Genomic DNA, 57355 nt, shown 5'->3' with positions numbered 1-57355 from the left:
AGTCGCCATGTGTTAGATGCTGATCTCGTGATCGGAGCGGTACTGATTCCAGGCGCAGCTGCGCCAAAACTTGTTACAAAAAAACATATTGAATCAATGAAACCAGGGGCTGCAATTGTTGATGTTGCCATTGACCAAGGTGGCTGTTTTGAAACATCTCACGCCACTACCCATGCCGATCCAATCTATATTGTCGATGATGTGGTGCATTACTGCGTAGCAAATATGCCTGGCGCCGTAGCAAGAACCTCAACCTTCGCCCTTAATAACGCGACCCTGCCTTATATCATCAAACTGGCAAACAAGGGCTACAAACAAGCACTAACAGAAGACAAAGGCTTCTTGAACGGCCTTAACGTCATTCATGGCATCGTGACTTGCAAAGAAGTCGCTGAAAACTTCAATTTGGAATATGTTGAGCCAAGCAAGGCCATAGAGTTATTTGCTTAACAAGTACTGCTAACTAACAGCATGTAAAGATTAACACCCTACATGCTGTTAGCTAGACTCTAGATGTCGAAGGCCTGTTGAGTAGATGTCCGATAAGAGACTTCGGGCATGACTGTGTTTGACCTAATGATTTAAATCTGTCAGCTATTAGATGCGTGTATAAGAATATTCCGCGGCGTTATTTTTTTCTCGCAAAATTCAGTTAAATGTACCTGATAGCCATGCTCTTGCAGATATAGCGATTTGTCTAAGATCAGCCACATTTCTAGTGGTCGATGAAAAGCCATTTGCACTAAGCTGAGTTTTTCCATTCGTACAAAACGCTCCTCACCGATCTTTTGATAACGCAGAAAGTCGCATTCCGGAAGCTTTAAGCCTTTTCGCTCAGATGCCCATTTACAAAACTCAATAAACCCAAGCTGAAGCTGAGATTTCTTAACGCTAGGAATAGGCTGATACTCATTTAAACCTAACTCTTCTCGTAAAAGCTCATCTAGACCCAGTCGGTAACTCATTTCTTGATATCTATGGCGCTCCACTCTCTCACCACCAGTCACCGTTTCTTGCAATGGAATTCGTAACTCTGACTTAGACAAGGTCAATCTTGACTGTTTAGCTAATCTAGAAAGAGGCTGATACTGCTCTCCTTGTATCAAGTGATAACAACAAGGCGCGATTGATAGTGCGGCTAACTGGTAATCCATTGCGTGCTTCATCAGAGAAACATGTAGATCTCCACACGCATGCAATGCCACCGCGTGTTGCTTTTTATTGAAGACATGTTGATGGTCACAGCTAAAGGCATCGCCTTGAACAAAAGTGACTGGAAGGTTTTGCTTATGAGCCTCAGCCTGCCCATGTTCGCAAAGTGCTTGTTGCCACTCAAAGCTTGTCACTGTCTGCCCAGAGTGGTGCGCAAGTATTCGCCCTAAGAATCCCTTACCCGCACACCACTCCAACCATTCAATACCAGAATGAGCTAAGAGTACTTGCGACCCCATTGACGTGATTTGCTCTAATTTTCGCCCTGGTATACCAGTGGTAAGGTGAGAATCAAGGTCTAGAGGCGTGGCCGATGAACCTTCAAGCGCAACCATAGGCTCTATATCCGTAAGTTCAGGAATATATTGCTGTAATTGCAGGTACACCCGAGAAACATCGTGCTTGAGGGTACTCACATCAGATGCAGATAAGGTATCAAGCCAAGTTGCTAACGGCGTATCCGCAAATCGGTGCTGGCGAGAGCGACTTTCATGGAAAGGCTCAAAACGCCAAAAATGTTGGCAATTAAGCAATAGATGATCGAGCGGTGTAAAGTGTGTGAGCATGCTTCCCCCTAAGGTGTTCATTTTAGAGGGAAGCGAATCAATTAGGAATGATTAACGAACCGGAAGGTCAATATCCTTGAACATTTCCGTGATTTCGTGATTATTTTTCAACGAAATAGCTTGCTCTATCACTGGGCGAGTTAAGTGTGGTGCGAAACGCTCAACAAAATCGAACATATAACTACGTAAGAAGGTGCCTCGTCTAAAGCCGATACTAGTCGTGCTTGCCCCAAAGATATGGCTAGCATCAATAGCCACTAGATCTTTGTCTAGCTCTTGATCGATGGCCATACTCGCGATAACACCAACGCCAATCCCCATTCGCACATACGTCTTTATGACATCAGCATCGGTAGCGGTAAATACGATTCGTGGCGTTAACCCTGCCTTGTCAAAAGCGGCATCTAACTCCGAACGCCCGGTAAAGCCAAATACGTAAGTCACTAGTTGATATGAAGCAAGATCTTCAATCGTCACGTTAGCCTTATTAGCCAACGGATGGTCACGAGTCACCACTATGGAACGGTTCCAGTGGTAGCATGGTAGCATGATGGCATCATGGTAAAGATGCAGAGCTTCAGTGGCGATAGCAAAGTTGGCAGTACCTTTAGCAATGGCTTGAGACATCTGTGAAGGTGTCCCTTGATGCATGTGCAGAGAAACCTTAGGGTATCTCGCAGTAAAGCCCTTAATTACATCTGGCAGTGCGTAACGAGCCTGAGTATGGGTCGTAGTAATATTCAAGGTACCCATTTCTGGATGAGTATGTTCAGAGGCTACTGACTTTATCGATTCCACCCGAGATAAGATCTCCCGTGAAATTTTAACAATTTCTTCGCCCGCAGGTGTCACCTGAGTCAGATGTTTCCCACTTCGTTCAAACACCTGAATTCCCAGTTCATCTTCAAGCAGTCTCACCTGCTTACTAATACCGGGCTGAGAAGTATAAAGACTCTCTGCGGTCGCAGACACATTGAGATTGTGATTAACCACTTCCACTATGTATCTTAATTGCTGTAGCTTCATGCTATGCCTCGTATTCCATTACATATAATGAATAGTTATAACGCTTTTGGATTAGTATGAAAAGTAGTTTCATTGATATTCATGATATAAGGTCACTATAGACACAGCTAAACAAATTTCTTAGGCTACGGCATCGCTGTAATGACTATGGATCTCTCATGTATCAACATCTTCTCGAACCCATCCATCAATTTCTCAACTGTACAACCCCAATGCAATGGATAAACGAAGCAAAAAAACCTGAGCGATTGCCTGTGGTGCTTATCGATCATCTGTTGTGTGAGTTAAAAGCCGGTCAGTCTGCTATGTTTTTGATCCGTAAATACGCCGCGAACAATGAAAGCAAACAGCAGTTGTTGGAATGGTTTAAACCCTATGAAGAATTCGCCTACAAGGGTATTGGTAATCTCAATACCTTGAAAGGAAAAAGCAATATATCTAAGGGAATTATTGCTCAATCAGATTCACCCTATAGCCAAGACCTTATCGATAAAATGGTCCTGCTGATAAAGGAAGAACTGCATCACTTCTATCAAGTGCTCGAGATCATGGACAATCGAAGTATTGAGTATAATCACGTGCCCGCTAGTCGATATGCGAAAGGCCTGCTTAAGCATGTGAAAACCTATGAGCCACAGACGTTAGTTGATAAGTTGATTATCGGCGCTTTTATTGAGGCAAGGTCGTGCGAACGTTTTGCCGCTCTGGCGCCACACATGGACGAAGACATACAAAATTTCTATGTGTCTTTATTGCGCTCTGAAGCTAGGCATTATCAAGATTACTTAACGCTAGCTCAGCAAATTTCCAGTGAAGATATTAGTGAGCGTGTGGAATATTTTGCAAAGGTTGAGGCAGAGTTAATAACTATGCCGGACAGCGAGTTTAAGTTTCATAGTGGCGTGCCAAGTTGGTAAGGATCGCGATGTAACGTCATACTGGAAACCGCATCGCGGTTATCCAGTATCTTAGAAAGTCGCAATGCTGAGACTGGGCAATTTCTAAGGTCCTGAATCGAGTTCAGGATGACGGTTGTCATTGGCGTTGTTGTGCGCTATTGAAGTAAACAACAGCGTCATACTGGAAACCGCATGGCGGTTATCCAGTATCTTGGAGAGTGGCAATGCTGAAACTGGGCACTTTCTAAGGTCCTGAATCAAGTTCAGGATGACGATTGTCATTGGCGTTGTTGTGCACTATTGAAGTAAACAACAGCGTCATACTGGAAACCGCATGGCGGTTATCCAGTATCTTGGAGAGTGGCAATGCTGAAACTGGGCACTTTCTAAGGTCCTAAATCGAGTTCAGGATGACGGTTGTCATTGGCGTTGTTGTGCGCTATTGAAGTAAACAACAGCGTCATACTGGAAACCGCAGCGCGGTTATCCAGTATCTTGGAGAGTGGCAATGCTGAAACTGGGCAATTTCTAAGGCCCTGAATCGAGTTCAGGATGACGATTATCAGTTATCCAAGTGTGCCGTTGATCTCAGCCAGTACTTTCGCTGGATCTGCAGCTTGGGTAATTGGTCGACCGATAACAAGATAATCAGAACCGGCTTGAATCGCATCAACAGGAGTCATTATACGCTTTTGGTCACCAACGGCAGCGCCTGCAGGGCGAATGCCAGGAGTAACAAGCTTGAACTCTTTACCAAGTTCAGATTTCAAGAAGCTTGCTTCTTGCGCAGAGCATACCACGCCGTCGAGACCGCTGTTTTTGGTTAGGTGCGCAAGACGTAGGACCTGTTCTTTTGGCTCAACATCTAAGCCAATGCCCGCCAAATCCGACTGTTCCATACTGGTTAGAACAGTAACACCAATCAGCAATGGGCGATCTTTACCATAAGGTTCAAGAATCTCACGTGATGCAGTCATCATACGCTCACCGCCGCCGGCGTGAACGTTCACCATCCAAACTCCCATTTCAGCTGCAGCGCGAACTGCTTTAGAGCATGTGTTTGGAATATCGTGAAATTTTAAATCCAAAAATACAGAAAAGCCTTTTTGATGGAGTTGTTTAACAAACTCTGGGCCAAATAAAGTGAACATCTCTTTGCCTACTTTTAAGCGGCATGAAGCTGGGTCAATTCGGTCTACAAAGTTTAAAGCGTCATTTTTGTTGTCATAGTCTAAGGCAACGATCACTTTTTGATCCATCGAAGGGTCTCCTAGTTTGGGCATGGGGGATAAAGCGCGCCTATTCTAACCTTGTCAGTCAAAGATTGTTAGAGTGAAACGCGATTTTATATCAATCGCAGTAAGATAAGTGTTCAGAAATAGCGCAGGAAAAACGCCGTTATCGAATGTTTTAGCCAGCTACGCTGAGCGGTTATTTACTACGATTGGTATTATTCGCCGTCTAGGCCTCGGATAGGTTTGATGCTACCCCAACTGCGACATGAAGGGCAGTGCCAATGAAGAGCATGAGTTGAATAGCCACATTTACGGCACCGGTGGTGAGGTTTCACTTTCAATTGCTCGCCCACCATAGCTTGAAGGGTAGTTAAGCTGTCTTTTGCACGACCTTCTTCGGCTTCTGCGATATGGTAATCGATAAGGCGATAGAACCCTTTCATTGTCGGGTTCTTTATGAGTTGTCTGGTTAATAGTGACTGAGCCGCTCCCGTTCCCTCATGCTGAGCGACGACTTGCGCCAGCATTAATTCAACAGAAACACCCGCTTTCTTGTCGATACATTTACGAAGAAACTCTAACAACTCAGGCTCTTGGCCAAGATGATAATAGCAATCAGCTAGGTTAGGCAGCACTTCACTAACAAAGTCCACATCCTGAGCTAAGACTGCTTCTAAATACTTGATGGTCTTAGTGTACTCTTCCGTTTCCATGTAGATACGGCCTAGTGATATGTTAGCGCGGACACATTTAGGGTCTTCTACTAGGGCTTTCTTATAGTACTGGATAGATTTAGCTCTTTTACCAAAGGCTTTTTCATTCAACGCCAATTCGCACCAGTAATGAGAAATGCTAGTACGCATTTTTCTTCGACCCATCTTCACCAACATACTGGCATAGTGAATCGCTTTGCTCCATTCCTTGGTTTGTTGGTAAATCGCAACTAACTGATGTAGTGCTTGCTCTTTATGATCAGGTTCATCTACCAGTTGCTCATAGATTTTTTCTGCGCGGTCAAGAAAACCCGAGACCATGTAATCTTTCGCCAACTGTTGCAAAGCAATATTTTTCTGTTCGATGGTCAGTTCGGTACGCGAAATGAGATTTTGGTGAATGCGAATTGCTCTGTCGACTTCTCCACGTGAACGAAATAAGTTACCCAAAGCAAGGTGAGTATCTATAGTTTCGTCGTCGACCTGCAGTAATTCGATAAAGTGGTCTACCGCTTTATCTGATTGCTCCGATAAAAGTAGATTTAAACCATGAACGTACTGTCGGGAAATCTGGTTAGACTGTCTCTGGTTATCTTGACGTGCACTACGCTGCCCCATGTACCACCCATAGGCTGCTGCAATTGGTAAGAGTAGAAACAGTAACTCAAGCATCCAATAAATTTACTTCTCTGGTTTGATTGAAGCGGGAACGGACGGGGTAATAGGTGCAGAAGTAGCAATTTGAGGCGTTAGCTTCTTCAGCTTTCTATTTAACTTGCGTACTTGCAGCTGAGATTTGAAGTGCATACTGCCAAAAATCAGTCCTGAGATAACAAAACCAGTCACAAAGACAATACCAATCAGCGTAGAGAGATGAAAATCACCTTCAGCCAGTAAGTAGTTAAACGTCACCACTTCTTGGTTTTGTGCGCCTAGAGCCAGCGCAAAAAGAAACAGAACCAACACTAACGCTATCTTTAGAATTTTCACTAAGACTACCCTTTTAAAATCAGTGCAATAACAGTGATTATGCAGTAATTCGACACTCTACACCATGCTAATTCGAAAATTATCATCGACTTGAGTAACCAGTAATCAAATTGGGATATTACATCAACTTGAATAGCTAACGAAAAAAACGGCACTCCATCATGAAGTGCCGTTTTCATTACTCTTTATCACTATAGACTGTCGTTTACGCGCTCACGTAACTCCTTGCCTGGCTTAAAGTGTGGAACGAACTTTCCTTCCAACTCTACCTGATCGCCAGTTTTAGGGTTACGACCCATACGAGGCTCACGATAGTGAAGAGAAAAACTACCGAAACCGCGAATTTCAATTCGCTCACCCGTTTCTAGGGTGTCGGCCATATGCTCAATAATTTCTTTTACTGCGTCTTCAATCTCTTTAGCAGATAAGTGTGTCTGTTCTGCACACAGTCTCTCAATTAATTCAGACTTTGTCATAGTTTCCCTCATTCACAAATCAAAAAAAGGGAGCCGTATGGCCCCCTCTTAGCGATCAACTTTTAGTTAAAAAAGTGATTATTCGCCTTTAGCAGCCTTGAATGCATCTGCCATAGCATTACCGAACCCGCCGTCTTCTTGCTTGTTCAGTGAAGCCATTGCTTCTTGCTCTTCAGCTTGATCTTTAGCTTTGATAGATAGGTTGATTACGCGGTTCTTACGGTCTACACCGGTGAACTTAGCTTCAACGCTATCGCCAACGCTTAGGATTAGAGACGCATCTTCGATACGGTCACGAGATACTTCAGAAGCACGGATGTAACCTTCAACGCCGTCTACAAGTTCAATTGTAGCACCTTTTGCGTCTACTGCAGTTACAGTACCGTTAACTAGAGCACCTTTTTTGTTGTCAGCAACATAGTTGTTGAACGGGTCGTTTTCCATTTGCTTAACGCCAAGAGAAATACGCTCACGTTCTGCATCTACTGCAAGAACAACAGCTGAGATTTCGTCACCTTTCTTGAAGTCGCGTACTGCGTCTTCACCAGCAACATTCCAAGAAATGTCAGATAGGTGTACTAGACCGTCAATGCCGCCTTCTAGACCGATGAAGATACCGAAGTCAGTGATAGACTTGATCTTACCAGTCACTTGATCGCCTTTCGCTTGAATTTCAGCGAATGACTGCCAAGGGTTAGCTTTACATTGTTTTAGACCTAGAGAAATACGACGACGCTCTTCGTCAATCTCAAGAACCATAACCTCAACTTCGTCGCCTACGTTAACAACTTTAGAAGGGTGGATGTTCTTGTTAGTCCAATCCATTTCAGAAACGTGTACTAGACCTTCAACGCCTTCTTCGATTTCTACGAAGCAGCCGTAATCAGTTAGGTTAGTAACGCGACCAGTTAGCTTGTGACCTTCTGGGTAACGCTTAGCGATTGCTACCCATGGATCTTCGCCTAGTTGCTTAAGACCTAGAGAAACGCGAGTGCGCTCACGGTCGAACTTAAGAACTTTAACTAGGATTTCGTCACCAACGTTAACGATCTCAGATGGGTGCTTAACGCGCTTCCAAGCCATATCAGTGATGTGAAGTAGGCCGTCTACGCCGCCAAGGTCAACGAATGCACCGTAGTCAGTAAGGTTCTTAACGATACCTTTAACTTCAGTACCTTCTTGTAGAGTCTCAAGAAGTTCGTCACGCTCAACACTGTTTTCAGATTCGATAACAGCACGACGAGAAACAACAACGTTGTTGCGCTTCTGGTCAAGCTTGATAACTTTGAACTCTAGCTCTTTGTTTTCTAGGTGAGCAGTGTCACGGATAGGACGTACGTCTACTAGAGAACCAGGTAGGAAAGCACGGATACCGTTTAGTTCAACAGTGAAACCGCCTTTAACTTTACCGTTGATGATACCAACAACAGTTTCAGCTTCTTCGTAAGCTTTCTCAAGTACGATCCAAGCTTCGTGACGCTTAGCTTTCTCACGAGAAAGTTGAGTCTCACCGAAACCATCTTCAACAGCGTCAAGAGCTACGTCTACTTCAGAACCTACTTCAACTTCAAGTTCGCCAGCAGCGTTCTTGAATTGTTCTGCAGGAATAGCAGACTCAGACTTAAGACCAGCGTCAACAAGAACGAAACCGTTCTCGATAGCTACTACAGTACCTTTAACGATGCTGCCTTGTTGGAATTCAGTTTCGTTTAGAAACTCTTCAAAGAGTTGAGCAAAAGATTCAGTCATTAATTTGATCTTCAATATTTAAACGTCCACGGGCATCCTGCCTCGAGGGGTTGATAAATTCGCCAGTCATCATCCTTGCGACCAACGTTCCATAGTGCCCTGATTACCTTATATAGGTAGAATCAAGACAATTTAGATTCAATAAATTGTAAGGCTTTTTCTACTACTTCTTCAATAGAAAGTTCAGTAGAATCAAGCACTAAAGCGTCTTCCGCAGGACGTAAAGGTGCAACCGCTCTGTTGCGATCGCGATGGTCACGTTCTTGGATCTCGCTCAAAAGGTGGTCAATACTAACCTCTAAGCCCTTGCCTTGCAACTGATTAAAGCGTCTTTGTGCCCGTTCCTCAGCGCTTGCATCTAGGAAAATTTTTGCGACTGCACTTGGGAAAACCACTGTTCCCATATCGCGACCGTCAGCAACCAAACCAGGCTCAGCTTGAAACGCTCTTTGACGTCGCAATAAAGCTTCTCTAACACGAGGTAAAGCAGCAACTTTAGAGGCTGCCATTCCCGTTTCTTCTTTTCTTAATTCACTAGAAACATCTTCACCTTCCAGTACAACCTGAACTAGGTCGCCCTGAGCGATAAATTGTACATCTAAGTGTGTTGCTAGAGGCACCAAAGCATCTTCTGATTCAGTATCAACACCATGATGGATTGCCGCTAACGCAAGGACACGATAAATCGCGCCAGAGTCGAGTAATTGGAAGCCTAACTTTTCAGCCAACATCATACATAAAGTGCCCTTACCCGCCCCACTTGGGCCGTCTACGGTAATGACAGGAGAAAGAGAAGACATATTTACTCCAGATGTTTTTCTTGTTGTTGTGGGTCTTTGCCCTAAGTGCGTATCAATGAACGCGCGGCATATTATAGAGGTAATTACCCCACTGCGCGAGTAATAACACAGAAGATTGTACAAGGATTGCTGAAAGGCTAGCTAACATACGGAACGACTCAATAGCACTATAATAAAATAGTCATAGAAAGGGAGTTTTTATGCCTAATTTGTTCTCAGATATTCCCAACGATTTACCCAAAGAACTATTTAATGATTTACTCAATAACGAGCGAATTCGTATTGAACGTATTATATCTCTAGGGCATACCTCTCCAGATAAAGGTTGGTATGATCAAGAAGAGCATGAATGGGTGATCGTGTTACAAGGAGAAGGTGAGATTGAGTTTGAAAATGAGGATACAATAAGGCTAGGCGTCGGAGAGTATCTCAATATACCCGCTCACCAAAAGCATAGGGTGGCGTGGACCACCCCCGCAGAGCCAACCCTATGGCTAGCTGTTTTCTATCGCTAGTACTAGAGCTGTGTATTGCTTCAGTTTTATATTGCTATACGATTGGGCGTTGACCACGTTGAACCCATTTTAATAGTACTGAATCCGTCGCTTCTGCAGCCGCTTTGCCAAACTTGTCTGCCAACTTCTTCTTTTGCACGTAATGAACCGCTAGCACGGTTTTATCTTTGCATGCCTCTACTACTAAATCATCTGACGTTTGCACCTTATCTATCAGACCAAGATCAAGCGCTTGGCTGCCATACCAATGCTCACCCGTTGCAACCTTCTCTAGTTCAAGCTCCGGGCGACGTTCACGGATGAAATCTTTAAACAACACGTGGGTTTCTTCCAGTTCTTGCTTAAATTTCTCACGCGCTTTATCAGTATTCTCACCAAACATTGTCAATGTGCGCTTGTACTCACCTGCAGTCATTTGCTCAAATTCAATATCGTTCTTTTTCAGAAGCTTACTAAAGTTAGGAATTTGCGCTATCACACCGATTGAGCCCACAATAGCAAACGGGGCACTGACTATTGTATCTGCCACACAAGCCATCATGTAGCCACCACTAGCCGCAACCTTATCCACGGAAATCGTCAATGGGATGTTGGCCGCCTTGATGCGATCCAATTGTGAAGCTGCCAAGCCATAACCATGCACCATACCGCCACCAGATTCTAGGCGAACTAGCACCTCATCACCTTCACGAGCACACGCGAGTATCGCTGTAATTTCTTCACGAAGATTGGTCACCTCTTTTGCATCAATACTGCCAATAAAATCCAGTACAAATAAATGCGGTTTACGCTTGGTGTCTAACTCCCCACCTTTGACGGCTTCTTTAATCTCTTTTCCACGCGCTTTTTCTTCTTCTTTGCGCTTCTTTCTAGCCACTTTATCACGAGCTTTGATAAACGCTTCATCGTGCAGATGATGCTCCATCAGTTCAATATTTTGCTCATGTTGCTCAGACAGGTTGGTCACCTCAAGTGATCCCTTTGTGCCTGATTTAGTAGATGCTGATTTTGCAATCACTAAAATCACTATAATAGCGGCGACAAACGTAACAATTTTGGCCAAAAACAAGCCGTAATCTAACAAAAATTCCAATGTCTTATCCCTGAAGATGAATATTGTTGTATTGTAACGTCCTATTCAGATTCGTTAAATCAAAACCGCATACAAAAGGACTCAGATTGTGGATTACGCAGTAGCAACTGACGCTTTAAAAGACAAAATCATTCTAGTGACGGGTGCCGGAGACGGCATTGGTAAACAAGCGGCCCTCTCTTACGCCCAGCATGGTGCTACCGTTATTCTGCTTGGTCGTACCGTTAACAAGTTAGAGAACACGTACGATGAAATTGTCAACGCAGGCTACCCAGAGCCAGCGATTATCCCGTTAGACATGCAAGGCGCCACCAAACAGCATTACATTGATATGGCAGAAACCATTGAGGGGCAATATGGTCGCTTAGATGGCTTATTGCACAATGCAGGTGTGCTAGGCATGATAAGTCCGTTTGACCAAATTGAAGAAGACACTTTCGACGAAGTAATGCAAATCAACGTCAAGTCGCAGTTTTTAATGACTCAAGCCCTATTGCCATTAGTCAGAAAAGCTCAGTTTGGTCGCATTGTCTTTACCTCATCAACCGTGGGGCACATTGGTCGAGCACTATGGGGCAGTTATGCCATTTCCAAATTTGCAACTGAGGGCATGATGCAAGTCCTCGCGGATGAATTGAGTAATACTAATGTACGCATCAATGCTATTAACCCAGGTGCAACTCGCACTTCTATGCGCGCAGGGGCTTATCCTGCAGAAGATTCCGCTACGCTTAAGACACCACTGGATATCATGCCACTTTATCTCTATTTAATGAGTGAACAATCCCAAGAAATCAGTGGGTTATGTGTGGATGCGCAGCCAAAATAATAAAAATAATTCACCAGAACCATTTTGGCACTCTACCAATGCTGATTCCCTGTAGGAGGCATGCTAAAGATAGGCGCCATATGTAATAGGGAGTCGCTATGCGTACCATTTTGATTACCGGCGCCAATCGAGGGATTGGCCTTGGTCTTACCACTGCATATTTGAGAATGGGGGCGAACGTTGTTGCCACCTATAGAAGTGAAGCCTCGAGTAAAGAGCTTCTTAGTCTTTGTAAAAAACACGATAATTTGCGCGTAAGACAGCTAGATGTCACTGATTACTCTGCAGTCAGGGCATTTAAAAATGAATTTGAACAGTTGGACTTACTGATCAATAACGCTGGCTACTACGGCCCTAAGGCCTCTACCTTTGGCAACACGGATATTGAAGAGTGGCGAAAAGTATTGGAAATCAACACAATCGCCCCTTTGAAGTTAGTAGAAGCGCTCTACCCGGCACTTGAAAAGAGCACAGAAAAACGCATCGCAATTCTTTCTTCTCGGGTTGGCAGTATGCATGAAAACACCTCAGGTGGCGGTTACATTTATCGTTCGTCTAAAGCTGCGATTAACTCCGTGGTAAAAAGCCTGCATAACGATTTAAGCACGCAAGGCTATACCGTATTAGCACTCCATCCAGGATGGGTAAAAACTCGAATGGGCGGACCAAATGCTCTCATTGAGGTAAACCAATCCGTGACAGGGTTAGTTAAAGTAATAGAAGGGTCTGACGATGAGCATTCCGGTGGTTTCTATAACTACGATGGTCAGACTATTTCTTGGTAATCACACCAGTTCCGTTATTTCGCGCCGCCTTTAGAGTAAGATCGCTTCTTACTTGGGCGACGCTTTTTAAAGGCTGGTTTTTTCACTTCAGGCAAAGAGCGTAAAGATTCAGGAATAGGTCCTGCTTTAGCAGTATCCATCAATTGGGTTAACTGCTGTTGCAGCTGGCTAATAAAAGGCAGGTAGGCCTGCTTTTTTTCTGCCATATCTTGCAGTTGCTTCTCCCAATGTGCCGTCAAATCTGGGTAAGTAGATAGATCGGGTAATGCTTCCACAAGGCCTCGTCCAGCGGGTGTACTCAATACTGACTTTCCATTTCTCATCAAAAGAGAACGTTTAAACAGAGTATCTAAAATACCCGCACGAGTTGCTTCGGTACCAATACCATCAGTCTCTCTTAAGATTTTCTTTAACGAATTGTCTTGAACAAAGCGTCCAATACCTGTCATTGCTTGTAGTAATGTTGCTTCAGTAAAGTGTTTAGGAGGCTCAGTTTGCTTTTGATTAATCTCTCCCTCTCTGCAAACAAGCGCTTGTCCCTGTTGTAACGCAGGAACTAACGGTGCCTGGTCTTCTTTTTTATCACTACTATTTGTACCTTGACGGGCAGGAAAGAGTGCCTTCCAACCGGGTAAAATTAGCTGACGACCAGAGGCAACAAACTTTCCACCCTGAATATCAAACTCAAGCTTGGATTCAGCGTACTCCGCCGATGGGTAAAACTGCATCAAATATTGAGTGGCGATCAGCTGATACACCTTAGCCTCCTGCACGGGTAGATTGCTTACTTTCTTTGGGGTAGGGATAATGGCATGGTGAGCATCAACTTTCGCATCATTCCATGCTTTAGAGCGCAGCGACAAGTTAGCATTCTCCACCGCGATTTTGTGATCTGATGAATTCGCCAAAATTGCAGTGCAAACCGAGGACGCTTCTTTAAAGTGTTCTTTAGGCAAATAGCGACAGTCCGAACGCGGATAAGTAATCACCTTATATTTTTCATATAACGACTGACAGAGATCCAACACCTGTTGCGCACTCATACCAAAGCGCTTTGAGGCATCTATCTGTAGTGCACTCAATGAATAAGGCAGAGGTGGAGCTTGTTTGGTTTTTTTTTGTTCTGACTTAACCACTGTAGCTGACTGACCCTTGATCCGGTTGGCCACATTCTCCACCAAGGCACGGTGCAATACCCTACCATCTTCATCTTGCCATTTTGCGCATGCCTCACTCGGTACCCATTTAGCTCGAATATCATAGACTTGGCTATGTTCTTGGTAAGGTATCAAGGCATGTAAGGTAAAATAATCGCGTGAGACAAAGCGCTCAATTTCCATGTCACGACGTACAACAAGACCTAGTACGGGTGTTTGTACTCGACCAACGGACAACACACCATTGTATCCCGCTTTTTTACCCAGCAAGGTATAAGCGCGGGACATGTTCATCCCATACAACCAATCAGCACGTGAGCGGGCCAAGGCAGAAACCGACAAAGGTACAAATTCTCGGTTGCTACGCATACTAGAGAGTGAGCGCTTAACCGCAGAAAGGTTTAAATCGCTGATCAATAAGCGTTGAGCTGCTTCCTTTTTGGTTTTACTGACTTTGCAGTAATCAAAGACTTCATCCACCAGCAACTGCCCTTCTCTATCTGGGTCTCCTGCGTTGATGATGTGTTTCGAAGATTTAAGAAGCTTTTTGACCACCGCTAACTGCTTGGCTGCACTTTTACGAGGGCGCAATTGCCAAGCGTCGGGAATGATAGGAAGATCGGCTAGATCCCACTTTTTATAGCGAGGATCATAAACGTCAGGTTCGACTTGTTCGAGGAGATGACCGATGCACCAGGTAACGACATCGCCATTTCCACATTCAATGTACCCTTGCCCATTCTTATGGGGTCTGGGAAGTGCGGCGGCAATTGCGCGACCTAGGCTAGGTTTCTCTGCTACAAAAAGTCGAGTCATAAGGATGTTATTTGAAAGTAAATTACTGGATAAATATACATACCCAGCAATCTAAGTGCAAGAATGATAAAGGAATTAGCCTAGGTAGGAGACACGCACAATAGGGCTATAAGTATTCGATGAACTTATCGAGATCTCGCTCTGGCGCTTTTGCAGGAGTGCATTCTGATGTACCCAGATATAAAAACCCTACAATCTTGTCTTGTCCTTCAAGACCAAATGCCTTAGCAACATTGGGATCAAACATCCAGGTCCCTGAACGCCAGAAACCTTGAAATCCTTGGGCTACCGCTGCCATTTGCATTGCCTGAACAGCGCAACCAGCCGACAAATATTGCTCGAACTCTGGCACTTTCGGGTGAGCCTTGGTTTTGGCAATGACCGTAATCACCATAGGCGCACGAAATGGCGCCTTTGAAAGCTTTTCTATGACAGCTTCTTCGGCCTTGGCTAAAGTTGCCGCTGAAACCAAGATATCGGCTAGTTTCTTCAGCCCTTCTCCTTCAGAGATTACAAAGCGCCATGGGGTCAGTGCACCGTGGTCTGGCACTCTTAAACCTGCTTTTAAGATATTCTCTAGTATGTCTCCACTTGGAGCAGGTGCAGATAGCCTCGCAATAGAGCGACGGTTCAATAATAGATCGAGTGCTTCCATGTATTTTTCATTCCAGAATAAGTTTCACATTACTCGAATGAGTGTAACACCCAAATGAGACTATATCTTAATTGCAATCTCAAACCCTTGACGAATAGCACGAACAGCATCAAGCTCACCGGCTTCGTAAGCTCCGCCAATAAGATGAACATGCCCCTCTTTTTCAGTCCATTTATCTTCAAAAGGTCTTACCGACTCTTGGCCGGCACACACAACAACACTATCGATGTCCAACGTTTGCGACTGCCCTTTAACAGACAAGTGCAACCCTGCATCATCCAGCTTTTCATAGTTGACGCCGCCAAGCAGATGAACCCCACGCTTTTGCAAAGTTGCTCGGTGTACCCAGCCAGTTGTTTTCCCTGGCCCTTTGCCAACAGTGCCCTCGCGACGTTGCAGTAACCACACCTCTGTTTTGGAATGAATCTCAGGGAAAGGATACAAACCGCCATCATGTTTGTACTCTTGATCAATTCCCCATTCCTGCATCCACTCTTGCAGTGAATAACGACTTGGTTCAGTGAGCATAGTTGCCACATCAATACCTACACCACCAGCGCCTATTACCGCAACTTTTTCGCCAACATAGCTCTTCTCGCGAATTAATGTTTGATAATCATATACCTTAGTGCTTTCTGCCAAGCCTTCAATCTTGACCTGTCTAGGCTTAACGCCTGTGGCCATGATCACGTCATCATATTCTTTTAGTACTTGAACGGTGGCTTCCATATTCAAAAGCAAATTCACTTCATACTTTTCCAGTTGGTTGGCAAAGTAACGTATGGTCTCTCTAAATTCTTCTTTGCCAGGGATCTGCATTGCCAGCCTAAATTGACCACCAATTCTATCGCTCTTTTCAATAAGGTCGACTTGATGTCCTCGCTTGGCGCAATACAAAGCAGCACTGAGTCCTGCAGGTCCTGCCCCTATAACCGCTACTCGCTTACTTTGTTTCGCTTTGATAATTGGGTATTCCGTCTCATAACACGCTCTTGGGTTAACCATGCAACTGGCACGCTTACCCTTGAAGGCATTATCTAAACAAGCTTGATTACAACCGATACAAGTGTTGATTAGTTGAGGCTCACCGTCTTGCGCTTTACGAATGAATTCAGGGTCCGCAAGGAATGGACGCGCCATTGACACCATGTCAGCAGCGCCTTGCTCAATAATCGCTTCAGCCTGCTCAGGAGTGTTAATTCGATTAGTCGCTATCACAGGAATTGACACATGAGGCTTGACCTTATTGGTCACCCAAGTAAATGCGCCTCTTGGTACTGATGTGACGATGGTAGGGATACGCGCTTCATGCCAACCTATGCCAGTATTAATAATAGTGACACCCGCTTTCTCTAACTCTTTCGCCAGCAAAATCACATCATCTAGCGTGCTACCCTCCTCGACCAAATCGAGCATCGAAAGACGGAAGATAATAATAAAATCGTCGCCAGCAGATCGTCTAATTGCTTTGACTATTTCTAGAGGAAAGCGCATACGATTTTTGTAACACCCTCCCCAATCATCTGCGCGTTTATTAGTGCGCTTACAAATAAATTGATTTATGAGATAGCCTTCAGAGCCCATCACTTCCACACCATCGTATCCAGCCTGTTTCGCAAGGGCGGCACTGTTGGCATAATCTTCGATGGTATTCTCTACCTGCTTTGAGCTCATCTCGCTTGGTGCGAATTTGGCAATAGGCGCCTTCGCTGGAGTGGAGCTTTGAGTTAATGGGTGATAGCCGTAGCGCCCAGCATGCAGCAGTTGCAATGCTATTTTTCCATCGTGGCGATGCACCGCTTCGGTGATCACCTTATGCGCCTCGGCGTGCTTTGGTCGGCTAAACTGTGCCGCTGTAGGATAAAGGCGACCACGCAAGTTGGGCGAAAAGCCCCCAGTGACAATGATACCTACTCCGCCTTTGGCTCGTTCTTCATAAAAAGCAGCCAGCTTTTGCAAACCTTTAGCACTGTCCTCAAGCCCTGTGTGCATTGAGCCCATTAAGACTCGATTTCTTAGTTGAGTAAAACCTAGGTCAAGTGGTCGAAGTAGATTTGGGTACATAGCATCCCCTATATTGCTTAATTCATCCTGGTCTGACCACGATAAAGGCGCTCTTACCATATGGCAAATATATTTTTACAAATTCGCAACATTCGTTAAGGTAATCACAATCTTTACGATTAACGTATACGATATCTAAGAGTGCAAAATAATCTGCGACAACAAATCTGTAGGTCTATGATTTTATTTGACTCTTTTAAAGAAATTTTCATGCCCATTGATTTGTGATTGGGCCAATTATCACTTAGCATTAAGAATCATTTCCCCTTAATCTCTGATTGTTGAAGTATCAGGCGGAGAACACAATGAAAACACTGTTTCGCTTCATCGGTAAGATAATAAAAGGCATTTGGAAGGTCATTACTTTCATTCGCTTAGCTCTCGCTAACCTCCTATTCATCGCGGCTATTGTCTTTATTTATTTCAGCTTCTCACAAATTAGCTCAAATGAAGAAGCTACTCCTGTCGAAAAAGAGCCCAAAGCTCTAGTACTGAATATTTCAGGGACAATCGTCGAGCAACGACGCTTTGTGAATCCCATGGATTCATTAACAGGTTCATTACTTGGCAACGAAGTTCCAAAAGAGAATGTCCTCTACGATATAAGAGAGACAATTCGCCACGCGGCCTCTGACGAAAACGTATCTGGCCTTGTTCTCAGCTTGAAAAAAATGCCAGAAACCAATCTGACAAAACTTCGTTATATTGCTAAAGCGATCAATGAGTTTAAAGCAAGCGGAAAACCGGTTTATGCTATTGGAGATTTCTACAATCAGAGCCAATATTATCTAGCAAGTTATGCAGATAAAATTTATCTCGCCCCCGATGGTGGCGTGCTCCTTCGTGGATACAGCTCATATTCTCTTTACTACAAAACCTTGCTAGAGAACCTTGACGTTACCACTCACGTTTTCAAGGTAGGGACGTACAAATCTGCGGTTGAGCCCTTTACTCGCAATAATATGTCTGCACCCGCCAAAGAAGCCGCCAGCGTTTGGCTTGGTCAGCTTTGGGGGGCCTATGTCGATGATGTTGCCAGCAACAGAGGAATCGAGAAATCCGTTCTCAATCCGAGTATGGATAACTTCCTCAAAGAGTTTGAGCAAGCAGACGGCAGCCTTGCTCAGCTAGCAGTGCAATTAGATATGGTCGATGAGTTAGCCACTCGCCAACAAGCAAGAGACGCGATGATCGAAGCCTTTGGTGGAGATGAGAAAAACGGCTTTAAGTCTATTGGCTACTACACCTACAAAGATGAAGTCACTCAAGCTCCAGAAGTCACCGACAATGAGATTGCAATTGTTGTCGCTAGTGGCGCTATCATGGATGGCCCTCAGAAAGGCAACTCAGTGGGCGGGGATACTACAGCAGCACTGATTCGCAAAGCTCGCCTGAATGATGATATTAAAGCATTGGTGCTTCGCGTAGACAGTCCAGGAGGTAGCGCTTTTGCTTCCGAGGTAATTCGCAACGAACTGATCGCATTTAAAGAAACGAATCGCCCAGTCGTTGTGTCTATGTCCAGCCTTGCCGCATCGGGAGGATATTGGATTTCAATGTCGGCAGATGAAATTATGGCACAACCTACTACCTTAACCGGTTCAATAGGTATCTTCAGTGTAGTGACTACCTTTGAAAAAGGCTTTAATAAGTATGGAGTCTACAGTGATGGACTGGGCACTTCGCCCTTCTCTGGAATTGGTATCACCTCAGGTCTAAATGACGGTGCGAAACGCGCTATGCAATTGGGCATCGAAAATGGCTATCGACGCTTTACTGGTCTTGTCAGTGATAATAGAGGTATAGATGCAAACGCCGTTGAGAAGATAGCGGAAGGTCGCGTTTGGACAGGCCAAGATGCGGTCGACAATGGCCTAGTGGATTCTATCGGTGACTTTGATGACGCTATTGCGCGTGCAGCAAGCTTAGCGGAGATAGACACCTACTCCCTGAACTGGCTGCAGAAGTCTTTAACGCCTGCACAGCAGTTCTTACAAGACTTCAGTAAGAGGATTTCAGTCTCTTTGGGTCTAGACGTTAATATGTGGCTACCTAGCGCACTGCAGCCTATAGCCTCACAAGTTCAGCAAGACTTAAGTGTGATGCAGCAATTTAACGATCCAAACGGTTACTACACTTTGTGTCTACCCTGCCAAGTGCAGTAAACAGCTAAAGAGTAAGCACTAACAACCAAAGCCCAGCCTCACTTCACAGTGAGCGCTGGGCTTTGTTATTTTAATACCAATCACAGCAAGTAAATGGCCAGACTCATATTGCTTGAGCCCTTAAATCCGCTATACTTCGCCCCAATCAGTTACCCGTAAAAGCACCTGTCTTTATGCCTCAGCAAAACACACGTAAACACATTTATATCGCGTATACCGGTGGCACCATCGGCATGCAGAAATCAGCGAACGGCTATGTACCTGTTGCAGGCTTCATGGAATCGCAACTTGCTGGTATGCCGGAGTTCAACCGTCCGGAAATGCCACAATACACTATCCATGAGTACGCACCTCTTATCGATTCTTCAGATATGACCCCTGCTGATTGGCAACAAATTGCCGACGACATTGAGAATAATTACGATAAATACGATGGTTTCGTGATTTTGCACGGTACCGACACCATGGCGTACACAGCCTCTGCTTTATCGTTCATGTTGGAAAACCTTGGTAAGCCGGTAATAGTGACAGGATCTCAGATCCCACTCGCAGAGTTGCGCTCAGATGGACAAGCCAATCTACTTAATGCTTTGCATATAGCTGCCAACTACCCAATAAATGAAGTCACTCTATTCTTCAATAACCAATTGATGCGTGGAAATAGAAGTACTAAATCTCATGCTGATGGTTTTTCCGCATTTACCTCACCAAATCTTCCTCCTTTGCTTGAAGCAGGTATCAACATCCAGGTGAGCTCACTTGCAGAGGTAGACAAAAAACCTGCGGGCGAATTTAAAGTACACAAAATAACACCACAACCTATTGGCGTTATCACCATGTACCCTGGAATTTCTCATGAGGTCATTCGCAACACATTACGCCAACCCGTAAATGCCATGATTCTACTTACGTTTGGTGTCGGTAATGCCCCACAAAACCCGCAGTTGTTAGCGCACTTAAAAGAAGCCTCCGAACGTGGTGTTATTGTGGTTAATCTGACCCAGTGCTTAGCAGGTAAAGTAAATATGGGTGGCTACGCAACGGGCTGCGCTCTTGCTGATTCAGGAGTTATTAGTGGTTATGACATGACTCATGAAGCGGCGCTCGCTAAGCTTCACTTCCTATTGAGCCAAGGCCTAGATTACGAAGAAATTAAGGTTCAAATGCAGCGAGTGTTGCATGGTGAAATGAGTTTATAAGACTAACAAGTCGGCTAATATGCAAAATGTCGGCTTGCTACTACTCTACCTGCCTTTAACAGTCGCTGCAGTAAGTGCTATTGTCATCTTATTCAAAAAATCGGGGTAAGTAGATAATGCGCGATACGATCTTATTTGATATCAACGAAACCGTTTTAAGCTTAGCGCCGTTAAAGCCTAAGTTTGCTGCTTATTTCGGAAGCGCAGATTATACTGATACTTGGTTCTCTATGCTGCTTCATAGTTCAACCGTAGCCATAGCGACTGGGGTCAAATCAGATTTTGCTACTCTTGCGAAAATTGCGCTACAATCGTTAGCCTCAAAGAAACAAATCCCTCTCAGCGAATTCCAGAAAACCGACTTATTGTCGGCATTTTCCAACCTTTCGGCTCATCCAGATATAAAACCTGCATTGCTATTGCTTCGAGACAATGGCTATCGCACGATCGCTCTTTCCAATTCATCCTCTCAATTAATTACCACTCAGATAAAGAATGCTGGACTGACTGAGTACTTTGACGAAATCATTTCAGTAGAGGAAACCGAAAGCTTCAAGCCGTGTGCGGACGTATATCACTATGCTGCATCTAAAGTGAATCGTTCAATTGAAGACCTAAGGTTAGTAGCAACGCACGATTGGGATACCCATGGGGCTATGACAGCAGGAATGCGCGCCGCTTACATCAACCGAAACGGCGCAATCTATCATCCGTTATACAAAAAGGCGGAGATTGTTGCTGGTAATATGCTGCAACTGGCTCAAGAAATAGTGAAAATAGATAATGAATTTGAGAAATAGCCGCTAGTTAATCCACTTTTACCTTAGCGATCGTTTCTTCATTATTAAATTGACGCTTCAATTCGCTCTTAGATTTGAAACTGATTTCTCCACCAGCTGCCACCGTCATGTGCTGCGCTTCGTTATTATTTTTACTTTGATATAACATTACAGCTTGCTGGCAATACGCTCTTTGCTCTTCATTAAGAGTTGTCCCTTCAGGCCATCGGCCTGTTTCTACTGCAAAACAAAGCCTTTGATACGCCTCAGGGGTAATAGCATCGATCATCTGTTCTAAGTCCGGTTTAGCTTGACTCATTGTCTCCCTCCAATCTTGTTCCATATTGTAATAAAGTTACCATAATGCTTAGGGCTTGTTGAACACCAACGATACAGAATTCACACAATACCGTTCACCTGTACTGACAGGGCCATCAGGAAACACATGCCCCAAGTGGCTATCGCAATTAGCACAGCGGATTTCTACACGCTTCATACCGTGGCTATTATCTTCTAAATAGCGAACCGCATCATTAGATACGGGAGCATCAAAACTTGGCCAGCCACAACCTGAGTCATATTTATTGTCTGATCTAAACAACAAAGCCTTGCAGCAAGTACATGCGTAATCTCCAGTTGCTTTATTGTGCAATAGTTTTCCACTATAAGGCGCTTCAGTACCCTGCTCTCGACACACGCGATACTCTTCTTCTGATAATTCCTGACGCCATTCTTGATCTGATTTATTACTATCGCTCATACGTAAAACGAGTCCTGCTTCCCTAATTAAAATTTATCATTACTTTTTGGCAGTGGATCACTTGCCTCGTCCGATGTTGTAGCACATACTTTCTTCCACTTATGTGAAAGAGATAGAAATTCGCGCTACAAAATTCTTTTTTTGTTGCGCAACACGCACTTGTTGAGCATTGCCTCGTCAAATAAGTGCAATAAACGACCATCTGCATAGTTAAGTACGATAAGAGAGTATTTTTTTTTGACTTTGAACAAAATAAACTTGATTATCTATTGCAGAAGGAAACTGAGTTTTGTAATTTTACTACCAGTTTACATTTAATCTGAAATAAGTTGTGGAGCAACTATAATGACTATCAAAGTAGGTATTAACGGTTTTGGCCGTATCGGCCGTTTCGTTTTCCGTGCAGCACAAGAACGTAACGACATCGAAGTAGTAGGTATCAACGACCTTATCGATGTAGAGTACATGGCTTACATGCTTAAGTACGACTCAACTCACGGTCGTTTCAACGGTACTGTTGAAGTTAAAGACGGTAACCTAATCGTTAACGGTAAAACTGTACGTGTAACTGCTGAGCGCAACCCAACTGAACTTAAGTGGGGCGAAATCGGTGTTGACGTTGTAGCTGAAGCAACTGGTATCTTCCTAACTGACGAAACTGCTCGTCAGCACATCACTGCAGGTGCTAAGAAAGTTGTTCTTACTGGCCCTTCAAAAGACGCTACTCCAATGTTCGTTAACGGCGTAAACTTCGACACTTACGCTGGTCAAGACATCGTTTCTAACGCTTCTTGTACTACTAACTGCCTAGCGCCAATCGCTAAAGTTCTTAACGACAAGTTCGGCATCGAGTCTGGTCTTATGACTACAGTTCACGCTACTACAGCTACTCAAAAAACTGTAGATGGTCCTTCTGCTAAAGACTGGCGTGGTGGTCGTGGTGCTTCTCAGAACATCATCCCATCTTCAACTGGTGCTGCTAAAGCTGTAGGCGTTGTACTTCCAGAAGTAAACGGCAAACTAACTGGTATGGCTTTCCGCGTACCAACTGCTAACGTTTCTGTAGTTGACCTTACTGTTAACCTTAAGAACGGCGCATCTTACGAAGCTATCTGTGCAGCTATGAAAGAAGCATCTGAAGGCGAAATGGCTGGCGTTCTTGGTTACACTGAAGATGCAGTTGTTTCTCAAGATTTCATCGGTGAAGTTTGCACTTCAGTATTCGATGCTAAAGCTGGTATCGCACTTAACGACAAATTCGTTAAAGTTGTATCTTGGTACGACAACGAAATCGGTTACTCAAACAAAGTTCTAGACCTAGTTGCTCACATCTCTAAGTAAGCATTAGTTAAGAAATTTGCATGAAGGCGACTCTAGAGTCGCCTTTTTTTTGTCAAAAATTTAGGGCAACAACTACAACTGCATATTCATTTGTGCATCACAATACGCCCTAATGTAGTGAGAACTCAATATGGATGTATATCAACTACCCGCAATAGCGGTCCTCTCTGACAACGTCACCATCGTTCAGCAAGACGAGCTTAAGATTATTCGCATCATTCACGAACAAGCCTCTGCTGCCATTGCGCTTCACGGTGGTCATGTCATCTCTTATAAACCAGAAGGCCAACAAGACCTTATCTGGATGAGTGAGCAAGCCATTTACGATGGTAAAGCTGCACTACGTGGCGGGATCCCTGTTTGCTGGCCTTGGTTTGGTCGAATTGCAGCACCTGCTCACGGGTTTGCTCGCAGCTCGCAATGGAAGCTCATCGAGCACAGAGAAAATGAAACCGGGGTAATTGTAAGCCTAGGATTAAGTACCTCTGAAGAAACTCTAGCGGTGTGGCCACATCATTTTGAAGCTGTACTAAACGTAGAGGTAGGAAACGAGCTAAAGGTAAGCTTGGTCATGACTAACACAGACAAAGCTGATTGGCGCTTCTCTGGCGCACTTCATACGTACCTCAATATCTCTGATATCGATAACGTTGAAACACGCGGCATGGGGCCTGAATATATTGATAGCCTCAATGAAGCTAAGTTGACTCAAGGCGGTGACGTACTGACTCTTACTGACACCATCGACAGAGTTTACACTCAGCCAAAGCCACTGATAACCTTAAGTGATCCTGGTTTTGATCGTGATATTGCCATAGAGAACCAAGGTTCTAACTCCGCAGTTATCTGGAATCCTTGGGCTGAGGGAGCGACAGCCATGGGTGACATGCAAGATGATGGTTACAAAACCATGCTTTGTATTGAAGCCAGTCAACACGCCCCAAGTATCGAATCTGGCACAACCGTTAAACCTGGTGAGAGCTACACCTTATCTACCACTATCGGTTGTAAGTAAATCCTGCGAGTGACTCTAGGCCATAGAGTCACTTTTTATAATTATTGTCTCTACCATCGATAGCGACTACTATCTGCATACCATTTTTTGAATCAAGCTATTATGATCTACGCCTGCCCTCTTTGTTCACAACCTTTAGCCCTAGAATCTCGAACGTTTAAATGCCCTAACAACCACATGTTCGATAAGGCCAAAGAAGGCTACGTAAATTTGATGCCTGCTCATCACAAGCATTCAAAGAATCCTGGTGACAGCAAAGAAATGATGCAAGCTCGCCGAGTCTTCCTAGAGTCTGGCCATTACCAAAACCTGCAGCAGCAACTAGCCAGCATCGTCAGCATGAACGTTGATGGTATCGATGCTCCAACGATATTGGATATCGGGTGCGGTGAAGGGTATTACACCAACGAAATCGCTCAAAAACTTACAGATGATGCTAAAGTCTACGGCTTGGATATCTCCAAAGTAGCGGTTCGCTACGCATCTAAACGTTACTCGAATTGTCACTTTAGTGTTGCATCGAGCTACAAACTGCCCTTTAACGATAATAGCCTAGATGTGATAGTTAAAGTCTATGCACCAAGCAAACAAGAAGAACTGCTGCGTTGCCTAAAGCCCAATGGTTTATTAATAACGGTTACCCCAGGTGCAAGGCATCTATTTCAGCTTCGCGAACGTATATACAAAGAAGTCCGTTTGCACGAAGAACAAGCGGATGAATTTGCAGGGCTAGAGTTGTACAAACAAACTAAACTCAACTATCAGATGCGATTGGAAAAAGGGTTTGCATTTGATCTATTGCAAATGACACCCTTTGCTTGGAAAGCCTCTAAAGAACTGCAGGCTGAACTCAAAGTTGAGGATGCGTTTGAGTGTGAGGCGGACTTTAATATTCAAGTTTATAGGGTGATCTAACCCTAACAAGCAGGAGAGCAGACATGTATGGATACAAACACACCTTAGTTTTGCTCTCTTGTTTTCTTTGCTCACCAACAGGTGCCAAAGAGTTACACTCTCCCGTCACTACATTTTTCGACTATCAACTCTATGAAATATCATCCAATCCAGTCACCTTATCTGCTCTCCCTTCACAGATATTAAACGCTGATGTGATCCTCGTAGGTGAGTGGCATTCGCACTCTGCTGTGCATCGATTTCAGTCAGATCTTTATCAACTTTTACTCGATAAAAATGAAAACGTAGCGCTATCTATGGAACAGTTCAGTCGACCTTCGCAGTCGACGCTAAACCAGTATTTAAATAAAGAGATTGGTGAATTGGCATTAGTTGCTCACGCTAATGCTTGGCCCAATTACACCAGTGACTATCGACCTATTGTCGAACAAGCAAAAGCGGCTAAAATGCCAGTGATTGCGGCAAATGCGCCAAGGGATATAGTACGCTGCATTGGTAAGGTGGGGCCTGACTATCTAAAACAGCTCAATAGTGAAGAACGCAAGTTTGTCGCAGCACAGTTAGATACTTCAGAAAGACCTTACAAGGCTAGGTTTGTCGAAATGATGGAAGGTATAGATAAGGACGTCGTAGAAAAAATGTACGCGGCTCAAGTTTCATGGGATGAGACCATGGCGGAAAGTATTGTAATGCACATTCAAAACAATCCCGATCACCAAGTGATGCATACTGCTGGGAAATTTCATGTCGAGAATGGAATGGGCATCGCCCATTCGCTTAATAAGAGAATGCCAGATCTTAAAATTGCGTTAATAACCCCAGTCACTGAAGTCTCAAACATTTCAGGTCAAAGTCTCTTCCCAGAGTACCAACTATTGGTTTTACCTCTGCCTGAACAGGTTGTTACAGGAACTCTTGATCACGGGACATCTACACATCCGCAATCGGATTCAGCGACAGATTGTAAGTAGTTACTTTCTGTTTGGGTGATTGAGAATGTGGTCTTCCCAATCCACCACGTCAATCTCATACACTACTTTGTTTCGAACACTTTCACCCGCTGCGTGCATCGCCGATTTTGAGCCAGTGATCAGCGGATGCCATTCTGGCAGATCTTTGTTTTCAGATAATAAGCGATAAGCGCAGGTTTCTGGTAACCAGTGAAATTCGTGAATCTTATCACGCGTCAGTTTCAAGCACTCTTCACCTGATTCAAAACGGTTAGCATAGTCTTTGCAGCTACAAGTTTTGCTATTTAACCAACTACACGCCACGTTGGTGTAATAGACTTCATCGCTGTCTTCATCCATTAATTTGTGTAAGCAACATTTACCACAACCATCACATAGAGCTTCCCACTCTTGCTCACTCATCTGCTCTAGTGTTTTTGTTTGCCAAAATGGAGAAGTCATCTTAAATCTTACCGTCATTAACTGGGAGGCGTTTTATACCTATTCATCGTTTAAAATACAAGCAAAAGCGATAATCAAGCACTTACATGAATACTTTTCATCCGAGTACAGAAACTTCTTTCATTCTTAGTCAAACTGTTGATAATCCCTTTTTCTGTTTTCTTCAAAGGCTAAATTGTATGGAATGTCGTCTTTATTGCGGTGCCTGTTGTATAGCCCCAAGCATATCTAGCAGCTTTCCACTGCATCCCAACGGTAAAAATGCTGGTGAGCGCTGTAAACAATTGACCGAAGACAACCTATGCAAGCTTTTTGGCAAAAAAGAACGCCCTGAGGTTTGTCATGGCTTTAAGGCGGCAGAATGGGTATGTGGCGAAACCCGAGAACAAGCGCTATTCATTCTTAATGATCTAGAAAGTTGTACTGTATAAGATCGCTTATATCAGAGTTCTTAATTTGGCATCCTCATTTAATTTTCCACACTTCGTAAAAACCGACTACATTTATTAAGAATCAAACACTTATAGAAGGGATTCTTATGAATAAGTACTTTGCCGAACTGATTGGCACATTTTGGTTGGTATTCGGGGGCTGCGGTAGTGCAGTACTGGCTGCTGGTATTCCAGACTTAGGCATCGGATTTGCCGGCGTTGCTTTGGCCTTCGGTCTTACTGTCGTTACTATGGCTTATGCTATTGGTCATATCTCAGGCTGTCATCTAAACCCAGCGATTACGATTGGTCTTTGGGCCGGTGGTCGTCATGAAGCTAAGGAAGTGGTCCCGTACATCATTGCACAAGTTATTGGCGGTATTATTGCCGGTGGTGTGTTGTATGTTATTGCGACGGGTAAAGCAGGTGCTGAAATTGGTGGATTCGCTACCAATGGTTACGGCGAACACTCACCTATGGGCTATGGATTGACAGCAGCATTAGTGACTGAGATCGTTCTTACCGCCGTTTTCCTATTTGTGATCATGGGAGCTACCGATAGTAGAGCACCAGCCGGTTTTGCACCGCTAGCTATCGGTCTATGTTTGACACTCATTCACTTAATCAGTATCCCGGTGACTAATACATCTGTAAACCCAGCGCGAAGTACAGGGGTTGCCGTGTTTGTAGGAGATGCTGCCATCAGTCAATTATGGTTATTTTGGGTAGCGCCAATTATTGGCGGTATTATAGGTGCCGTTGTCTATAAAACGGTTGCTGGCAAGGAATAACTGAAACTAGAAAAATATAAAAAAGGCCGCTCAGTCTAAACTGAGCGGCCTTTTTGCATCTTGCCATTAAAGCTTGTGTCGTCCTAAAAGAGAGTGGGACAAAGTAGTGCCATCCACTAGATCTAGCTCCCCCCCCACAGGCACACCATGAGCGATTCTAGACGCATTAACTTGGTGGATATGACAGAGCTCAGCTATGTACTGAGCCGTAGCTTCACCCTCAACCGTTGGATTGGTCGCCAATATCACTTCTGTGATTTCGCCATCCTGAAGCCTAAAGTCGAGTTTATCAAGCCCGATGTCACTAGGACCAATTCCATCAAGTGGAGATAGATGCCCCATCAATACGAAATAAAGTCCTGAATACTGACCTGTTGCCTCTACGGCCGCAATATCAGCTGGACTTTCAACAACACATATTTGACCTGTTTGCTGCCTTTTCGGATTACTGCAGATATGACAAACATCGTTTTCAGTAAACGTACGACATTCATCACAATGACCCACCTCAGTCATCGCCTGACTAAGGGCATCTGCTAGCTTAACGCCACCGCTTCTATCTCGCTGCAATAAATGAAAGGCCATACGCTGTGCCGACTTGGGACCCACCCCAGGTAGACAACGTAAGGCCTCCATCAACTGCTCCAGCATGTTACTGGTACGCATTGATTAGTTCTGTTTCTTAGAACGGCATTTTCATGCCTGGTGGTAGTTGCATACCGCCAGTCACAGAAGCCATTTTTTCTTTTTGAGTCTCTTCAACACGACGAGCTGCATCGTTAAATGCTGCTGCAATCAGGTCTTCAAGCATTTCTTTGTCGTCTTCCATCAAGCTCTCATCGATGTCAACGCGACGCACATTATGGCTACCAGTGATAGTCACTTTTACTAGGCCAGCACCAGACTCGCCAGTCACTTCCATTTGTGCAATCTCTTCTTGAAGCTTCGCCATACGATCTTGCATTTGCTGGGCTTGCTTCATTAGGTTGCCCATACCGCCTTTTCCAAACATTCTGAATCTCTCTTTGATATCGGTATTGATAATTACTAGTGAAATGGGGATTACTCTAGCCCATTTCAACCCTATATTGGACGAACACTCTCTCTATCCAGTTCCGCTGAAAAACGGGCCTCAATAAACTTGATATGTTCATCATTTTCTAAACTGTTAAACGCTTGCTCAAGCTTTCCTTGGTACAAAGTTTCACGTAGCTCTAATGGTGTTTGACCTTGCTCATCGACCTGTACCGTAATTTCTTGATGTTGCCCTGTCACCTCAAAAAGCGCCTGCATTAGTTCAGTGCGAGATTTCTCTCCATCAAGATGCTGTTGGCTCGGTCTTAAATGCAAGACAATACTGCCTTCGTTCTCATCATAATGGGAGTTTAAGGCTAACTGCTCGACTAGCTTAGCGGTCTTCAGTTTTGCTATCAAAGCGCTCCAACTATCCTGTGCTACCGATTCATCAACCAGTTTTGAAACCATTTCAGGTGTCTTCTCATGCTCCAAAGCTTTTTTCAGCAATGCTGGTGTTAAGCCTGGTTTTTTTGCTTTAGGTTGAGAAGATTCTGATGCCTGCCATTGATATGGCGACCCACTGGTATCGACTTTTTCCTGCAGCACCGACTCTGAAGGCCTCTTTGGCGGGTGTTTTTGAGTCACTCGCTGAAGTACGCTCTCTTTTTTGCCTGTCTGTGCTGCTTCACCCTTTTTTGAGCGTTCACCTTGTACTGAGGTTTTGCTCTGTCGCTTAGAGCGAAGTTGGTGACGAAGCCCCACCAGTGGGCTCTTAACCGAAACCTGTGGTTCATTAGTTGTGTCATCACTAACAGACTCAACAATTTGAGTCGTGTTAACAACATCTTGAGGCGAATGAGCAGGTGCCTCATACCCAGAGTGTGCCGGAGGCACATCAACCATAGGAGGTTGCTCTGCAGAAACCGTAGCTTGCGGTGGGGGTTCGACAGAGAGAGATTTAGGTGAAACAGGTTTAGCTGCTTTCTGCTCTAAGATCTTCTTCGCTTGTTGAACCGGTGACGGTCTTTCAGAAACAGGAACGGCATCCACTACAGGCAAGGACTGCGTTGCTTCACCAACACCATTGCTTTGTGTGGATATCGTATTGGCAGCCGGTTTGTCCGCTGGACTAAAGGCAAGCATTCGCAGCAAGGTCATTTCCGCCCCTGCACGCTCAGTTGGAGCCATAGAAAGCTCGCCACGGCCTTTTAGAGCAATTTGGTAGTAAAGCTGAACCTCTTGTGGCGATAATTGCTCAGCAAGATGTTGAACTCGCTCTGCGTCCATATGACCCGTATCTAAAGTCGCAGGAAGAGCTTGATACATGGCGATGCGGTGCAATTGCATCGACACATCTTGTAGCAAACCGTCCCAATCAACGCCATTGCTAGCAAGTTGATTTAATGCCTCTAGGCTTTGCGATGCCTGCTTGTGAACGATTGCATCAATCAGATATAACGCTTGTTCACTATCTAGAGTACCTAGCATTCGCGACACTTGTTCTATCACTACATTACCATTACCTAGAGCGATAGCTTGATCAGCAAGACTTAATGCATCACGCATACTGCCATCTGCAGCATGAGCAATCATGCCCAATGCACGATCTTCTCTGGCAATATTTTCTTGCTCTAGAACGTGCTCTAACTGCTGATGAATATCATCAACAGTAATAGGTTTAAGGTGAAATTGAAGACATCGGGATAGAATCGTCACTGGCAGTTTTTGTGGATCTGTTGTCGCCAACAGAAACTTCACATACTCAGGTGGCTCTTCTAGAGTTTTAAGTAGCGCGTTAAAGCTATGCTTTGACAGCATATGTACTTCATCTATCAGGTAAACCTTAAAGCGACCTCTCGCCGGCTTATATTGAACGTTATCCAATAGATCGCGAGTGTCTTCAACTTTAGTTCTAGACGCCGCATCGATCTCTAGAAGGTCAACAAAGCGCCCTTGATCAATCTCGACGCAGCTTTGGCATTTTCCGCAGGGTGTCGAAGTAATACCAGTTTCACAGTTTAACCCTTTGGCTAATAAGCGACCAATCGTCGTTTTACCTACACCGCGAGTACCACTAAACAAATAGGCATGGTGCAAGCGATTTTGGTCTAGCGCATTCTCCAACGCAGTCAAGACATGCTCTTGCCCTACGACTTCTTTAAATCGCTTTGGACGCCATTTACGTGCTAACGCTAAATAACTCATTAATTATCCTGATAGATGAGACGAATTAGTGACCGTCAAACTCACATAAGCTAAACACTTCGATGCCCATTTTTTCAATACGTTTATCACCACCAATCTCTGGTAGATTGATAACAAAGGCTGCGTGTTCAACGATGCCACCAAGTTGACGAATCAGCTTAGTTGTCGCTTCAATTGTGCCACCTGTTGCAAGCAGATCATCAACCACAAGTACCTTATCGCCTTCAGTGATCGCATCAGTGTGAATTTCCAGCACATCTGTACCGTATTCCAACTCATACGATTGGGAGATAGTATTACGAGGTAGCTTACCGGGTTTGCGCACAGGAACAAAACCAACTCCCAATTCAAGCGCTAGAGGAGCACCAAATAAAAACCCGCGAGCCTCAGTGCCCACTACTTTGGTAAAACCCATGCCTTGGTAACGTTCGATAAGCATTTCAATCGTAGCTTGATACGCTTTTGCATCTTCCATCAAACTTGTTACGTCACGAAACAAAATACCTGGTTTTGGGTAGTCTTGAATGCTTTTGATACTTGCTTTGACCAGTGCTTGCTTTTCAATATTCATAGTTAATTCTTACAGTTTAATTCAGCTCCTAACCATAATTATTTACCCTGGGTTCATATTACTACCACACTGATTAGAGCGCGTAGATTGGCCTAAATCAATATGGTGAACTGACATAAATTTGCGTATGGGTTAGGTGCGATTGATATCCATCTAAGTAGAGTATAACCAGAGCCCTCTGACCATAGTAATTAGATTGATATAAGTGGACGATATGGTAGTGATTTTATCAATATTGAGCAAGCCACACTTTGGCATGCTTCAAGTTTTCGCTCTTGAATTACTCGGCTGGCTCTGGAAGACGACTTAACCATAAAAGTAAAATCGCCATTATTACCACCAACAGTAATCTAACCCAATTAATAGGAGCTAGAGTAATGGACAAAGCGAAGCTAAACAAAATGAGCCAATATGCTTTGCGTTTAACCGAGCGCTTGATGCCACGAGTATATTGCCAGTCTTTGATGATGGGACCAAAGGTTGGATGAGAGAGGAGTTTTTTATTTAGACGTGGAGAGCTTCTCATAAAACAGGCGCTGGCGAGTAACACAAAAGGAGTCGTGGGCAGCAGTGGCAACACAACGCCTAATAGCCCTAATACAAGGCACACTACTCCCAGAGAAATTAGCATCCATCTTTTTATCGGATTTTGAGAGTTAGCCAATTCTGCAAAGCCTTGTCCAAACATAAGTCTTCAAAGAGAATATCTGAACTTGGCCAAAAAAAGAAGTTGAAGCTGAATTTACGACTAAGTCGCTTTGCTCTCTATAACGATTTGACAATTAGCGTCGACTATACCGGAAAGCTTCAGACTATTTTTACCTGTTGTGGCAAGAACAAACTGCTCCTGATGCAACACCTTATCACCACCTAAGCTCTCTTGATTTTCGAGTGTATGGTTCACATTCGAACTACTCCAAGAGCCATCAATGCCTGCGCTGATCACCTTAAATTCACGATTTGAAAAATCGGCAAGACCTACGAGCGCGTTGATAGGTTCTCCACAATCAGCGTAACGAATGGCTTTCTCGAGGTTATTCACTAAGTCTTGAATATGGAAAACCTGCGATTCTTGGCTACGGATATAGTCGTTAAACAAAGCCCTGACCAGCAGTGTAGTCGACACCCCATACTGCTGCGCCGAATCAGAATCAAGAACGTAAAATAGAAACTGTCCGTTCATGCTCCATGCGTAATCATAGACAATAGGCATGGACTCAGAACTCTGCAAAACTCGGAAATGACAGTTCCATACCCCTTGGCTTGTTTTCTGTTCCGGTACCAGAGCCTGTAGCACGTCACGTGATATATCAGGATGATTGTCCAAATACTCTAAATGCCAATGCAATTCTTGGTCTTCTGGTAGTTCACCTTGAGGGTTTAGCTGAAACCATTGGCTAGTAAAATCTCTCGCTCCCAGTGCTGAATCTTTCGCTTCTTTAAGGGTACTCTCGACAGTAGAGAGAAGATGAGTAGGATTGAGAATTGGCTTGGTAACGAAGTCCTTGATACCAAATTTCAATGCCTTTGCCACCACAGACATTTTTTCTGTACCGGAAATGACAATTAAAGGAAGAGATGGATATTGCTGGCTAACCTCTTCTACAAATTCCATTCCATTGAGCAATGGCATTTCAATATCGCAAATTACTAGGTCGGGAACATGATTCTCAAGATGCTGTAGTCCCTCAAGACCATTATCCGCTTCAAACACGCGATAGTTCTGGGTCTCAAGTAGTGAACGAACTAAATTTCTAAACACGACATCATCATCCAATATAAGAACGTCTGCTGCATTTTTTTGATTCATTGGCAGCTCCACTAAGGTACTCTCTTGGTGCACTTCATACTCTTTAAGTCTACTTCAATTGCTATAACCTTAGATGTCCGTTTTAATAATCACAAAGATAAATGACTTATTTTGACGACAAATTGTAAAAACTGTTTGATAATAAAGACTAAATCACCTGACCCGAAAGGGTTGTTTCCCCCATTGAAAGTGAGCGCATATCTCGATCATGAAAGATACTATGAAACTTGATGACCTCAATCTGTTCCGCAAAGTCGTGGAGCATGGAAGCTATACAGCCACATCACGAGCAACTCGCATTCCCGTTGCGACGATTACTCGAAGAATACAAGCGTTAGAGGACGCTATCGATTTACGACTGCTGAACAGACACGCTCGCAAATTAACGCTAACAGAAGCCGGACAACGTTTCTATGAGCAGTGTGGTCCCCTTCTCAAACAAATATCTAGCGCCGCTGTTGAGCTAGGTGAAGAGTGTCGCGGTGCGGCAGGTCGCTTAAGAGTTTCCTCTCCAGCTAACCTGACCAAGCGTATGCTGATGCCATTACTTGAAGGGTTCATGGACACCTATCCTGATATCCAGATTGACCTTAGCATGACCAACCGCGCTGATGAACTTGACCCTACAGAGTGGGACATGATCTTCAGGGTAGGGCCTCAGCGAGATTCCAACCTTATTGCTCGTAAACTTACCGAAGTTAAAGACATTCTGGTTGCAAGCCCTGACTACCTAAAAAGCAACACTGCCTCACTGCAACATGCAGAAGACCTTGCTGATCATTCTCTACTGAAAGGGTTACCTCTTACACATTGGTCACTGCTTAATACTCACGGCGAAACCGTGGTGAACAAAGCCAAAGGGCGACTAGAAGCTACTGACTTAAATGTAGTTAGGCACGCCTGTTCTGCCGGTTCTGGTATTGCTTTGATCCCTAATGTAATGGTCAATCATCACATCGAAAGTGGCGGCTTAGTCCAAGTGTTACCAGAGTGGGCTGCAAACCCGCGTGACATCTTTATGCTGTATAACCATAAAGACCATATTCCTGAGAAAACACGACTATTGATCGACTACATCAGAGATTACTTCAATTAATAGTAATCACAGTGCGTAAAAGCCATGTGATTCATATTAAATAGTATAAAAAAAGGCCCAGCATCATGCTGGGCCTTACTGTTTGGATTGTATCAAAGGAGCATTACGCGCCTTCGTTATACATCTCTAGGTTTGCTAAATCTTGAGCAATATTTTGCTCTGTTTTTGCATCGTCAGAGCGTAGAGAATCAAGGAAGTCTAAATACTCTTGATCAACATCACCGGTAACGTACTGGCCACTGAAGACAGAGGTCTCAAACGTTTTAATATCAGGGTTGCCCTCGCCCACTGCAGAAACAAGATCTTCTAATGATTGGAACATCAAACCATCAGCGCCAATAAGCTTAGAAATCTCGTCTACTTCACGGCCGTGAGCAATCAACTCATTCGCACTTGGCATATCAATGCCGTATACATTCGGGAAGCGTACTTCTGGTGCAGCTGAAACGATGTAAACCTTGTTTGCACCTGAATCACGAGCCATTTCTATAATCTGCTCTGATGTAGTACCGCGAACGATAGAGTCATCAACAAGCAGTACATTCTTACCTTTAAATTCAGAGCGAATCGCATTCAGCTTACGACGTACTGATTTCTTACGTTGCTGCTGACCAGGCATGATGAAGGTACGACCTACATAGCGGTTTTTAACAAAACCTTGACGGTAAGGCTTGTCAATAATATGAGCAATCTGTAGAGCAATATCACAAGAAGTTTCAGGTATAGGGATAACCACATCGATATCCAAATCATCCCATTCACGCTTAATTTTCTCACCCAGTTTGTTACCCATTTCAACGCGAGCACTGTATACAGATACCTTGTCAATGAATGAATCAGGACGAGCAAAATAAACGAACTCAAAGATACAAGGGTTTAATTGTGGATTCTCAGCACACTGTTTAGTGTGCAGTTGCCCATCAAAAGTGACGTATACCGCTTCACCTGGTGCTACATCACGCATGAAATCAAAACCTACAGCATCTAATGCTACAGACTCAGATGCCACCATGTATTCTGTGCCACCTTCGACCTCACGCTTACCAAGACATAAAGGACGAATACCGTTTGGATCGCGAAATGCAACCATACCATGACCAATGATCATTGCAGTTACTGCATACGCACCGCGAATGGTTTGATGAACACGTTCAACCGCATCAAACACATCTTTCTCTGTAATGTTGAACGTCTTAGTCATATCAATGTTATGAGCCAGTACATTCAGCAAAACTTCAGAATCAGATGTTGTATTTACATGGCGGCGATCTTGTTCGAAAAGCTTCTGACGAACATCAGCAGCATTAGTTAGGTTGCCGTTATGAGCCAACGTGATACCAAATGGAGAATTCACGTAAAAAGGCTGTGCTTCAGACGCACTTGAACTACCTGCAGTAGGGTAACGAACGTGTCCGATACCTACCGAGCCTTGTAAGCGTTGCATGTGTTTTGCTTCAAACACATCCTTAACTAGGCCGTTTGCCTTACGCAGACGAAAACGATTGCTATCTATGGTAATAATACCCGCAGCATCTTGTCCACGATGCTGCAAAACCGTAAGCGCATCATAAATCGATTGATTAACAGGAGTTGTGCCTACAATTCCAACAATACCACACATGTCTAAACCCTCAGTATTGGCCAGTTAAGCTTTATATCACGCCGGATAAAAAGCTAGACGTTTCTTTAAGATGTTCGAAAAACGGTGCGATCAGACGACTGAACTCTGGAATCAATTGCGATTGGCGCCACCAGTCGGAATTCGACAAACTGGTGAATGCATCCATAAAAAACAGTACTGCTGCAACGATTAACACGCCGCGCAAAGTACCAAACACGATCCCAAGCACTCGGTCTGTACCCGACAGACCTGTCTTTTGGACTAACTGCCCTATGGTGTAGTTAATGACTGCACCAACAACAAGTGTTGCAATAAACAGAGCGCCAACAGCAGCTCCGTTTCGGACCATGTCATCTTGGATGTTTGTAAAGTACACCGCTAATCTAGTGTAGTACTGGCTGGCAATAAAAAAGGCGCCAAACCAAATCACTAAAGAGAGCGCTTCTTTAACAAAACCTCGAACCAAACTGATCAGCGCAGAGATGCCGATCACACCTAAAATAGTAAAATCTATCCAATTCATGAGCTTTACTTCCTCATGCTGGCGCGCATTCTAACAGAAAAATGCGCGACGCAAACGTTTTCTTTATGGTTTTAGTGGCTTAAATGTCTGAATCTGCCCAGAAGCGCCTGTGATCTTTTTCAATTCAGGCAGTTGCGATTCTAACTTGGAACGTGATACATCTGGACCGACTATTACACGGTAAAAGTCATTGGCCTTGACGACACTCGCTCGATAACCACGCTTCTTAAGATCATTAACTAAACCTTCAGCATTCTCAGAACTGCGCACCGCCACCAACTGAATAATCCAACCACTGTCTTGGTAATTGTTGCGTTCTTCTACCTTGCGCTCTTTCACCTCAACCACTTCCGGTTTTGGTTTCTCTTGTGGTTTAGGCGTAGTTTTTGGCTTAACTTCTGCAACGGCAATCGGCTCAGAGCTTTCATGAATGATCTCTTCAACAGGCTCTGGTGGTAGCGAAATGTCTTCTTCTACAGGATCTAAGATCTCAAACGACTCTACTTCTGATTCAAGTTGAGGTTTGATAGGAATCGCAACAAACTCTTCCTTGTAGTGAAGCTTCTCACCGTCTAAAACGTCAGGAAGTACGATCACCCCAACGGCAACGAGTACTATGGTACCGACTAAGCGACTTTGAAATTTACTCGCCATTGTTTCTCCTTGTTTGCCAGTGTTCCAACACGGCCCCTACGGTAAAAAATGATCCTAATACAACGACAATGTCGTCTTTTCCTGCATCATTCATCGCTTGCTCAAACGCTTCAACAGGATTTTTAAACCCAACGGTGCCTTTATCGAGATATTGACAAAGTTCAGTAGCTGAAGCCGCCCTAGGCCCTTCTAACGAAGCTGGATACCAATGCTGCATGCAACCTGAAAGCGCGTTAAGGGTAGCTGCGACATCTTTATCATGAAGCATCCCAACGACCGCTCTTATTTTTTGTTCTGGATAGCGCTGCTGCAATTGAGCAACAAGGTATTCAGCGGAATGAGGGTTATGGGCAACATCTAGAATCACCGTTGGCTTTTGAGAAAGGAGCTGCATTCTTCCTGTAAGCTTGGCATTCTTTAGACCATTAACGATATTGACATCCGTTAGGTCTAAATCCGATACTCCTAACGCCATCAGTGCAGTAGCTGCATTCGCCAATGGAAGATTCGGTTTTGGTAAATCGGTAACATCAAAGCTACCAGACTGCCAGTGCCACAATTCACCGTCTTCTCTATAAGAATATTGATATTCAACTTGATAAAGAGTCGCGTCAATATCATCAGCATGCGCGGCAACGGTCATTGGTGCGTTAGGTTGACCACAAATTGCAGGTTTGCCCGCTCTAAAGATCCCCGCTTTTTCAAAGCCAATAACATTAATGTCGTCACCGAGCCAATCAACATGATCCACCGCTAGACTAGTAATGATACTGACATCGTGATCCACGATATTTGTTGCATCTAGACGACCGCCAAGACCAACTTCTAAAAGTACGACGTCTACTTTTTTCTGCTGAAATATGTGCAGTGCTGCCAAGGTCGCGTATTCAAAAAAGCTGAGACTAATGTCGCCCCTTAATTTTTCGATAACATCAAAAGCGGCAACGTGATAGTCGTCAGAAAGCTCTTCGCCATTGATACGAACCCGCTCATTATATCGGATAAGATGTGGAGAGCTATACACGCCTACGCTATATCCAGCGTCAAGCAATATGGCTTCCATAATGGCACACGTTGAACCCTTGCCATTGGTTCCGGCAACGGTAATAACTTTAGGAGCAGGCTTAGTCAGACTAGGCGTCGCTTTCTGAGCTACTTGAGATACGCGCTCAAGACCTAGATCTATCGCACTGGTATGAATGGACTGTAAATAATCAAGCCACACCGTTAGGGATGATGTGGCTTGTGGGATATGTGAACTCATCTATCTATATAACGCTAATTACTGTCAGATAATGAGTACTGTACTATTTTTCTGGGGCTACGGGTACTTCGTATTCAGCCTCTTTTGAGTCTTCGTTAACAGAATACACTAAAGGTGATGAATGGTTAGTCAACTTAGCCAATAAGCCCCCTACTTTTTGACGCATTTCACGACGATCAACGATCATGTCAATACCGCCGTGCTCAAGTAGGAACTCACTCGTTTGAAAGCCTTCAGGTAAGTCTTCACGAACGGTTTGTTCGATAACACGACGGCCAGCAAAACCAATAACAGCACGAGGCTCACCAATATTGATATCGCCTAGCATTGCAAAACTTGCTGATACGCCACCCATAGTTGGGTCAGTCATAACAGAAATGAACGGTAAACCTTTCTTTGAAAGTCGTTCTAGTGCTGCGCTGGTTTTTGCCATTTGCATTAGAGACATTAACGCCTCTTGCATGCGAGCGCCGCCACTTGCAGAGAAACAGACCATACCACAGTTATTTTCAATTGCAGCGTCTACAGCACGCACAAAGCGTGCACCCACAACCGACCCCATAGAGCCACCCATGAATTTAAATTCCATAGCACACGCCACAACAGGCATGCCATGGATAGCACCTTTGATCGCGATCAGCGCATCTTTCTCGCCACTGCTCTTTTGGTAAGTAGTGATACGATCTTTATAGCGCTTAGTATCTTTAAACTTCAGCTTATCTTGAGGCTCTAGCTCAGCACCTAGCTCTTCACGGCCATCTGCATCTAGAAAACTGTCTAAACGATTACGTGCAGAGATGCGCATGTGATGATCACACTTAGGGCAAACCTCTAAGTTACGCTGTAGCTCTGCTTGATATAAAACTTGCTCACAAGAGGTACATTTCGTCCATACACCTTCAGGAACATTCGCCTTGCGAGACGTTGAAATACTGCTTTTGTTGAAAATCTTCTCAAGCCAACTCATGAAAGACCTTTTTCATTAAGCTCTCGCCGCCACGGCAAGAGGTTGATAATTTGCAAGGATTAAACCATAGATCTACTCTAGTGTAGATAAAAAACTGGTTGTACCTATCCTTTAAACCTTAATTATTACAGCAAAATGACGTCAAAGTGACGCTATATTTGCGTTTCATCACAATTCTTCGGGTAAAAACAGCGGTCCCATAGGCAATTCTGGAATAGCGAATTCCTCTGGATAGTCCACTTTTACCAAATATAATCCATGAGCTTTCGCTGTTGCACCTGCTAATGAACGATTTTTCTGGGCTAATAACCACTCAATCCATTCAATCGGTTGCTCATTTCGACCTACCACCAGCAAGCTACCCACAATATTTCGTACCATATGATGAACAAAGGCATTCGCCTTGATATCGACAACGATATAGTGGTTATGACGAGTTACGTTAATGTGCATCATATTACGAAACGGGCTATGAGACTGACAGTGTGCTGCTCGAAATGATGTAAAGTCATTCTCTCCTAGCAAGAACTGAGCAGCTTGATGCATTTTATCGACATCAAGATCACCATGATAATGGCTAACCCCTTTTGCTAGGATTGCTGGGCGTAAAGCATGATTATAGATAACGTAGCGATAGCGTCTTGCTGTCGCACTGAATCGTGCGTGGAAGTCATCAGAAACTTCAGTAGCCCAACGTACTGCAATATCCCCTGGCATATTAGCATTAACGCCCATTTGCCAAGCCAACATCTTACGAGAAGCGGTAGTCTCAAAATGCACCACTTGTCCAGTGCCGTGCACACCAGCATCCGTACGACCTGCGCATTGAACCTCTACTGGGTGATTCGCCACAATGGAAAGCGCTTTCTCTAAACGTTCTTGTACAGAATCAAAGTCATTCTGTCTCTGCCAACCATAATATTTTGCACCATCGTATTCGATGCCTAGGGCGATTCTCATCAGTCACAATCCAGTTGAAATTTGGGGCGGGCATTATAAACGATGCACGTTAACGTAACAAATTTCATTAGGAGCGAATAGACTCCAGCAACTGCTGAGCGCGTTGTTTCTCCTCTTGAGTCCCCTTCTCCAGCACTCCGTTCAACAACTTGTTGGCATGGTTTAAATCATTCATTTGAATGTAAACCGTCGCCAGATCAAGCTGACTCGCTATCTCACCATCTAGGTCTACATCTTTGAGCTCTACCTTGCCTATAACGTCTGGAAACTCATCAAGTCCAACTCTAAGGTCTAATTCTTCTTCATCTGGATTGATTGCGGGCTCCGCATCTCCCTCAGCGATCACTTCATCTATCGTCTTATAAGGGCTGTGAGGCTCCTTATCTGTTGATGATTCAGCCTCAATAGGTTGCGCCGCTACCTCTTCAGTAGGGTCAATCTCTTGTGAGCTAGTCTCTAACGATGCTTTAAGCAACGGTTCTTCATCGACAACCTTGGACTCAGACATCGCCTCAGCCTCGTCTTCTGCTAAGAGTTCTAGCGCTTCTTTTCTCGCATCAGCTAACGCCTCTTTCTCTCCATATTCAGGCAGGTCTTCATCATGAACGATCTCTGCTGGTTCTACTTCTGATGATGAGATCTCTTTAGCGTTCGTTTCCACAAATTCATCACTTTCAAGCTCGGGTTTATCCGCTAGAATTTTATCCAGCTCATGCTCAAACTCTTTGTCCAACGGGTTTACTGTGCCTTGCTGAGATTCATTCTGTGTAGACCTCACATCCGCTGCTGGCTCTTGTTTCGCCTCAACAGGTTCAGCATTTTCAATCTCTGGCTCATCATCATCTCGAGTCACAGGCGCTGGATTTAGTGCTTTAAGTGGTGACGGTTCTTGGCCAATCTGAGGAACGGGTTTTATAGAAAGCGTGAGCCTAATGATCAACAACATGATCAAAGCGGTGACTGCTGCCGACAGAGCAACAATAACCCAAACATTAGTGAGTAGACTTGTACTGTCTTGGCTAATGACAGTGCCTGATGTATTACGTTGATCAATAAGCATTTTTTCGACATTAAGTCTGCGTTCAGACTCTAGGTCTAGTTGGCCTTTTAGCTCCACTACATCGGTGCGAATGGTGCCGATAGCTTTCAGTAGATCCTGATTATTTTGTTGCAGGGAACTAAACTCACTTTGCGAAGACTGTAATTGTCGTTGCAGAAACTCTATTTGCTTTTGCTGGATTTCTCGAGCACCAAGATCTTCAACCTTGATCTGTGTAGGAGCATCTTTACTTGCAACTTTGGCAAGATAGCTCGCTTTACGCTCGTGAATTTTGAATAAACGAACAGCCTCAGCGACGCTCTGCTTTTCGACCACTGCATCCGTTGGGATCGTGATAGTGCTACCAGGCTTCAGCAAATGAATATTTCTGTCTTCAAAGGCGGTAGGGTTCTCTTTATAGATAGCTAATACCATCTTATAGACAGATTGCTCCTCGCTACTTCTCACGGTTTGACCAATGGACCACAAGGTCTCTTCTATAGCGGTTGGGCCATAAGTTCTTTGTGTGGAAAGTCTATTTTGATCGCGATTAAGCGTCGTGCCATCAAGGTTATCTGGGACAATATAGGTAGGAACCGCTTGTAGTTTTCCACTTGGTCCAACAAGTCGAATTTCTTCAGCATGCGAAGCAACAGAAAATAGAAGACAAACAATTACAGTAAGGGTACGACGATACAATTCCATTTGAGAGCGCAACTAGATTTACCTTAGGCGATGAATACTTCTAATTTGCTAAAATTTGCAACAAAAGACAACAACAGCATGCCAATTTACGTTAAAAATGTGTTGCAAATACCGCTAATGGTTAATCATTGAACTTTCTTTTGCTGAAAACGAAAAAACCAGAGATGAACGGGTCAACTCTGGCTTTATAAAATCAACTAGCACTATTTAATAATAGTTGTCACCGATTAGAAGTAATCGCGAATTAACAACTCTGCAATTTGTACTGCGTTAGTTGCGGCACCTTTACGGACGTTATCAGCAACAACCCACAAGTTAAGACCGCTTTGATGACTAATATCATTGCGTACACGTCCCACCATAACATGGTCTTTGCCACCAGCATCACGCACCTGAGTTGGGTAGTCTTCCCCTTGGAAAACCTCAATACCTTCAGCTTGCTCAAACAACTCGATAGCATGTGCAGCATCAATAGGAGCGCGAGTTTCAACATGAACCGCTTCAGCGTGGCCATAGAAAACAGGAACACGAACACAGGTTGGGTTTACCATAATTGAAGGGTCGTTAAAGATTTTCTGCGTTTCCCAAACCATCTTCATTTCTTCTTTGGTGTAACCGTTATCCATAAACTTATCAATCTGAGGAATACAGTTAAACGCAATTTGCTGAGAAAACGCTTCAGGTTCAGCTGGAAGACCGTTGAGTAACTTCGCTGTTTGCCCTGCTAATTCATCAATGCCTGCTTTTCCCGCGCCAGCAACTGACTGGTAAGTCGATACGTTGATGCGCTCGATTCCTACTTCATCATGAATTGGCTTTAAAGCCACTAGCATTTGGATGGTAGAACAATTTGGGTTTGCAATGATGTTGCGGTTACGAAATTCTGCAATCGCCTCAGGGTTAACCTCAGGAACAACAAGAGGGATATCATAGTCGTATCTAAACTGCGAAGTATTATCGATAACCACTACCCCTTCATCTGCTGCAACAGGGGCCCAACGTGCCGATAGTTCGCCACCCGCTGAAAATAGAGCGATGTGTACTTGAGACCAATCGAATTCTTCAACGTTTTGTACTTCGATGCTCTTACCGTTAAAGCGATAGCTCTTACCCTTACTACGCTCACTGGCCAGTAAATGCAGATCTCCTACTGGAAAATCTCTCTCTTTAAGCACTTCTAGTAGTGTTTCACCCACAGCACCAGTCGCGCCTAAAATAGCCACATTAAATTTTTGACTCATTTACTTACCTCTACCTTAAAACCTAGTTCTTGCAAGGGTTGCAGATTACAAGACGCATCACCAGTTAACGTCACCGCGCCATACTCTCGGCGGTCCCAATACTCTTTACGCATTTGGTCAAATGCACCCGTTTTACCAATCTTTCGGCGAAACAAGGCATCGTCTTTGCGCACATCATAAATCAATTGTGTGATGTTGTGCAGTGTTGCTTCATCCCAAGCGCGAGATAAGTGCATTTTAGGTACTGGCGCTATTGGCAAAAGATCCGCAGCATTGGCAGAAAACGGGCTCTCAATGAGCTGGCAAAAAGAGTTAAAAATCATGGTAGTGCCACGGGCTTTACCCTCTAAGCCATATCCTGCAACATGTGGCGTTGCAAAAGCCAGTAGTGGTAGAAGCTCAAGATCGACTTCCGGCTCAAACTCAAAGACATCCAGAACTGCGGTGAATCCATCATTGCGCTGCAGTCTCTGTTTTAATGCAGAATTATCGACAATCGGACCACGAGCCGCGTTAATCAAAATTTGATCCGCACGCATTTTATGCAAGCGATCAGAGCTAATTAGGTGATGCGTAGGATAATCGCCATCACGAGTAATAGGCGTATGTAAAGAAATCACATCGCTTTGCTCTATTAACTCATCTAAATCAGTAAACGGACGAGTGTCACCCTCAGCCTTTTTCAATGGGTCGTTGAGCAGTACCTTAATACCTATGCCTGTCAGGCACTTCGCTAAATAGCTACCTACTTGCCCAGCACCTATAATGCCTACCGTTTTATCAAAAATTGAGAAGCCTTGTTGCTGAGCAAGTACCATCAATGATGAAATCACATACTCTGCTACTCCAACTTTGTTGCAACCCGGCGCATGAGTGTAAGCGACTCCTTTTGCTTTAAGAGCATTTTCGTCAAGGTGATCATGGCCTGCCGTTGCAGTACCCACAAACTTAAGCTTATTGGCTTTCGCGAGCAACTCACTGTTCACTTTAGTGACTGAGCGAATCATCAAAGCATCAATATCTACTAGATCATCGGCGTTAATCGAACGTCCAGATAACGCAATAACCTCACCTAACTGACCAAATAACTCTTTGGCATAAGGCATATTTTCATCAATTACAATTTTCATTTGCAGGCTTCACAGTAATTTGCAGGACTATAGATTAATAATAAAAAGCCCGACAAGCAAAACTTGTCGGGCCTTTAAATAGTTTATGGGGTTACTACATTATTGTTCGTATGATTGATAATCGCTATCCCCGAATGCTTATATCGGGGATCTTTCAATTGTACTACCCAAAAACAGATTCCCGATAAAAACACTCGGGAATGACATGTACCCTAGAGCCTGGCTTTGATCAAAAGACAGGAAATAAGGAATTAGCCTTCGTATTTTTTAAACACTAGCGTTGCGTTAGTACCACCAAAGCCAAAGCTATTAGACATAACCGTTTTCAGTTCCTGATCGCGCTTCTCAGTCACGATATCAAGGCCAGCAGCAGCTTCGTCCAATGTTTCGATATTGATACTTGGAGCAACAAAGCCGTGCTCTAACATAAGCGCAGTGTAGATAGCTTCGTGAACACCTGCCGCACCTAATGCGTGACCTGTCATTGCTTTAGTTGCTGAAATTGCTGGGCTGTTACCACCAAAGACTTCTTGGATAGCACCTAGCTCTTTCACATCACCTACAGGAGTAGATGTGCCGTGAGTGTTAACATAGTCTATCGAGTCAACATTCTGCAGAGCCATCTTCATACAGCGTACTGCGCCTTCACCTGATGGAGCTACCATATCGTGACCGTCAGAGTTAGCACCATAGCCTACAAGCTCGCCATAGATTTTTGCGCCACGAGCAAGAGCATGCTCTAGCTCTTCGACAACCATCATACCGCCACCACCAGAGATAACGAAACCGTCACGGTTGGCATCATAAGTACGTGAAGCGCGAGTTGGCTCATCGTTGTACTTAGTTGACAGAGCGCCCATAGCGTCGAACATCATTGACATGCTGTAATCAAGCTCTTCACCACCACCAGCAAATACAACGTCTTGTTTGCCTAGTTGGATCAGTTCCATCGCGTGACCGATGCAGTGTGCTGATGTTGAACATGCAGAGCTGATTGAATAGTTAACACCTTTAATCTTAAATGGTGTTGCTAGACATGCTGAAACAGTCGAACCCATAGTACGTGTTACCATGTATGGACCAACACGTTTAACGTTTTTCTCTCTAAGAGTATCAACAGCTGCAACTTGGTTTAAAGAGGATGCACCACCAGAGCCTGCAACGATACCAGTGCGTTCATTAGAAACTTGCTCCGGAGTTAGACCTGAGTCTGCAATAGCTTGATCCATAGAAATGTACGCGTAGGCCGCTGCATCACCCATGAAACGCATTTGCTTGCGGTCGATATGTTCTGCTGGATTAATCTTCAGACTGCCCCAAACCTGAGAACGCAGCCCTTTTTCTTTAAATTGTTCTGAGGCTTCAATACCAGATTTGCCAGCTTTAAGAGACTCTAGTACTTCTTCGACGTTGTTACCGATGCTGGAAACAATACCCATACCGGTGATCACGACTCGTTTCATGTGACATTCCTATAATTCAAATTTCCGCTAGATAATAACCAGAAAGGCCGGATAAAGTGGTCAGCTTTCCTAGATATTTGTACAATCTCTGCAGTTAACGACTCATTCTATGATCAATATGCCCAAAATTAAACATGCACAGCTAGATTGGAACGACTCTGGCACACCTATTTCTGAACAATTCGATGACGTCTATTTCTCAAATAATGACGGCCTTGCTGAGACTCGCTATGTGTTTCTCACCCAAAACCATATCCCAGAACGATGGCATAAATATGACCAATCACGATTTGTTATCGCTGAAACAGGCTTTGGTACCGGTCTAAACTTCCTTGCTGTATGGAAAGAGTTTGAGCAATTTAGAGAAGAAAATCCACAAAGCGCTGTGAATCAACTGCATTTTATCAGCTTTGAAAAGTTCCCCGTTACCTTGCATGACCTCAAGCAAGCACACAAAGCGTGGCCAGAGCTGGAAAAGTATGCCCTTGAGTTGCAGCAACACTATCCTTTGGCATTGCCTGAATGTCAGCGTCTGATCTTAGCCGATGGTGCGATTACATTAGATCTATGGCTCGGTGATATTAAAGACAATCTACCTCGAGTTCCTACCTATCAAGACGGCATTATCGATGCCTGGTTCTTGGATGGGTTCGCGCCGAGCAAAAACCCGGAGATGTGGAACCAAGACCTATTTAATGGCATGGCAAAAATAGCCAAGCAAGACTGTAGCGTCGCCACTTTTACCGCAGCAGGTTTTGTTCGTCGCGGCTTAATTGAAGCGGGCTTTGAAATGAAAAAAGTCAAAGGCTTCGGCCACAAGCGCGAGATGATTGCAGGCTCTATGGTTAGCAAGCAACTCTACAGCAATCTTTCCCCTCTATTTGATCGCCAATCAGCGACGAAAAATGCTGAGAACCTTGGGGATATTGCTATTGTCGGTGGTGGTATTGCCAGTGCTTGCTTAGCATATTCTTTGATTCAAAAAGGGGCAAGCGTCACCCTATACTGCAAAGATGAAACACTCGCCGAAGGCGCTTCAGGAAACCAGCAAGGGGCACTCTACCCCCTTCTTAATGGCAATAATAATGCGGTATCTCAAGTCTTTGCCAATGGCTTTACCTTTGCGAGACAGTTCTATGATCAGATGGCAAGTAAGGTTGATTTTGATCATGACTGGTGCGGAGTAACCCAACTTTGTTGGAATGAAACAGAGGCAAAAAAACTGTCTCGCCTAGTACAAGGGCAATATCCTCAAGAGCTAATTAAATTGCTAAGCCCACAACAAACAAGTGAAACAGCAGGCTTAGATTGCTCGTTTGGTTCTGTGTTTTATTCTCTTGGTGGTTGGCTATCGCCTCAGCAATGCACTAAAGGCGTAATGACTATGCTCAGTGAGCAAGGAAAACTGACTCTCAAGCTAAGCCATGAAGTCACCGACCTAACTGAACATGCTCATGAACATAGCAAAGAACAAAAATGGCAAGTCACGACTAGCAAAGGGACATTTGAGCACTCTGTTGTTGTCATTGCCAATGGGCACCTGTTTGACCAATTTACCCAAAGCCAGTCATTGCCATTGGGCAAGGTTAAAGGACAAGTCAGCCATATTCCGACCAATGAGCATCTACAAAAGCTAAAAACGGTGGTGTGTTACGATGGCTACCTAACGCCAAAGAGCCCACTAGATAAACATTGTATTGGTGCCAGTTATGATCGTAGTGATTTGACTAAAGCTTTCGATCCAGAAGCCCAACAACAAAATGCCTCTAAACTGCAGCAATGCTTACCCGATCAAGAGTGGACATCAAAGGTTGATGTGAGTGGCAACGACTCACGACAAGGCGTTCGCAGTGTTTCTCGAGATCATCTGCCCTTTGCCGGAAATGTGGGGCAATTTGAGCACATATTAGAGCAGTATGAGAACCTAAATAAACGAGGCAACACCAAGGTAACGGCTGTAAGCCAATATACGAATTTGTTCTGCTTGCTGGGGCTAGGCTCACGCGGGTTAACATCAGCCCCCATGCTCGCTGAGGTGCTCGCTTCTCAGATCCTAAAACTGCCTTTACCACTGTCTACCGATATGCTTGAAATGGTGCATCCAAGTCGGATGTGGGTGCGAAAACTAAGGAAAGGAAGACCTATTCCTGGGCTCGACAAGTAATAGCAATTTCAGTCAGTAAATAGCCAGAAATAGCGCAAAAAAATGGGCTTACTCTACAAACAGAGGTAAGCCCATTTTTATAATTTTAAGCGAGGTACGTTTAAACGACCTCTGCCACTAGCGCTTCAACCGCTATTTGAACCTTGCCTTTAAGTTCACTCTCTTTGAACTCGTTACTCTCGACATCAAAAACATCGTAAAAGCTTGGAATAGACAGTGACGCTTTAACGTCCGCACCAAAATAAGGCGCGGAGCCTACAGCGCTTGCAAGTACAGTCTGTGCGCCACCAGGACCTGGAGAGGTAGCCAAATACACAACAGGTTTGTTCTGGAATACATTACGATCAATGCGAGTTGCCCAGTCAAACAGATTCTTATACGCAGCAGTGTAGCTACCATTATGTTCAGCAAAAGAGACAACCACAGCGTCAGCGCGACCAATCTTGGCAATCAGTTTTTGAGCCGACTCCGAGTGACCCACCTCTTTCTCTACATCTTCGCTGAACAGCGGTGCTGGAAAATCGATTAGATCGATGACTTCAACGTCAGCATCAGGAATTTGATGAGCAGCATAAGCAGCTAGAGTTTTGTTGATAGAGGTTGAGCTTGTGCTAGCTCCAAACGCGACTACTTTCATGATGACTTCCTAACTTAACTGTTTATTAGTGTGATTGGTAATACGTTCATAATAATAAGATCAGAGCATTTGACCATAGCGTCAGTTGTAACAACTTCATCAAAAAAACTGAACAAGGTCACTTGTCGATATGAAAATTAAACGAGCGCCTTTGATAAACCATCCCACATATCTGCGACGATAACGCGATCAGCAGGAGTCAGTTCAGATTGCGCATCTGCCAAGCTTTGTTCAATTTTTTGTTTAAAAACGGCGATTTCAGTAATCGCTTCATATTCGCAATCAGCGGCAGCAAGGGAAATATGACCACGCAAATAACCACCAGCAAACAACTCATCATCCGAAGCTGTTGCAACGGTTTGGTCAATGGTGTCAAGGAGCTGTTCTTCGAGTTGTAAAATCATGGTTTAAAATACCTTAAAGTCTTCCTGAGTAAGTGGCGGGACATTGTAATGTTCCCGAAGCGCATTAGAAAGCATCTCGACCCTAGTTGGCAAGCCTTTCTCTAAAATGTCGATAACCTCTGTATGCACTTTTTTCATAAAGCCTAATCTATCTGGCTCAAACGCTCCGTGCAAGTTGTCGCAGCTGACTTGAAACCGAAACCCAGCGCTTTGTGAAAGTAGCCATTCGTAGGCTTGTGGGCGAATTTCTACTTTTTCAAATTCAGCCTGCGTATTCGCATCTCTACCATCGGGTTCATACCAATAGCCAAAATCTTCAATAAGACGTCGTTCAGGTCCAGCTACGCACCAGTGCGCTATTTCATGAAGGGCAGAGGCATAAAAACCTCTAGCAAAAATAATGCGATGATAGTTATTTGAATCATCCGAAGGGAGATAGATCGGCTCATCTGCGCCGAGCTCTAGCTTAGTATTAAACGAACGGTAAAACGTGTCGTTGAATAAAGTGATTAGGTCTGAGTACTCGTGAGTCATGGAGAGATTGATCGTTGTATCCGCGTAAAACAATATTGTCCCTTTTTTAGCATCATAGGTAAACCCACAGTGATAAACTCGCTATTAGATTTAGTAATCTAACAAACGATTGCGTCGGTACAAAATCTCATTCGTCACCGTTTTAATTTCGCTCTACACTCACGCCTAATTTTCCCACCTACCAGCATGACTGGTCACGATGAGAGTCTCACAATATGTTACTCAGCGTTTTGTATATCATTGGTATTACAGCAGAAGCTATGACAGGTGCATTAAGCGCAGGTCGACGCAAAATGGATTGGTTTGGAGTAATGCTAGTCGCGAGTGCAACAGCTATAGGCGGAGGAACAGTCCGTGATATTTTGCTTGGTCACTATCCACTAAGTTGGGTTAAAAATCCTGAATTTTTAGTGATTACTTGTGTTGCTGGTGTACTGACTACGAGGCTTGCAAAGTGGGTCATCAAGCTCAAGGGGATATTCATTCGCCTAGACGCACTGGGGCTGATTGTATTTAGCATAATAGGGACCAAGGTGGCGATGAGTATGGGACATCATGCTCTTATTTGTATGGTTTCTGCATTGGTTACCGGCGTCTTTGGGGGGCTGCTTCGAGATCTCATCTGCCGTCAAACGCCCTTGGTCTTACATGAGGAACTGTACGCATCGGTAGCATTAATCGCATCAGGACTTTACTTAGCTCAACTAGAGTTTGGTATTGATGAGGTAACAGCCACCATCTCCACGCTGATTGTCGGGTACCTATTGAGAATGGCTGCGGTAAGATTTAAATGGCGTCTGCCTTCATTTCATCTTGAGACCGAGAGTTCACTGCATTAAGTATATAAAAAAGGGTCTGAACAACGATGTTCAGACCCTTAATATAAATCCGCGTTAAGTTAAATCTTTGGCGTTTCTGTCGTCACACCAAAGTTTTGACCACGATGACGAAGCAAATGATCAAGCACTACAATCGCTAACATCGCTTCTGCAATCGGCACTGCGCGAATACCCACACATGGGTCGTGTCGACCTTTGGTGATCAACTGCGTCGCTTCACCCTGACGATTGATGGTATTCCCCGGTACAGTAATACTCGATGTTGGCTTAAGCGCAATATTAGCCACAATATCTTGGCCTGTTGAAATGCCACCTAAGATGCCACCAGCATGGTTTGATGCAAAGCCATCCGGAGTTAACTCATCACGATGCTCACTGCCTTTTTGTGCTGCCACTTCAAAGCCATCACCGATTTCAACGCCCTTAACAGCATTGATACTCATGAGTGCATGAGCGATATCAGCATCTAATCGGTCAAAGATAGGTTCACCTAAACCAACTGGAACGCTTTTTGCGACCACTTGCAGTTTAGCACCTACGGAGTCGCCCTCTTTTTTCAGGTCGCGAATCAGTTGGTCAAACTTTTCAGCAGCCGCTGCATCTGGAGAGAAGAATGGGTTATTTTCAATCTCGTCAAAATCGATATTCTCAATCTTTACATCACCCATTTGAGTTAGGTAAGCCTTGATTTCTACCCCAAACTCTTGTGCTAGGTATTTTTTCGCTACCGCACCTGCTGCTACACGCATTGCGGTTTCGCGAGCAGAAGAACGGCCACCACCACGATAGTCACGTACACCATACTTTTGATGATAAGTATAATCAGCATGACCTGGACGGAACTTGTCTTTGATCTCAGAATAATCTTTTGAGCGTTGATCGGTATTTTCGATCAATAGACCAATTGAAGTACCTGTCGTTTGTCCTTCGAATACACCAGAAAGGATCTTCACCTCATCCGGTTCGCGACGAGCGGTAGTATAACGAGAGGTACCTGGACGGCGACGGTCTAGGTCTTTTTGAAGGTCAGCCTCTTCTAGGGATAAACCAGGAGGGCATCCATCGATGATACAACCCAAAGCGATACCATGGCTTTCGCCAAATGTGGTTACGCGAAAATGCTGGCCAATACTATTTCCTGCCATTACTTCCTCATTGTAAGTCTGTTTTGTGCGAACTAATGTCTTTCATACTCGCTTTATCACACTCTATTGTAAAGATCTTTGACAACAAAAAACGGCACCTTCATAGGTGCCGTTATTCAACTCAGTTCTTAAAACTAGTCTATGTACAGAGCAAACTCTTCCGCACATTCAACTAACTGCTCGCGAGTTAACATGAATACGCCATGTCCACCGTTAGCAAATTCAATCCAAGTGAAAGGAATTTGTGGATACTGCTCTATCATATGAACCATGGAATTACCCACTTCACAAATCAGTATACCGTTCTCTGACAGGTAACTAGGCGCATTAGCAAGTATGCGACGCACCAACTTAAGGCCATCGGTACCAGCAGCTAGACCCAACTCAGGCTCATGCTTAAACTCCTCTGGCAGACTGTTCATATCTTCTTCGTCTACGTACGGCGGGTTCGTCACAATCAGGTCGTATTTCTCTTTGACTAAATCGCGGAACAAGTCAGAACGAATTGGTGTAACTTGAAGCTCTAGACCATGGTCTTGGATATTTTGCTCTGCCACTTCTAGCGCGTCAGAAGAAATATCAATCGCATCCACTTCTGCATCAGGGAACGCGTGCGCACAGGCAATGGCTATACAACCGCTACCGGTACACATATCCATGATACGAGTAGGTTGATCAACCAACCATGGCTGGAATTGACTCTCGATCAATTCACCAATTGGTGAGCGTGGCACCAGTACTCTTTCATCAACAAAGAATTCCATACCGCAGAACCATGCCTTATTAGTCAGGTAAGCGATTGGAGTACGTTCATTAATACGCAGAATAACTCGCTCTACTACTCGCAAGCGTTCGCTGCTAGTAAGACGTGAGTTTAAGACATGCGACGGCACATCTAGAGGTAGATAGAGTGAAGGCAGGATTAATTGTACAGCTTCATCCCACGCATTATCTGTGCCGTGACCATAAAATAGCCCCGCCGCGTTGAATCGACTAACTGTCCAACGAATCATGTCTTGCAGTGTGTGAAGTTCCGACACTGCTTCATCTACAAAAATCTTATCCAAAATTTTCTCCAAAAAGCGCTACAATACTGCCCAATCAAAGATAGATCAGAAAACTAATCCCATGAACAAATCAGATAAGCCAAGCGATGATGACTTTGCTTTGTTTAAAGAAGCAGTACAGGGCGTTAAAAAGTTGCAACAGGATACCATAATCCAACCGCCAAAAAGAGAAACAAAGCAAAAACAGCAACAAAGGTTTAGCAGAGAAGCCAAAGACAACGAATTTTTCTTCTCTGACGAGTTCGAACCCATGCTGAGTGATGACGGTCCTACGCGTTACGCTCGAAGCGATGTCTCTAAATATGAAGTGAAGCGATTGCGACGCGGCGTTTACGTTCCCGACGTGTACTTAGATATGCACGGCATGACTCAACAGGAAGCTAAGCGCGAACTTGGTGCTATGATTGCACACTGTATTAAAGAAAACGTACATTGTGCCAGCGTGATGCACGGTATCGGCAAACATATCCTCAAGCAAAAGGTACCTTTGTGGCTAGCGCAGCACCCAGATGTTATGGCTTATCACCAAGCCCCTCTCGAATTTGGCGGCGCTGGTGCCCTACTGGTTTTACTCTCTATTCCAGAAAAATAATGATCGTTTATTCCCTCTCTGCGTAATCAATGTTGCATGTATCCAAAGCGTTTGGATATTAAAAAAACAAAACGAGGGATACGTTATGTACTCACATATTGCAAAAAAAGCAGTTTGGTTCGTCGGATTGATAGCGCTAAGTTTCAATATCTACGCTGGCCATCATGGTATGAAAAAAGACATTGTTGATGTCGCAGCAAGCAATGATGATTTTTCAACGCTCGTCGCCGCTGTGCAAGCAGCAGGACTCGTTGACACACTCAAAGGCGAAGGCCCATTCACACTATTCGCCCCCACGAATGAAGCGTTTGACAAATTGCCAGACGGCACGGTTGAAATGCTCCTAAAGCCAGAAAATAAAGACAAGTTAGTCGCAATCTTGACCTATCACGTAGTGTCAGGAGAAGTAATGGCTGCGGATGTCGTAAAGCTTAGCGAAGCACAAACAGTGCAAGGTAGCTCAGTGAAGATCAAAGCGATGGACGGAAAAGTAATGATTGATGATGCTTTGATAACAGGGACTGACATCAAAGCATCTAATGGTGTCATTCACGTCATAGACACTGTTCTTATGCCCAAGTAAGTAACTTAGAATCTAGAAACGGCGACCTCAGGTCGCCATTTTTATATGAACATTAAGGCGCAATATGCCACATCAACTCGCCATTACTGCTTTCTAGATCAAAGTCTATAGCAGCAAAACCTGAGGTAGGAAACATTGGTGCGGTCATATCATTGACAAATTCCGCAGTAAGATAACCTACTAGCGGCAAATGTGAAACGAGAAGAATAGAGTTCGGTTTCTGCGTGTCTGCAATGGCACAAACATATTGATAGACGTCATCAGATTGGCCGTACGGCGTAATATCAGCGCACTCTTCAACCTTTGTCGCCGAAAACTGCCCTTTAATCACATCCCAAGTTTGCTGTGCTCGAATATAAGGACTAACTAGCACGAGATCAAAATGGGATACTCCCTGCCCTACCACAGCTTTAGCGACTTCTAATGACTGCTGCTCTCCGCGCTGAGTCAGAGTACGCTGCGCATCGCTTGTGGCAAAGCTTCCCGCCTCTCCGTGGCGCATGATAAATACGTTCATTTCTATCCTAAACTTATGACTGCTTCATGAAAGAGTACACCATAACCCATAGGGTTATCTCTGATTGAGCTAGCATTTCAACAAAAATTTACTTTTTAAGTTTGCTAGACGTCATTGCTCCGCCATACTTGATATACAAAACAATAGTTTACCTCGATCAAGATTAGCCTTTTGGTCGTGAGTAACTCAAAGGAGAACGTTAAGTGCATCAAAGCCCGAATGATAAAAATAGCTATCGTCCCTTAACCCTAAGTAATCAACTTAAGGTTATCTTGGTTCAGGCTCCCGAAGCACTGCGTTCTTCTGCCTCACTTGCCGTAAGAGTGGGACATTTTGATGACCCTGTCGATCGTGAAGGACTTGCTCATTACCTTGAGCACATGCTCTTTCTTGGAACCAAGCTCTACCCTAAAGTGGGCGAATTCCAAACATTCATAAGCCAGCATGGGGGCAGTAATAATGCCTGGACTGGAACTGAGCATACTTGCTTTTTCTTCGATGTTTCCCCCGATTTCTTTGAGCCGGCTCTATCCAGATTCAGCCAATTTTTTATTTCTCCATTATTCAACCAAGAAGCTTTAGACAAAGAAAGACAAGCCGTGAACTCTGAGTACCAGATGAAGATCCATGATGACTCTCGTCGCTTCTATCAAGTACAAAAAGAACTGGTTAATCCTGCTCATCCATTTTCCAAATTCTCAGTCGGGAACGAAGAAACGTTAAATGATAGAGAAAGTGGCTCAATCAGAGACGAAATCATCCGCTTTCATGACGAAAAATACTCAGCGGATTTAATGACAGCAGTGCTCGTCGGGCCTCAATCCTTAGATGAGCTTGAAGAATTAGCCACTCACTTATTCTCTGATATATCCAATAAAGATTTCGGCGGTAAAACCCTAACCACTCCATTGCTTACCGAGCAAGAACAGCAGCTATATATCCAAATAGAACCTGAAAAAGAAGTGCGAAAACTAAGCCTTTCGTTTTCTTTCCCTAACATGGATAAGCATTACGCGACCAAACCTCTATCGTATTTTGCCCACCTTATTGGCTATGAGGGTCCAGGAAGCCTAACTTTAGCGCTTAAAAATAAACACTGGGTTACGTCTTTGGCGGCCGGTGGAGGCATCAGTGGTAGTAACTTTCGAGAATTTACTATTGGCTGCCTACTTACTCCAGAAGGGCTCGAACACATTGATGACATCATTGAGATGATTTTTTCCTACATGAAACTGGTGTTTGAAGAAGGTATTGAAGATTGGCGTTATCATGAGAAACAAGCCGTTTTGGAATCTGCGTTTCGTTTCCAAGAGTCAGTAAAACCTATGGATCTTGCCAGTTATCTGGTCATGAATCTACAACACTTCCCAATTGAGGAAGTATTGTATGGGGACTATCGCATGAGCGATTTTGACCGCTCGTTAATTGAAAGCTTTGTCCCGTATTTTTGCGTGGAAAACCTCCGCGTTTGGGTAACCGCAAAAGGACTGGATTATGACCAAGAAGCCGATTGGTACTTTACACCTTACTCATCTAAAAAATTAAGCGCCAATCAGGTACATCGCTGGGGCAATCCACCAATCTATGATGAATTTGCACTGCCTAGTAAGAATCCGTTCATTTGCTACGACTTAGATCCAAAACCACTGGAAGAACGAAGAGAGCTCCCGACTCTCATTGAAGAGTTACCCGGTTTAAGGCTTTGGCATCTGCAAGAGCCGGACTTTCGAGTGCCCAAAGGGTCGCTGTATATCGCGATTGATAGTCCATGCTCGGTTCAAGACCCGCAAAGCATCGTAAAGCTACGCTTATGTGTTGAGTTATTCATGGAAGCTTTGTCTCGCCAGTCATATCAGGCCGAGATTGCGGGTATGAGTTACAATATCTATGCTCATCAAGGCGGTTTGACTCTTACTATCTCAGGCTTTAGTGAAAAACAGCCTCAGCTATTGAAGATGATCTTAGAAAAGTTTGCCACTCGCAATTTTGAGCAGCAGCGCTTTGACACTATCAAGGCTCAGATGCTTAGAAAATGGCGAAATGCTAGCAAAGATAGACCACTATCACAGCTGTTCAATCAATTATCGGGGATCTTGCAGCCTAACAACCCGCCTGCAGCGGTACTTGCCGATGCCCTTGAAGAAGTGACCATTGAGCAACTGCCCGACTTTGTTTCTATGTTACTTGGCAAACTCTACGTTGAGATGTTCGTCTTCGGT

The 57355-nt window shown here is 44.2% G+C and carries 58 protein-coding genes (2 of these 58 only partly in view); 20 read left to right on the top strand and 38 right to left on the bottom strand.

All coding sequences use genetic code 11. From position 1 onward, the window contains the following. On the top strand, window positions 1-450 hold the 3' end of the coding sequence (gene ald, locus OCU48_RS05045; protein WP_141344255.1) for an alanine dehydrogenase. The gene continues 675 nt to the left of window position 1, outside the view; 450 of the gene's 1125 nt are visible here — the last part of the coding sequence; the start codon falls outside the window, past its left edge; the stop codon is at window positions 448-450. Window positions 451-590: 140 nt separating this feature from the next. Here ald and OCU48_RS05040 read toward each other — a convergent pair whose 3' ends face one another. Both OCU48_RS05040 and cysB read right to left on the bottom strand, forming a co-directional pair. Further along, on the bottom strand, window positions 591-1778 hold the full coding sequence (locus OCU48_RS05040; protein ID WP_141344254.1) for a methyltransferase: 1188 nt from the start codon (window positions 1776-1778) through the stop codon (window positions 591-593). A 51-nt stretch (window positions 1779-1829) separates the two neighbouring features. Then, complete coding sequence (gene cysB / locus OCU48_RS05035) at window positions 1830-2804, bottom strand: HTH-type transcriptional regulator CysB (RefSeq protein WP_141344253.1); 975 nt, start codon at window positions 2802-2804, stop codon at window positions 1830-1832. A gap of 158 nt (window positions 2805-2962) precedes the next feature. Here cysB and miaE point away from each other — a divergent pair, with 158 nt between their 5' ends. Continuing rightward, a complete protein-coding gene (gene miaE / locus OCU48_RS05030; RefSeq protein WP_141344252.1) occupies window positions 2963-3721 on the top strand; it encodes a tRNA isopentenyl-2-thiomethyl-A-37 hydroxylase MiaE in 759 nt (252 codons plus the stop codon). An 84-nt stretch (window positions 3722-3805) separates the two neighbouring features. Here miaE and OCU48_RS05025 read toward each other — a convergent pair whose 3' ends face one another. The 7 genes from OCU48_RS05025 to cmk form a co-directional block, all read right to left on the bottom strand. Further along, the gene (locus tag OCU48_RS05025; RefSeq protein WP_337983901.1) at window positions 3806-3985 is read right to left on the bottom strand and encodes a hypothetical protein; all 180 of its coding nucleotides are present in this window, start codon (window positions 3983-3985) and stop codon (window positions 3806-3808) included. A 284-nt stretch (window positions 3986-4269) separates the two neighbouring features. Next, window positions 4270-4962, bottom strand: coding sequence for an orotidine-5'-phosphate decarboxylase (gene pyrF / locus OCU48_RS05020; protein WP_141347084.1), 693 nt, complete (start codon window positions 4960-4962; stop codon window positions 4270-4272). 191 nt (window positions 4963-5153) lie between these two features. Then, on the bottom strand, window positions 5154-6323 hold the full coding sequence (gene lapB, locus OCU48_RS05015) for a lipopolysaccharide assembly protein LapB (protein ID WP_141347083.1): 1170 nt from the start codon (window positions 6321-6323) through the stop codon (window positions 5154-5156). A 9-nt stretch (window positions 6324-6332) separates the two neighbouring features. Further along, window positions 6333-6641, bottom strand: coding sequence for a LapA family protein (locus OCU48_RS05010; protein ID WP_141347082.1), 309 nt, complete (start codon window positions 6639-6641; stop codon window positions 6333-6335). Between the two features lie 191 nt (window positions 6642-6832). Next, the gene (gene ihfB, locus OCU48_RS05005; RefSeq protein ID WP_119010837.1) at window positions 6833-7117 is read right to left on the bottom strand and encodes an integration host factor subunit beta; all 285 of its coding nucleotides are present in this window, start codon (window positions 7115-7117) and stop codon (window positions 6833-6835) included. A gap of 78 nt (window positions 7118-7195) precedes the next feature. Further along, window positions 7196-8866 (bottom strand): 30S ribosomal protein S1, encoded by a 1671-nt coding sequence (gene rpsA, locus OCU48_RS05000; RefSeq protein WP_141347081.1) that lies wholly within the window; start codon window positions 8864-8866, stop codon window positions 7196-7198. A 122-nt stretch (window positions 8867-8988) separates the two neighbouring features. After that, the gene (gene cmk / locus OCU48_RS04995; RefSeq protein ID WP_141347080.1) at window positions 8989-9666 is read right to left on the bottom strand and encodes a (d)CMP kinase; all 678 of its coding nucleotides are present in this window, start codon (window positions 9664-9666) and stop codon (window positions 8989-8991) included. Between the two features lie 200 nt (window positions 9667-9866). Here cmk and OCU48_RS04990 point away from each other — a divergent pair, with 200 nt between their 5' ends. Further along, on the top strand, window positions 9867-10181 hold the full coding sequence (locus OCU48_RS04990; RefSeq protein WP_141347079.1) for a cupin domain-containing protein: 315 nt from the start codon (window positions 9867-9869) through the stop codon (window positions 10179-10181). A gap of 34 nt (window positions 10182-10215) precedes the next feature. On the opposite strand, the gene sohB is transcribed toward OCU48_RS04990, so the two are convergent. Then, window positions 10216-11274 carry a protease SohB gene (gene sohB / locus OCU48_RS04985; RefSeq protein ID WP_141347078.1) on the bottom strand — a complete coding sequence of 353 codons (1059 nt, stop codon included), beginning with the start codon at window positions 11272-11274 and terminating at the stop codon, window positions 10216-10218. An 88-nt stretch (window positions 11275-11362) separates the two neighbouring features. Here sohB and OCU48_RS04980 point away from each other — a divergent pair, with 88 nt between their 5' ends. Together OCU48_RS04980 and OCU48_RS04975 are read left to right on the top strand one after the other, a co-directional pair. Continuing rightward, window positions 11363-12103 carry a YciK family oxidoreductase gene (locus OCU48_RS04980; protein WP_141347077.1) on the top strand — a complete coding sequence of 247 codons (741 nt, stop codon included), beginning with the start codon at window positions 11363-11365 and terminating at the stop codon, window positions 12101-12103. 98 nt (window positions 12104-12201) lie between these two features. Further along, window positions 12202-12888, top strand: a complete 687-nt coding sequence (locus OCU48_RS04975) for an SDR family oxidoreductase (RefSeq protein WP_141347076.1) — start codon at window positions 12202-12204, stop codon at window positions 12886-12888. 14 nt (window positions 12889-12902) lie between these two features. Here the strand turns inward: OCU48_RS04975 and OCU48_RS04970 are convergent, their stop codons facing one another. From OCU48_RS04970 to OCU48_RS04960, 3 genes are all read right to left on the bottom strand, one after another. Then, on the bottom strand, window positions 12903-14861 hold the full coding sequence (locus OCU48_RS04970) for a DNA topoisomerase III (RefSeq protein ID WP_141347075.1): 1959 nt from the start codon (window positions 14859-14861) through the stop codon (window positions 12903-12905). Between the two features lie 106 nt (window positions 14862-14967). Beyond that, window positions 14968-15516 carry an NAD(P)H nitroreductase gene (locus tag OCU48_RS04965; protein WP_141347074.1) on the bottom strand — a complete coding sequence of 183 codons (549 nt, stop codon included), beginning with the start codon at window positions 15514-15516 and terminating at the stop codon, window positions 14968-14970. Window positions 15517-15576: 60 nt separating this feature from the next. Further along, window positions 15577-17580 carry an NADPH-dependent 2,4-dienoyl-CoA reductase gene (locus OCU48_RS04960; protein ID WP_141347073.1) on the bottom strand — a complete coding sequence of 668 codons (2004 nt, stop codon included), beginning with the start codon at window positions 17578-17580 and terminating at the stop codon, window positions 15577-15579. A 305-nt stretch (window positions 17581-17885) separates the two neighbouring features. On the opposite strand from OCU48_RS04960, the gene sppA reads away from it, so the two are divergent. The 3 genes from sppA to OCU48_RS04945 all read left to right on the top strand — a co-directional run bounded on the left by sppA (window position 17886) and on the right by OCU48_RS04945 (window position 21744). Further along, window positions 17886-19745 (top strand): signal peptide peptidase SppA, encoded by a 1860-nt coding sequence (gene sppA, locus OCU48_RS04955; protein WP_141347072.1) that lies wholly within the window; start codon window positions 17886-17888, stop codon window positions 19743-19745. Window positions 19746-19918: 173 nt separating this feature from the next. Further along, window positions 19919-20944, top strand: coding sequence for an asparaginase (ansA, locus tag OCU48_RS04950; RefSeq protein WP_141347071.1), 1026 nt, complete (start codon window positions 19919-19921; stop codon window positions 20942-20944). A gap of 116 nt (window positions 20945-21060) precedes the next feature. Next, window positions 21061-21744 carry a haloacid dehalogenase type II gene (locus OCU48_RS04945; RefSeq protein WP_141347070.1) on the top strand — a complete coding sequence of 228 codons (684 nt, stop codon included), beginning with the start codon at window positions 21061-21063 and terminating at the stop codon, window positions 21742-21744. A gap of 7 nt (window positions 21745-21751) precedes the next feature. Here OCU48_RS04945 and OCU48_RS04940 read toward each other — a convergent pair whose 3' ends face one another. Both OCU48_RS04940 and msrB read right to left on the bottom strand, forming a co-directional pair. Further along, window positions 21752-22042: a YeaC family protein gene (locus tag OCU48_RS04940; RefSeq protein ID WP_141347069.1), complete on the bottom strand. Its 291-nt coding sequence runs from the start codon at window positions 22040-22042 to the stop codon at window positions 21752-21754. A gap of 48 nt (window positions 22043-22090) precedes the next feature. Continuing rightward, window positions 22091-22483: a peptide-methionine (R)-S-oxide reductase MsrB gene (gene msrB / locus OCU48_RS04935; RefSeq protein ID WP_141347068.1), complete on the bottom strand. Its 393-nt coding sequence runs from the start codon at window positions 22481-22483 to the stop codon at window positions 22091-22093. 345 nt (window positions 22484-22828) lie between these two features. Here msrB and gap point away from each other — a divergent pair, with 345 nt between their 5' ends. From gap to OCU48_RS04915, 4 genes are all read left to right on the top strand, one after another. After that, window positions 22829-23824 carry a type I glyceraldehyde-3-phosphate dehydrogenase gene (gap, locus tag OCU48_RS04930; RefSeq protein WP_141347067.1) on the top strand — a complete coding sequence of 332 codons (996 nt, stop codon included), beginning with the start codon at window positions 22829-22831 and terminating at the stop codon, window positions 23822-23824. Window positions 23825-23954: 130 nt separating this feature from the next. After that, a complete protein-coding gene (locus OCU48_RS04925) occupies window positions 23955-24839 on the top strand; it encodes a D-hexose-6-phosphate mutarotase (RefSeq protein ID WP_141347066.1) in 885 nt (294 codons plus the stop codon). Window positions 24840-24941: 102 nt separating this feature from the next. Next, on the top strand, window positions 24942-25754 hold the full coding sequence (gene rlmA, locus OCU48_RS04920) for a 23S rRNA (guanine(745)-N(1))-methyltransferase (protein WP_141347065.1): 813 nt from the start codon (window positions 24942-24944) through the stop codon (window positions 25752-25754). Window positions 25755-25777: 23 nt separating this feature from the next. Continuing rightward, on the top strand, window positions 25778-26725 hold the full coding sequence (locus OCU48_RS04915; protein ID WP_141347064.1) for a ChaN family lipoprotein: 948 nt from the start codon (window positions 25778-25780) through the stop codon (window positions 26723-26725). Here OCU48_RS04915 and OCU48_RS04910 read toward each other — a convergent pair whose 3' ends face one another. Continuing rightward, entirely contained in the window at window positions 26726-27166 is a 441-nt protein-coding gene (locus OCU48_RS04910) for a YcgN family cysteine cluster protein (RefSeq protein ID WP_017032457.1), read from the bottom strand. Between the two features lie 179 nt (window positions 27167-27345). Between OCU48_RS04910 and OCU48_RS04905 the strand changes: the two genes are divergently transcribed. Next, window positions 27346-27597: a YkgJ family cysteine cluster protein gene (locus OCU48_RS04905; protein ID WP_141347063.1), complete on the top strand. Its 252-nt coding sequence runs from the start codon at window positions 27346-27348 to the stop codon at window positions 27595-27597. A gap of 107 nt (window positions 27598-27704) precedes the next feature. Further along, window positions 27705-28388: an aquaporin Z gene (gene aqpZ, locus OCU48_RS04900; protein ID WP_141347062.1), complete on the top strand. Its 684-nt coding sequence runs from the start codon at window positions 27705-27707 to the stop codon at window positions 28386-28388. A gap of 66 nt (window positions 28389-28454) precedes the next feature. Here aqpZ and recR read toward each other — a convergent pair whose 3' ends face one another. The 6 genes from recR to OCU48_RS04870 form a co-directional block, all read right to left on the bottom strand. After that, the gene (gene recR, locus OCU48_RS04895; protein ID WP_141347061.1) at window positions 28455-29054 is read right to left on the bottom strand and encodes a recombination mediator RecR; all 600 of its coding nucleotides are present in this window, start codon (window positions 29052-29054) and stop codon (window positions 28455-28457) included. A gap of 16 nt (window positions 29055-29070) precedes the next feature. After that, entirely contained in the window at window positions 29071-29400 is a 330-nt protein-coding gene (locus tag OCU48_RS04890) for a YbaB/EbfC family nucleoid-associated protein (protein WP_017027817.1), read from the bottom strand. A gap of 71 nt (window positions 29401-29471) precedes the next feature. Continuing rightward, window positions 29472-31610, bottom strand: a complete 2139-nt coding sequence (dnaX, locus tag OCU48_RS04885; RefSeq protein WP_141347060.1) for a DNA polymerase III subunit gamma/tau — start codon at window positions 31608-31610, stop codon at window positions 29472-29474. 25 nt (window positions 31611-31635) lie between these two features. Then, complete coding sequence (gene apt, locus OCU48_RS04880) at window positions 31636-32181, bottom strand: adenine phosphoribosyltransferase (RefSeq protein WP_141347059.1); 546 nt, start codon at window positions 32179-32181, stop codon at window positions 31636-31638. A gap of 280 nt (window positions 32182-32461) precedes the next feature. Then, complete coding sequence (locus OCU48_RS04875) at window positions 32462-32869, bottom strand: YbaN family protein (protein WP_244312382.1); 408 nt, start codon at window positions 32867-32869, stop codon at window positions 32462-32464. A gap of 60 nt (window positions 32870-32929) precedes the next feature. Next, the gene (locus tag OCU48_RS04870; RefSeq protein WP_244312381.1) at window positions 32930-33991 is read right to left on the bottom strand and encodes a response regulator; all 1062 of its coding nucleotides are present in this window, start codon (window positions 33989-33991) and stop codon (window positions 32930-32932) included. Between the two features lie 220 nt (window positions 33992-34211). Between OCU48_RS04870 and OCU48_RS04865 the strand changes: the two genes are divergently transcribed. After that, window positions 34212-35087 (top strand): LysR family transcriptional regulator, encoded by an 876-nt coding sequence (locus OCU48_RS04865; protein WP_167496233.1) that lies wholly within the window; start codon window positions 34212-34214, stop codon window positions 35085-35087. Window positions 35088-35190: 103 nt separating this feature from the next. On the opposite strand, the gene purF is transcribed toward OCU48_RS04865, so the two are convergent. The 10 genes from purF to fabB form a co-directional block, all read right to left on the bottom strand. Further along, the gene (gene purF / locus OCU48_RS04860) at window positions 35191-36708 is read right to left on the bottom strand and encodes an amidophosphoribosyltransferase (protein WP_141347056.1); all 1518 of its coding nucleotides are present in this window, start codon (window positions 36706-36708) and stop codon (window positions 35191-35193) included. 31 nt (window positions 36709-36739) lie between these two features. Beyond that, entirely contained in the window at window positions 36740-37231 is a 492-nt protein-coding gene (locus OCU48_RS04855; protein WP_141347055.1) for a CvpA family protein, read from the bottom strand. 63 nt (window positions 37232-37294) lie between these two features. Beyond that, the gene (locus OCU48_RS04850) at window positions 37295-37885 is read right to left on the bottom strand and encodes an SPOR domain-containing protein (protein WP_141347054.1); all 591 of its coding nucleotides are present in this window, start codon (window positions 37883-37885) and stop codon (window positions 37295-37297) included. Beyond that, complete coding sequence (folC, locus tag OCU48_RS04845) at window positions 37875-39149, bottom strand: bifunctional tetrahydrofolate synthase/dihydrofolate synthase (protein WP_141347053.1); 1275 nt, start codon at window positions 39147-39149, stop codon at window positions 37875-37877. The genes OCU48_RS04850 and folC overlap by 11 nt, the downstream gene beginning before the upstream one ends. A gap of 43 nt (window positions 39150-39192) precedes the next feature. Further along, window positions 39193-40116, bottom strand: coding sequence for an acetyl-CoA carboxylase, carboxyltransferase subunit beta (accD, locus tag OCU48_RS04840; RefSeq protein ID WP_141347052.1), 924 nt, complete (start codon window positions 40114-40116; stop codon window positions 39193-39195). A 168-nt stretch (window positions 40117-40284) separates the two neighbouring features. After that, window positions 40285-41076: a tRNA pseudouridine(38-40) synthase TruA gene (gene truA, locus OCU48_RS04835; RefSeq protein ID WP_141347051.1), complete on the bottom strand. Its 792-nt coding sequence runs from the start codon at window positions 41074-41076 to the stop codon at window positions 40285-40287. A gap of 67 nt (window positions 41077-41143) precedes the next feature. Next, window positions 41144-42832: a FimV/HubP family polar landmark protein gene (locus OCU48_RS04830; RefSeq protein WP_244312379.1), complete on the bottom strand. Its 1689-nt coding sequence runs from the start codon at window positions 42830-42832 to the stop codon at window positions 41144-41146. A gap of 215 nt (window positions 42833-43047) precedes the next feature. Continuing rightward, window positions 43048-44061, bottom strand: a complete 1014-nt coding sequence (locus OCU48_RS04825) for an aspartate-semialdehyde dehydrogenase (protein ID WP_141347050.1) — start codon at window positions 44059-44061, stop codon at window positions 43048-43050. Continuing rightward, a complete protein-coding gene (locus tag OCU48_RS04820; protein WP_141347049.1) occupies window positions 44058-45191 on the bottom strand; it encodes a 4-phosphoerythronate dehydrogenase in 1134 nt (377 codons plus the stop codon). The genes OCU48_RS04825 and OCU48_RS04820 overlap by 4 nt, the downstream gene beginning before the upstream one ends. 251 nt (window positions 45192-45442) lie before the next feature. Beyond that, window positions 45443-46654, bottom strand: a complete 1212-nt coding sequence (gene fabB, locus OCU48_RS04815; RefSeq protein WP_141347048.1) for a beta-ketoacyl-ACP synthase I — start codon at window positions 46652-46654, stop codon at window positions 45443-45445. Between the two features lie 118 nt (window positions 46655-46772). On the opposite strand from fabB, the gene mnmC reads away from it, so the two are divergent. Beyond that, window positions 46773-48818 (top strand): bifunctional tRNA (5-methylaminomethyl-2-thiouridine)(34)-methyltransferase MnmC2/FAD-dependent 5-carboxymethylaminomethyl-2-thiouridine(34) oxidoreductase MnmC1, encoded by a 2046-nt coding sequence (gene mnmC / locus OCU48_RS04810; RefSeq protein WP_208727222.1) that lies wholly within the window; start codon window positions 46773-46775, stop codon window positions 48816-48818. Window positions 48819-48918: 100 nt separating this feature from the next. Here the strand turns inward: mnmC and OCU48_RS04805 are convergent, their stop codons facing one another. The 3 genes from OCU48_RS04805 to OCU48_RS04795 form a co-directional block, all read right to left on the bottom strand. After that, a complete protein-coding gene (locus OCU48_RS04805) occupies window positions 48919-49455 on the bottom strand; it encodes an NADPH-dependent FMN reductase (protein ID WP_141347046.1) in 537 nt (178 codons plus the stop codon). Window positions 49456-49592: 137 nt separating this feature from the next. Then, on the bottom strand, window positions 49593-49859 hold the full coding sequence (locus OCU48_RS04800) for a YfcL family protein (protein WP_141347045.1): 267 nt from the start codon (window positions 49857-49859) through the stop codon (window positions 49593-49595). 3 nt (window positions 49860-49862) lie between these two features. Further along, the gene (locus OCU48_RS04795) at window positions 49863-50393 is read right to left on the bottom strand and encodes an elongation factor P hydroxylase (RefSeq protein WP_141347044.1); all 531 of its coding nucleotides are present in this window, start codon (window positions 50391-50393) and stop codon (window positions 49863-49865) included. Between the two features lie 215 nt (window positions 50394-50608). Between OCU48_RS04795 and OCU48_RS04790 the strand changes: the two genes are divergently transcribed. After that, window positions 50609-51232 (top strand): trimeric intracellular cation channel family protein, encoded by a 624-nt coding sequence (locus tag OCU48_RS04790; RefSeq protein WP_141347043.1) that lies wholly within the window; start codon window positions 50609-50611, stop codon window positions 51230-51232. A gap of 59 nt (window positions 51233-51291) precedes the next feature. Here the strand turns inward: OCU48_RS04790 and aroC are convergent, their stop codons facing one another. Together aroC and prmB are read right to left on the bottom strand one after the other, a co-directional pair. Then, window positions 51292-52377: a chorismate synthase gene (aroC, locus tag OCU48_RS04785; RefSeq protein WP_141347042.1), complete on the bottom strand. Its 1086-nt coding sequence runs from the start codon at window positions 52375-52377 to the stop codon at window positions 51292-51294. A gap of 134 nt (window positions 52378-52511) precedes the next feature. Beyond that, complete coding sequence (gene prmB / locus OCU48_RS04780) at window positions 52512-53444, bottom strand: 50S ribosomal protein L3 N(5)-glutamine methyltransferase (protein ID WP_141347041.1); 933 nt, start codon at window positions 53442-53444, stop codon at window positions 52512-52514. 61 nt (window positions 53445-53505) lie between these two features. On the opposite strand from prmB, the gene smrB reads away from it, so the two are divergent. Then, window positions 53506-54036, top strand: a complete 531-nt coding sequence (gene smrB / locus OCU48_RS04775; RefSeq protein WP_017027794.1) for an endonuclease SmrB — start codon at window positions 53506-53508, stop codon at window positions 54034-54036. Between the two features lie 85 nt (window positions 54037-54121). Beyond that, window positions 54122-54619, top strand: a complete 498-nt coding sequence (locus OCU48_RS04770) for a fasciclin domain-containing protein (RefSeq protein ID WP_141347040.1) — start codon at window positions 54122-54124, stop codon at window positions 54617-54619. A 52-nt stretch (window positions 54620-54671) separates the two neighbouring features. Here the strand turns inward: OCU48_RS04770 and sixA are convergent, their stop codons facing one another. After that, a complete protein-coding gene (gene sixA, locus OCU48_RS04765; protein WP_141347039.1) occupies window positions 54672-55136 on the bottom strand; it encodes a phosphohistidine phosphatase SixA in 465 nt (154 codons plus the stop codon). A gap of 203 nt (window positions 55137-55339) precedes the next feature. Here sixA and OCU48_RS04760 point away from each other — a divergent pair, with 203 nt between their 5' ends. Continuing rightward, a protein-coding gene (locus tag OCU48_RS04760; protein ID WP_141347038.1) for an insulinase family protein crosses the window boundary here: on the top strand, window positions 55340-57355 show its 5' portion. The gene runs 762 nt beyond the window's last position; only the first 2016 of its 2778 coding nucleotides appear in the window; the start codon lies at window positions 55340-55342; its stop codon lies off the right edge, out of view.

It is taken from the genome of Vibrio inusitatus (assembly GCA_024346935.1).
GTDB lineage: Bacteria > Pseudomonadota > Gammaproteobacteria > Enterobacterales > Vibrionaceae > Vibrio > Vibrio inusitatus.
Note: the sequence above shows the minus strand (reverse complement) of the source record. Positions and strands in the feature narration are given on the sequence as shown.

What these genes read in the sequence shown, in the direction of transcription:
- OCU48_RS04865 (WP_167496233.1), top strand. Translation starts at nt 34,212, where the DNA reads ATGAAACTTGATGACCTCAATCTGTTCCGCAAAGTCGTGGAGCATGGA.
- OCU48_RS04855 (WP_141347055.1), bottom strand. Translation starts at nt 37,231, where the DNA reads ATGAATTGGATAGATTTTACTATTTTAGGTGTGATCGGCATCTCTGCG.
- sixA (WP_141347039.1), bottom strand. Translation starts at nt 55,136, where the DNA reads ATGAACGTATTTATCATGCGCCACGGAGAGGCGGGAAGCTTTGCCACA.
- OCU48_RS04970 (WP_141347075.1), bottom strand. Translation starts at nt 14,861, where the DNA reads ATGACTCGACTTTTTGTAGCAGAGAAACCTAGCCTAGGTCGCGCAATT.
- folC (WP_141347053.1), bottom strand. Translation starts at nt 39,149, where the DNA reads ATGAGTTCACATATCCCACAAGCCACATCATCCCTAACGGTGTGGCTT.
- recR (WP_141347061.1), bottom strand. Translation starts at nt 29,054, where the DNA reads ATGCGTACCAGTAACATGCTGGAGCAGTTGATGGAGGCCTTACGTTGT.
- pyrF (WP_141347084.1), bottom strand. Translation starts at nt 4,962, where the DNA reads ATGGATCAAAAAGTGATCGTTGCCTTAGACTATGACAACAAAAATGAC.
- OCU48_RS04960 (WP_141347073.1), bottom strand. Translation starts at nt 17,580, where the DNA reads ATGTACCCAAATCTACTTCGACCACTTGACCTAGGTTTTACTCAACTA.
- OCU48_RS04910 (WP_017032457.1), bottom strand. Translation starts at nt 27,166, where the DNA reads ATGACTTCTCCATTTTGGCAAACAAAAACACTAGAGCAGATGAGTGAG.
- msrB (WP_141347068.1), bottom strand. Translation starts at nt 22,483, where the DNA reads ATGAGCGATAGTAATAAATCAGATCAAGAATGGCGTCAGGAATTATCA.
- ihfB (WP_119010837.1), bottom strand. Translation starts at nt 7,117, where the DNA reads ATGACAAAGTCTGAATTAATTGAGAGACTGTGTGCAGAACAGACACAC.
- OCU48_RS04940 (WP_141347069.1), bottom strand. Translation starts at nt 22,042, where the DNA reads ATGAGTCAAGCTAAACCGGACTTAGAACAGATGATCGATGCTATTACC.
- aqpZ (WP_141347062.1), top strand. Translation starts at nt 27,705, where the DNA reads ATGAATAAGTACTTTGCCGAACTGATTGGCACATTTTGGTTGGTATTC.
- cmk (WP_141347080.1), bottom strand. Translation starts at nt 9,666, where the DNA reads ATGTCTTCTCTTTCTCCTGTCATTACCGTAGACGGCCCAAGTGGGGCG.
- OCU48_RS04975 (WP_141347076.1), top strand. Translation starts at nt 12,202, where the DNA reads ATGCGTACCATTTTGATTACCGGCGCCAATCGAGGGATTGGCCTTGGT.
- cysB (WP_141344253.1), bottom strand. Translation starts at nt 2,804, where the DNA reads ATGAAGCTACAGCAATTAAGATACATAGTGGAAGTGGTTAATCACAAT.
- smrB (WP_017027794.1), top strand. Translation starts at nt 53,506, where the DNA reads ATGAACAAATCAGATAAGCCAAGCGATGATGACTTTGCTTTGTTTAAA.
- fabB (WP_141347048.1), bottom strand. Translation starts at nt 46,654, where the DNA reads ATGAAACGAGTCGTGATCACCGGTATGGGTATTGTTTCCAGCATCGGT.
- ansA (WP_141347071.1), top strand. Translation starts at nt 19,919, where the DNA reads ATGCCTCAGCAAAACACACGTAAACACATTTATATCGCGTATACCGGT.
- OCU48_RS04790 (WP_141347043.1), top strand. Translation starts at nt 50,609, where the DNA reads ATGTTACTCAGCGTTTTGTATATCATTGGTATTACAGCAGAAGCTATG.
- OCU48_RS04965 (WP_141347074.1), bottom strand. Translation starts at nt 15,516, where the DNA reads ATGGAAGCACTCGATCTATTATTGAACCGTCGCTCTATTGCGAGGCTA.
- sppA (WP_141347072.1), top strand. Translation starts at nt 17,886, where the DNA reads ATGAAAACACTGTTTCGCTTCATCGGTAAGATAATAAAAGGCATTTGG.
- dnaX (WP_141347060.1), bottom strand. Translation starts at nt 31,610, where the DNA reads ATGAGTTATTTAGCGTTAGCACGTAAATGGCGTCCAAAGCGATTTAAA.
- OCU48_RS04945 (WP_141347070.1), top strand. Translation starts at nt 21,061, where the DNA reads ATGCGCGATACGATCTTATTTGATATCAACGAAACCGTTTTAAGCTTA.
- OCU48_RS04890 (WP_017027817.1), bottom strand. Translation starts at nt 29,400, where the DNA reads ATGTTTGGAAAAGGCGGTATGGGCAACCTAATGAAGCAAGCCCAGCAA.
- OCU48_RS04925 (WP_141347066.1), top strand. Translation starts at nt 23,955, where the DNA reads ATGGATGTATATCAACTACCCGCAATAGCGGTCCTCTCTGACAACGTC.
- miaE (WP_141344252.1), top strand. Translation starts at nt 2,963, where the DNA reads ATGTATCAACATCTTCTCGAACCCATCCATCAATTTCTCAACTGTACA.
- rlmA (WP_141347065.1), top strand. Translation starts at nt 24,942, where the DNA reads ATGATCTACGCCTGCCCTCTTTGTTCACAACCTTTAGCCCTAGAATCT.
- OCU48_RS04795 (WP_141347044.1), bottom strand. Translation starts at nt 50,393, where the DNA reads ATGACTCACGAGTACTCAGACCTAATCACTTTATTCAACGACACGTTT.
- mnmC (WP_208727222.1), top strand. Translation starts at nt 46,773, where the DNA reads ATGCCCAAAATTAAACATGCACAGCTAGATTGGAACGACTCTGGCACA.
- OCU48_RS04875 (WP_244312382.1), bottom strand. Translation starts at nt 32,869, where the DNA reads ATGTTTGGACAAGGCTTTGCAGAATTGGCTAACTCTCAAAATCCGATA.
- aroC (WP_141347042.1), bottom strand. Translation starts at nt 52,377, where the DNA reads ATGGCAGGAAATAGTATTGGCCAGCATTTTCGCGTAACCACATTTGGC.
- accD (WP_141347052.1), bottom strand. Translation starts at nt 40,116, where the DNA reads ATGAGTTGGCTTGAGAAGATTTTCAACAAAAGCAGTATTTCAACGTCT.
- OCU48_RS04870 (WP_244312381.1), bottom strand. Translation starts at nt 33,991, where the DNA reads ATGAATCAAAAAAATGCAGCAGACGTTCTTATATTGGATGATGATGTC.
- OCU48_RS05025 (WP_337983901.1), bottom strand. Translation starts at nt 3,985, where the DNA reads ATGACAATCGTCATCCTGAACTTGATTCAGGACCTTAGAAAGTGCCCA.
- gap (WP_141347067.1), top strand. Translation starts at nt 22,829, where the DNA reads ATGACTATCAAAGTAGGTATTAACGGTTTTGGCCGTATCGGCCGTTTC.
- OCU48_RS04770 (WP_141347040.1), top strand. Translation starts at nt 54,122, where the DNA reads ATGTACTCACATATTGCAAAAAAAGCAGTTTGGTTCGTCGGATTGATA.
- OCU48_RS05040 (WP_141344254.1), bottom strand. Translation starts at nt 1,778, where the DNA reads ATGCTCACACACTTTACACCGCTCGATCATCTATTGCTTAATTGCCAA.
- lapB (WP_141347083.1), bottom strand. Translation starts at nt 6,323, where the DNA reads ATGCTTGAGTTACTGTTTCTACTCTTACCAATTGCAGCAGCCTATGGG.
- OCU48_RS04915 (WP_141347064.1), top strand. Translation starts at nt 25,778, where the DNA reads ATGTATGGATACAAACACACCTTAGTTTTGCTCTCTTGTTTTCTTTGC.
- OCU48_RS04800 (WP_141347045.1), bottom strand. Translation starts at nt 49,859, where the DNA reads ATGATTTTACAACTCGAAGAACAGCTCCTTGACACCATTGACCAAACC.
- purF (WP_141347056.1), bottom strand. Translation starts at nt 36,708, where the DNA reads ATGTGTGGTATTGTTGGAATTGTAGGCACAACTCCTGTTAATCAATCG.
- OCU48_RS04850 (WP_141347054.1), bottom strand. Translation starts at nt 37,885, where the DNA reads ATGGCGAGTAAATTTCAAAGTCGCTTAGTCGGTACCATAGTACTCGTT.
- rpsA (WP_141347081.1), bottom strand. Translation starts at nt 8,866, where the DNA reads ATGACTGAATCTTTTGCTCAACTCTTTGAAGAGTTTCTAAACGAAACT.
- OCU48_RS04805 (WP_141347046.1), bottom strand. Translation starts at nt 49,455, where the DNA reads ATGAAAGTAGTCGCGTTTGGAGCTAGCACAAGCTCAACCTCTATCAAC.
- OCU48_RS04990 (WP_141347079.1), top strand. Translation starts at nt 9,867, where the DNA reads ATGCCTAATTTGTTCTCAGATATTCCCAACGATTTACCCAAAGAACTA.
- OCU48_RS04905 (WP_141347063.1), top strand. Translation starts at nt 27,346, where the DNA reads ATGGAATGTCGTCTTTATTGCGGTGCCTGTTGTATAGCCCCAAGCATA.
- OCU48_RS04820 (WP_141347049.1), bottom strand. Translation starts at nt 45,191, where the DNA reads ATGAAAATTGTAATTGATGAAAATATGCCTTATGCCAAAGAGTTATTT.
- OCU48_RS04825 (WP_141347050.1), bottom strand. Translation starts at nt 44,061, where the DNA reads ATGAGTCAAAAATTTAATGTGGCTATTTTAGGCGCGACTGGTGCTGTG.
- apt (WP_141347059.1), bottom strand. Translation starts at nt 32,181, where the DNA reads ATGAATATTGAAAAGCAAGCACTGGTCAAAGCAAGTATCAAAAGCATT.
- truA (WP_141347051.1), bottom strand. Translation starts at nt 41,076, where the DNA reads ATGAGAATCGCCCTAGGCATCGAATACGATGGTGCAAAATATTATGGT.